We start from the raw sequence: 49,393 nt of genomic DNA on the forward strand, positions 1-49,393 counted from the left end.
GGTGGCGGGGTGGGTCCACTCCCGCTCGCCCCGGGCGAGTTCGACGAAGTTTTTGACCGTCCTGGGTGCGTGGTTCGGGAGCAGCCGGATCTCGATCTCGCCTTGGCTGGTCTTGAGGGTGGCGTAGAGCTGCTCGGCCACGGGGTGCCTTCCGTCGTCTGGTGGTGCGCACCGATACTCCCATGGGCGAGGGCGCGTTCGGCGCTGATACAGCCGGGTGCGAGCGCGGAGGGCCGATCCGTGGCATTGTCGGGTACGGGCTCGTGTTGCCCGGTATTCACCCGTTATTGAGCTTGATCTGCTCTTGTCCGCAACTTCATCACCATGTGCCCCGGGGAGCCCGGGGGCATCGTCGGTGACCCGGATGGCCGCCCTCGCATGCCTGGCTTTGCGTCCACAGGCATGATCCGTAAAAGGGTGGAAAGTCGAATTACCGTACGCCACCGAGGAGGAGGAACCCGTGACCCGCATCGACAGCGTGCGCGCCGCGACCGGTTCGGCGAAGGACAGCGTGCTGCACGCCGCGGAAGTGGTGGCGCCCTACGCCGACACGGCCAAGGACAGGGCCGCTCACTACGCACAGGAGGCGCGCGTACGGCTGGCGCCCAAGGTGTCGCAGGCCGCAGACCAGGCTCGTCACCAGTACGGGGCGCATGTCGCGCCGCGGCTGGAGCAGGCCCTTACGCATGTGCCGCCGAAGGTGGACGCCGCCGCGCAGGAGGCGGCTGTCCGCACCCGTCTGGCCGCTCGGCAGGCGGCCGACTTTTCACGGCCGAGGATCGAGCAGGCGGTGGCCGCGGCCGGTCCCGTGCGGGACGAGGCGACGGCGCGGGGTGCCGCCGCGTTGGCCGCGCTCCGGGGTCAGGTCACGGCGAAGGAGATCGAGAAGCTGACCCGCAAGCACCAGCGGCGTGCGAGGGCCGGCCGGATCGCCAGGGTTCTGGCGGTGGCGGGTCTCGTCGCGGGTGGCGCTTTCGCGGCCTGGAAGTGGTGGGACAAGCAGGCCAACCCGGACTGGCTGGTGGAGCCGCCGGAGGCGACGGAGGTGCCCGAGTCCGGGCGGCTGACGTCGGTGGACGGCACGGGTGAGGCGATTCTCGACCCCGAGGTGCAGGCCAAGCAGGCGCAGGAGGAGGCGGCGGAGGGCGACGAGCCCCGCTGATTTTTCTCCGGACCGGTATCGCTGTGGGGCGGAAGACCTTCGGGTCTTCCGCCCCACGGCGATGTTTCACGTGAAACGGCGGCTCAGCGGCCGTAGCGGCGTTCGCGCAGTGAGTAGGAGCGCAGGGCGCGGAGGAAGTCGATCTCGCGGAAGTCCGGCCAGTAGGTCTCGCAGAAGTGGACCTCGGCGTAGGCGGACTGCCAGAGCAGGAATCCGGAGAGGCGCTGCTCCCCGGAGGTGCGGATGATGAGGTCGGACTCGGACCGCGTCTTGGAGTACAGGTGCTTGGAGATGTGCTCCATGGTGAAGGTCTCGATGAACTCGTCGATGTCCCCGCCCTGGGAGCTGTGCTCGGTCAGGGCGGAGCGGACGGCGTCGACGATCTCGCGACGGCCTCCGTAGCCCACGGCGACGTCGACCTTGGTGCCGCCCTTGCGGTCCTGGGTGGCGGCGGTGGCGGTCTTGAGGCGGCCGGCGGATTCGGCGGGCAGCAGGTCCAGGGCGCCGACCGCTTCCACGCGCCAGGGGTTGCCGGGGGCGGCGAGCCGCTCGACGACTTCGGCGATGATGTCGATCAGTGGGTTCAGCTGGTCCTCGGGCCGGTGGAGGTTGTCGTCGGAGAGCATGAAGAGGGTGACGTGCTCGATCTGTGCGGAGTCGCACCAGCGCAGGAAGTCCAGCACCTTGGCTCCGCCGGCTCGGTAGCCCTCTCGGGGGTCGTCTATGCCCGACATCTTGGCCCAGCGGCGGTTGCCGTCGAGCATGATGCCGATGTGCTGGGGGCGTGGGCGTCCCTCCAACTCCTTGACCAGGCGCTTCATATACAGCGCGTCAAGAGCGGCCCGTACCTTCGCCCGCATGCTCTGCCCCTTCCACCTGCCCTGTGGGGTGACGATATCAAGAGCAGACAGCGCCGCCCGGGTGCCGAGCGGCGTCCGTCCGTGGGCTCGTGTCCTGGGGGCCGGGTCGGCGGTTGGGTTGTTCCAGGCGGTCAACTGGGCTTTTTCTCATGGCTGTTGATGATCTTCCGGATTCTGCGCCCGCTGTCGGCCGGGGTGCGGGGGTGCGGCCGGTGAGGAACGTCTCCGCGCGGCCGTGCGCATTTCGGGTGAAAAGCCGCGTTCACCAGCTGATCCCCGCGGCCACTGGCAGGTGGTCGCTGCCCGTGGCCGGCAGTGTCCACGAGCGGTCCGTCCGTACGCCCCGGACCAGGATCTGGTCGATCCGTACCACGGGGAAGCCGGCCGGACAGCTGAAGCCGAAACCGTGCCCGGCCTGCTCCTGGGCCGAGGCCGTCCGCGAGGTGATGCCGTCGAGGGCGCCGTCGTCCACGGTGCCGTTCAGGTCGCCGAGCAGCATCATCCGCTCGTTCTCCTCGGCGGCGACGGCCTCGGCGAGCGCCTGCGCGATGCGGTCGCGGCCGCCCGTCCAGAAGCCGGTGCGTGACCAGCGCGTGCAGCGGCATGAGCAGGCCGAGCAGCACCGCCAGGGCGGCGAGGACCCGGCCACGTCGCCAGGGCCCCGGCCCTCGCTCGTCGTGCGGGTCGCTCGTCTTCACATCGAATGCGCTGGTCACCGCTGCGTCCGCGGGTCCTGTGCGGGGTTGTCGTACATGGCCGGGCAGCCGTGCGCGGCGGCCTCGGGGCGCAGCTCGTAGTGCCAGGGCTCGTTGGCGTAGGTCTGGCAGAGTCCGTACGCGCTGCCGTTGCGGGAGAGCCAGGCCGTCGCGTCGGGGCCCCCGATGTCGACGGCGTCTCCCGACACGTGGGCGGAGGTCTCCGCGGTGGCCACCCACTTCGCGGCCTCCTCCTGGGAGCCGTACTCGTTGACCGCCTCGTCGAGGAGCTGTGTCTGGTAGTCCGCGGCGCGCCATCCGCTGTTGACGCGGAATGCTTGGACGCCGTCGTCCTCGGCGTCCGCCGCGGCCCGCCGCAGTGCCGCGAGGAGCGCGGGTTCGAGACGGGTGACGGCCGGGACGTCCGTGTCGAGGACGGTCGTGCCGTCGGGGACGACACCGTCCTCCTCGTCGATCCCGCCGGGGGGCTCCATGGGCCGTGCCTCACCGGGTGAGGCGGTCGGGGACATGAGCGTCGACCAGGACGCCAACGCCTGGCAGCCGAGGGCGACGGTGATCAGGGCGGCCACCGACAGGCCGGTCCTCAGGACGTCGGTACGCCGGTGGGACTTCTTGCGTGCGGATGTGTCACGAGTCATGCCTATAGACAAGGGAACGCGGTGTTGCCGCCGCGTACGCGGTTTTCGATACGCCGACGACATGCGCCGGCTCCTGGCATCGGGGCATGCGAGTGCTGATCGTCGAGGACGAGCCGTACATGGCGGAGGCCAGCGCTCTGGAGTTGCTCGGTGTGAACGCGTACGGCGTCGCCGTCCTCGGCCGCGACATTCCTGGCCCTTCCGGCGACGAGGTCGCCCGGCGCATCGTCGACTCCGGCAGCGGCATGCCGATCCTCATGCTCACCGCCGGCTCGACGACCAGGCCTCCGGGTTCGAGCTGAGTGCCGACGACTGTGCTCGTCCCACGCACGTTCCAACAGCGCCTCGGCGCCGATCACCCCGCCCTCGGCGGCGACGAGTACGTCGAGCACGGCGAACTGCTTCCTGGTGAGCGCGACGAAACGGCCGTCCCGGTACACCTCCCTGCGGAACGGGTCGAGCCGCAGCCCCGCGATCTCCCGCACCGGAGTCCGGCTCTGCGCGCGCCTGCGGTCGAGGGCCCGGAGCCGGAGCACCAGCTCCCGCAGCTCGAAGGGCTTGGTGAGGCCATCGCCACCGTGCCCGGCGTCGGCTACCGCATCGACGTACGGCCGGACGCGGCGGACGCGGCGGGCGAGGCGGACGCTGCAACGCGAAAAGCCCCTCCGCACCGCGTTTCCGCAGTTCGGAGGGGGCTTTCGTTTTTGTGGAGCCTAGGGGAGTCGAACCCCTGACATCTGCCATGCAAAGACAGCGCTCTACCAACTGAGCTAAGGCCCCTCGGGAGGCGGCGCCGGTCGCTTCGGGCGGGCCGACGGTCACCGCGGACAAGAGTACCGGGTCGCGCCCCGGATCTCACAAATGATTGGGGCTCCCGGTCAACGACCACGCTCCGTAAGATGCTCGGCGTGGTTCGCTGGAGCGAACTGCGGTTCTTGGGGAAGCGATGGGGAGACGCAATGGACGCCGCACAGCAGGAAGCCACCGCGAGAGCGCGGGAACTGCAGCGGAACTGGTACGGGGAGCCGTTGGGGGCGCTCTTCCGCAGGCTGATCGACGATCTTGGTCTCAACCAGGCCCGTCTCGCGGGGGTCCTGGGACTGTCCGCGCCGATGCTCTCGCAGCTGATGAGCGGTCAGCGGGCGAAGATCGGCAATCCCGCGGTGGTGCAGCGGGTACAGCTGCTGCAGGACCTGGCGGGGCAGGTCGCGGACGGCAGTGTGAGCGCGGCCGAGGCGACGGAGCGCATGGACGAGATCAAGAAGTCGCAGGGGGGTTCGGTGCTCAACAACACCACGCAGACGACGAGCAGTTCGGGTGCGCCCACGGTCAAGCGGGTGGTCCGCGAGATCCAGTCGCTGCTGCGCTCGGTGGCGGCCGCCGGGGACATCATCGACGCGGCGGACGCCCTGTCCTCCTCGCACCCGGAGCTGGCGGAGTTTCTGCGGGTGTACGGAGCGGGCCGCACCTCGGACGCGGTCGCGCACTACCAGTCCCACCAGAACTGATCCCGGGGTCCGGCCGCCACAGGGGGGTCGCGGCCGGACCCGGGAGTGGCGCGAGGGGAGGAGCGACACACAGCCATGGGTGAGGTCTTCGCCGGACGGTACGAGCTGGTCGACCCGATCGGCCGCGGCGGGGTCGGTGCCGTCTGGCGTGCCTGGGACCACCGCCGCCGACGGTATGTGGCCGCAAAGGTGCTCCAGCAGCGGGACGCGCACTCGCTGCTGCGGTTCGTCCGGGAGCAGGCGCTGCGCATCGATCATCCCCATGTGCTCGCGCCCGCGAGCTGGGCCGCCGACGACGACCAGGTCCTGTTCACGATGGACCTGGTCACCGGTGGCTCCCTGGTCCATCTGATCGGGGACTACGGCCCGCTGCCGCCCGCCTTCGTGTGCACGCTGATCGACCAGCTCCTCGCGGGCCTCGCGGCGGTGCACGCCGAGGACGTGGTCCACCGGGACATCAAGCCCGCCAATCTGCTCCTCGAGGCCACCGGTACGGGCCGGCCGCGGCTGAGGCTGTCCGACTTCGGCATCGCGATGCGGCTGGGCGAGCCGCGGCTGACCGAGACCAACCTCGTGGTGGGGACGCCCGGTTATCTCGCGCCGGAGCAGATGCTGGGCGCGGAGCCGGACTTCGCGGCGGACCTGTTCGCGGTCGGCCTGGTCGCCCTGTACCTGCTGGAGGGGGCCAAGCCGGACGCCAAGGCGCTGGTCCAGCACTTCGCCGAGCACGGGACACCGGCCGCGCCGCAGGGGATACCGGAGCCGCTGTGGCAGGTCGTCGCGACGCTGGTGCAGCCGGATCCGCCGGCCCGGTTCCGTACGGCGACGGGGGCGCGCAAGGCGCTGGCCGCGGCGGCGGAGCTGCTGCCGGAGCCGGGACCCGACGACGAGCTGATCGAGATCTTCGACCAAGTCGGCCCGCTGCCCGCCGGGTTCGCCGCCGACGGTCCGCTGAAGCGGGCGTCCGCACTGGACGACACCCCACCGGGAGACCCGTCGACGGACCCGCCAGAAGGCCTGTCGGCGGACCCACCGGGAGGCCTGTCGGCGGACCCACCGACCGACCCGCGCCGTCCGTCCGTCTCGGTCACACCCTCGCCTCCGGCGTCGCCGGCACCCTCTGGACCCGCGTCGCCGCCGGCCTCCGCCACGCCGTCGGCACCCCCCGTGCCGTCGTCCGCCATGTCGGAGACCGGCAGCTTCCACCTGCCGCCCCCGCAGCCGACCCTCACCTCCGCCGCGAGGGACGGAGCGCCGACACCCGTCCCGCACCCCGGCCAGTACCCGCCCGAGAACCCGCCGCCCCACGCCCCGCCGCCGCCCGCCCCGGCCCTCGCGCCGTCCTTCACGCCGCCCCCGTGGCAGGCGCCCGAAGACGCCCCCACCGCCTCGTACACCGCCCGCAGCCCACAGGCCCCCGCGCAGCACCGGGCGACGCGACGGCGGCGCCGTCCGGGTCCCCCGGCGGCGGTGGCGGTGCCCGTGCTGCTCCTCGCGCTGGCCTGCTACGCGGTGGGTTTCTGGGCGCTGACCCGGATCTGAACCGGGCCGCTCCTCACCTCGCCCTGCGCCGGGCCGCCGCGGTCCACACCGTCAGGCCCGCCAGCAGCAGGCTGCCGGTGCCGATACCGCCCACGGCGACCGCCTTCATGGCGAGGCCGTCGTCGTCCGGGGAGCCGCTCTCCGGCGCCGCCGCCCGGTCCTGGGCCGAGACGGCGAAGAGCCCCTCGGGCCGCGACTCACCCGCGTAGTCGGGCCCGCCGCGCGCGGATCCCTCCAGTCCGACACGGAGCGTCAGTCCGAAGGGCCCTTCGCCGAAGTCCTCGGCCACCTGCGCCGCCAGGTGCACGACGACGTAGTAGTCGCCGGCGAAGCGCACCGCGCCGACCTGCCCACTCGTGGCGTACCGGTTGGGATAGGCCACCGGCGGCAGGGCGGCGAGCCCGACGGTGGCGGGGCGGCCGGTGTAGCCCTTGGCGGCGGCGTCGACCTCGCCGCGCACCGGGTTGTGCAGCGCCAGGCGCAGGGCACCGGTGGCGTAGCCGGAGGCCTCCCGGGCGCCGTCGAGTTCGGCGGTCGCGTGGATCTGGCGGCCCCAGTCCACGGGCACCTTGTAGTAGAGGGTCTGTCCGGGCCGGATGCCGTCGCGCCAGGCGCCCGGTCCGAGGGGCGTGGCGTGGGCGAAGCCGTTGCCGCCCGTGCGGGGTTCCGGATCACCGGGTACGGCCTCGGGCGAGGCGGAGTCCCAGGCTTCCGGTGCCTCGGTCGCACCCGCCTGGGCGGGGCGGGGTTCGGTGGCGACGGTGAGTTCCAGGTCCCAGTCCTCGGGCGGGGAGTCCTGAGGCCTGGCCCGCTCGACGGTGACGTAGTAGGTGCCGGGCTCCTGGCACCGGTTGCCGCCGGGCGCGATCTCCCGCATCCCCCACGCGGTGACCGGGCGGGGGCTGTGCGCCGCGCCGAAGGTCGCGCTGTCGGAGGAGCAGGAGCCGCCCTCGGCGTCCTGCACGGAGACGCGGATGCCGTCGACGGCGGTGACCTCGCCGGCGGAGCCGGGTACGGCGGTCACGGAGACGTAGGCGTCGGAGGCGGCGTCGAGGTCGAGGCGGTAGTGGAGGGTGCCGTCGCGCGGCAGCGAGCTGCGGTACGTGGCTCCGGCCGTCAGCGCCGCGGCGTCCCGGGCGGCGTTCGTCCCCTCGACCCGCGGGGCGCCGTCGGCGAAGGCGTACCCCGGCGCGTCACCGGCCGCGAAAGCGGCACCAGCGGGCAGGGCGACGGCCGTGGCGGTGGCGCCGGCGGTGGCCAGTACGGCGGTCACGACGGCCAGCCGCCGCACGGACGCCGTACGGCTCGCCACGGCTGTGCGGCTCTCCGCCGCTGTACGGCTCGCCGCGGCGGTACGACTCTCGGGCCCGGTACGCGACGCAGGCTCCGTACTCCGACGGGGCGCACTCCGCCGTCCGGGCGCCGGCGCGGCCGACTGCGGGCCCGCGCCCCCGGACCCGGCATGCCGCCAAGCCGTACACCACCGTCCCATGACCCGCCACCCCTCGCGCTCGCCGGCCCTCGCCGCCCGACCCGAACGACCGTGCCCCATCCTGCCGCGCGCCGTGGCGCTCCCGCGCCCCCGCGTGGACATCCGGGCATCCGGGCAACCGGGCAACCGGGCAACCGGGCAACAGAAAACCCCGACCGTTCGACGGCCGGGGTCTGCTCGGGACCGGATGTCGGTCGTACTCAGGAACCCGTGGGCACGGAGTCAGTCGCCTCCGTCCACAGATCCTGCTCGGCGCGATCCGCCTGGATCTGGCGGTACACGAGGAGCCCGCCGATGGCGGCCAGTGCGACCAGGAGAAGCTTCTTCACCGCGCGACCTCGTCTTTCCTTGACGTAGGGGACCTCTGGCGCCCGACTATACACACCGGCCGATACCGATCGGTGACCTGCGTCGGCGGTCAACTGCCGTGCGCCGAAGCCCTCCAGAAGCGGACGAACCCGTTCTGATCGGAGGGTGATCACACCCCTACGCGAGGTGACTTTTCGCCCCGCTCTCTCCCGTATTGGCATCTTTTCGGCCCTCTTGCGGCCATTCGGGTTGTGTTCATCTGAACATCGACGCGCCACGGGCGCAGGTCCACCACTTCGCGATCCGCATACACATCATGAGGAAAGTACGCAAATCGCCCAACCCGAAAGTGAGGGGTTATGGCCCGGAACAAGGTCATGACGCTGTGGACCACCATCGTCACCGCCTTCCTCGCGCTGTGCACGGCGCTCGGACTCATCACGACGACCGCCGCCGCGGCCGCGCCGCAGACCGGAACGCACAGCAAGAGCGAGAGCGCCTCCCCCGAGGCGGCACCCGCGACGGCGCTCCCCTGGTCCTGGTCCCGGGCCGGCTCCCTGCCCCCCACGATGAAGCAGCGCATCCGCGCCGAGGCGCACGGCTCGGCCCCCAGTTGCCGGCACCGTCCGCTCAGCGACGCGACCGCCACGGCCACCGAGACCGCCACCGGCCTCCCCTGCGACGACACCGCGGGGTCACCGGCCCAGCACAGCGCGCCGCTCCAACGCTGAGCGGGCCGAGGCGGCGCCCGGTTCGCACCGCGCCCGCCCCGCCCGACCGACACAACGGCGATCTGCGTACCGCACCACACGCCAGAAACGGCCCGGCCGCTCGACAGAGCAGCCGGGCCGCCGCCATGTGTGGCTCCCCTCGCGTCTGGGCTCCCTCGCATGTGTGGCTCCCCTCGCGTCTGGGCTCCCTCGCATGTGGTGGCTCCCCTCGCGTCTGGGCTCCCTCGCATGTGGTGGCTCCCCTCGCGTCTGGGCTCCCCTCGCGTGTGGGGCTCCCTTCGTGTGTCGGCTCTTCGTCCCGCCCGGCCCCCCGCCCGCCGGCGCCTGTTCACGCGTCATAGCCTGTACGGCACTCCTGCGGAAAGGTGGTGAGTGCCGCCCGTGAGCCGGCACATCGTCATCGTCACGGCCGTCCACGGCCCCTCGGCGCACTACCTGCCGGAGGCCCACGCGTCGTTGGCCGCCCAGGAGTTGCCCGACGGCTGGGACTGGCGCTGGGTGATCCAGGAGGACGGCGGGACCCACGACGTCCGCCCGCACGTGCCCGACGACCCGCGCGTCGTCTTCCGCCAGGGCCGCGGGGACCGGCAGGCGGGCCCCGGTGTCGCCCGCACCATGGCCCTGGCCCACGCGGACGGGGAGTACGTGAAGGTCCTGGACGCCGACGACCGGCTCGCGCCGGGCACCCTGGCCCGCGACCTGACCGCGCTGGAGGCCGACCCGGGGCTCGGCTGGGCGACCTCACGGGCCCTGGACCTCCTGCCCGACGGCTCGACGGCCGGTTTCCCGGGCGACCCCGCGCACGGACCGATCGAACGCGGCGCGGTGCTCGACTTCTGGCGGGCCAACGGATTCCGCGCCCAGGTCCATCCGGCGACGCTCCTCGTCAGGCGCGACCTGCTGCTCGCCCTCGGCGGCTGGATGGCCCTCCCGGCGTCCGAGGACACCGGCCTGCTGCTGGCCCTGAACTGCGTGAGCCGGGGGTGGTTCACCGAGGAGGTGGGCCTGCTCTACCGCAAGTGGGAGGGCCAGGTCACCGGCCAGGCGTCGCACGTCGACCCGGCCGAACGGGAGGCCCGGATGGCGGTGGTGGAGGCCAGGGCGCGGGCCCTGTCGTCCTTCGGCTGGCACCCGCCGCACCGGACCGAGGGCGCGGACCTGCGGCGGTGACGGCGGTGACGGCGGTGACGGCCGCCCGACCCGCCGCCGTGACGGCAGCTCAGGGCAGCGTCTCGGCGTCCACCCGGGAGAAGACCAGGTCGCTCTCCTCGACGACCGGCCCTCGCCAGCGGACCGGTACACCCGGCTCGCCGCGCAGCGCCGCGGGGTAGCTGCCGGGCGCGTAGTCGTTGGCCAGGCGGTAGACGTGGAACCCGGCGTCCCGCATCACCCCCAGCAGTTCGTCGGCCGAGTCCCCCAGCAGCGCCATGCGTTCCGGCGTGACCTCGACACAGATCTCCGCGTCGGGCCGCAGGTCGCCCAGCACCGGCGCCAGAGAGCGCACGACGCCGCCCTCCGCTCCCTCCACGTCGATCTTGATCACCCGGGCGCCGGCCAGCTCCGCCGGGTCGAGGAGTTCCGGCAGCGGCCGGGCCTCGGCCTCGAAGCCGGACTCCGCCGGGCCGTCGTACGGGACGATGCTGTTCGCGCCCGTGTTCCGTGAGCTGGCGAGCACGAAGCGCAGGGTCCTGCGGCGGTCGGACACGGCGGCGTTGAGGGCGCGGACGTTGTGCAGGCCGTTGAGCCGCGCGTGCCCCACCAGACGGCGGTGCAGGACGGGGGAGGCCTCGACGGCGACCACGTGGCCCTCCGCACCGACGAGTTGGGCCGCGAGCACGCTGAAGACCCCGATGTTCGCCCCGACGTCCACGAAGCCGTCCCCCGGGCGCAGTCGGCGGCGCAGCCACGCCGTCAGGTGCGGCTCCCAGACGCCGAACAGGTACAGGTACCGCTGGATGAGGTCACGCGTGTCCACGGCGAACAGGCCGCCGGAGCGCACCCGGACGACCCTGCGGCGGGGCCGCTCCCGCAGCCGCGCGTTCAGCCAGTGCGTGGTGAGCGCCGACTTCCCGAGAGTGCCGGGCGCGTGGCGCACGTAGCGGGCGGCGAGGGTGACCAGGGCCTGGGACGGCGTCCCGGCGACGGACGCGCCTCGTTCTCCCCGCCCACTCACTCGCCCGAGACGGTGATCGCCGCGGCGGGGCACCCCTCGATCGCCTCCCGCACCCGGTCCACGCCGATGTCGTGCTCCCGCCCGGGTATCACGGCACCCAGACCGTCCACCTGGGTGAAGACGGACGGGGCCCGGTGGACGCAGTCACCGGAGCCGTAGCACTGCTCGGGGTCGACGGAGATCCTCATACGCGCTCCAGCGGCGGTCGGCTTCGGAACCTTCACGACGTGCCTGCCCGCGGATCGCGGCGCCGAACCCGCCGGGCGCGCCCGCGTGTCGACCGGGCGCCCGCGGGAATTGGACAGCAGACGCGCCGTCATGGTCGGGCACCGGTCCCTCCCCTCGTGGGGACCGGTGCCGAACCATGCCGGCGGTGTACTGCGGGTGGTACCGGAGCGGTTCGGGAAGGGCCGGGCCGCCGAAAGCTGACCGAGAACGTGCGGCCTGGTGGGGTGGCTCCGCGAACACCGAGCCGCTGACCTGTCAGGGTGGATCGCGGCCGACCGGCCACTGCGACGGGATCCTGCCACCTGAGGTCGCCGCCGAGGAGGATCCGGACCCGCGGAACCGAGGTAGCCGCAGGTCAGGCATATAGAGTGAGTTTTCCGGTCCGGACGTCCAAGTGCGGGGGAAGTAAGGAGTGGAGACCTTGAGTTTCGACTCAGGGGCACGCACGGCCTTCGCGGAACGCCTCGCACTGCTCTACAAGGAGGCGGGCAACCCTCCTCTGAAACGCGTGTCCGAGGCCGTCGTCCGGCTCCAGCGGGTCGACGAACGGGGCCGTCCCGTACGGGTCTCCGCCCAGCGGATCAGCGACTGGCGGCGGGCCAAGAACGTCCCCGCCCAGTTCCCCGCCCTCGCGGCCGTCCTGCACGTCCTGGTCCCGCTCGCCCGCCGGGCACGTCCCGTACCGGTCTCCGCCGGGCTGTACGACCTGGTCCAGTGGCAGCGCCTGTGGGAGCGGGCGATGGCCGACCCGACGGGCGAACGCGCCGCGCCGTCCGCCGCGGACGAGGAAGACCCCGCGGCCGAGCCCCAGGCCGCCGGCGGTGTCTGCCCGTACCGGGGGCTGGCCGCCTACCGCCGGCAGGACGCCGACTGGTTCTTCGGGCGGGACCGGAGCACGCGGGCCCTGGTCGCCCAGCTCCGCGCGGCCGAGGACACGGGCGGCCTGGTGATGCTCGTGGGCGCCTCGGGAGCGGGGAAGTCCTCCCTGCTGAACGCCGGGCTCGTGCCCGCCCTGCGCGAGGGGACGCCGGGCGGCGGGGCCGGTCCGCCGGGTGGGCCCAGGGAGCCGAGGCGCGTGCTCCAGCTCGTGCCGGGCGTCGATCCGCTCGGGGAGCTGAGCCGCCGGATACCCCAACTGGAGCCCGTCGTACGCGCCGTGCGCAGGACGGGGAAGCCGGGCGACCCCGGGACCGAGGACGCGGTCAGGGCGGCCTTCGCGGCGTGGGCGGCGCCCGGCGAGGATGCGGGGTCGGGGGCGAAGTCGGGGTCGGGGGCGAAGTCGGGGTCTGGGTCTGGGTCTGGGTCTGGGTCTGGGTCTGGGTCTGGGTCTGGGTCTGGGTCTGGGTCTGGGCACGAGCCTGATCCGGAGTCGCCGTCCGCGCGTCCCGTCGTCATCGTGGACCAGTTCGAGGAGACCTTCACCCTCTGCCCCGACGAGTCCGAGCGGCGCGCGTTCATCGCGATGCTGCAGGCCGCCTGCGTGCCAGGGGGTCCGGGGGAGGCGGCGCCGGTCCTCGTGGCGCTCGGCATCCGCGCCGACTTCTACGAGCAGTGCCTGCGCCATCCCGAGCTGGCCGACGCGCTCCAGCACCGGCACATGGTGCTGGGGCCGCTGACCACCGCGGAACTGCGCGAGGCGGTGACCGCACCGGCCAAGGCCGTCGGCATGGAACTCGAACCCGGTCTCGCCGAGCTGATCATCCGTGAGGTGAGCACCGACGGCCGGCACGGAACCCACGACGCGGGCGTGCTGCCGCTCCTCTCGCACGCCCTGCTCGCCACCTGGCAGCGGCGCAAGGCGGGCCGGCTGACACTCGCCGGATACCGCGCGGCGGGCGGCATCCAGGGCGCGGTGGCCGGAACCGCCGAACGGGCCTGGTCCGACCTGGACCCGGCGGCCCGCACGGCGGCGAGGCTGCTGCTGCTCAGGCTGGTCCGGCTGGGCGAGGACACCCAGGCGACCCGCAGACGCAGCACGCGGCGGCGGCTGGCGCAGGAGTCGAGGGACCCCGGCAAGACCGAGGAGTCCCTGGAGGCACTGGTGCGGGCCCGGCTGGTGACCCTCGACGCGGAGGCCGTGGAGATCACCCACGAGGCGCTGCTGCACGCCTGGCCGCGGCTGCGCGACTGGATCGACGAGGACCGCGCCGGCAACCTGCTGCGCCAGCGGCTGGAGGAGGACGGCCGGGCCTGGGAGGAATCGGACCGCGACACCTCGCTGCTCTACCGGGGATCCCGGCTGGAACAGGCCCGCGGCTGGGCGGACTCGGCCGGCGGCACCTTCCTGACCCGCAGCGCGGTCGACTTCCTGGCCGCCGCGAGCAGACTGCGCAGGCGCACCGTCCTGATCAGGCGCGCCGCGGTGTCGACGCTGGTCGTGCTCGCCCTGGTGGCCGTCGGCTCGGCGGTGATCGCCTGGCAGCAGCGCAACGACGCGGTGTACGAGCAGGTGGTCGCCGAGGCGGACCGCGTCGAGGACACGGACCCGTCCCTGTCCGCCCAGCTCGACCTGGCGGCGCACCGCCTGCGACCGGACGACGAGGACGTCCGCAACCGGCTGATATCCATCGTGAACGCGCCGCTGGCCACCCCGCTCCTCGGGCACACCGGCGCCGTCTACCTGACCTCCTTCAGCCCCGACGGGCGGCTGCTGGCGACGGCCAGCTACGACCGGACCGTGCGGCTGTGGGACGTGTCGGACCCGGCCCGGCCGGAACAGCTGGGCAAGCCCCTCACCGGCCACCGGAGCTGGGTGAGCACCGCCGTGTTCAGCCCGGACGGCCGCACCCTCGCCAGCGCCTCCGACGACGGCACGATCCGGCTGTGGGACGTACGGAACCCGAGCCGTCCGCGTCCGCTCGGCGCACCCCTGACCGGCCAGGGCGGCACCGTCTACCTGCTCGCCTTCAGCCCCGACGGACGCACCCTGGCCTCCGCCCACGACGACCACGCCGCGCGCCTGTGGAACGTGGCCGACCCGCGCCGGCCGCGCGCCCTGGCCACCCTGACCGGTGCGAAGGCGGCGGTGCGCTCGGTGGCGTTCAGCCCCGACGGGCGGACGCTGGCCGCCGGTGGCGACGACAACGCGGTCCGGCTCTGGGACGTCGCCGACCCGGACCGCCCGGAGCCGGCCGGCCGACCGCTGACCGGTCACGGCGCGCTGATCCACTCCGTGGCCTTCAGCCCCGACGGAACCACCCTCGCCAGCGGGAGCGCGGACGACACCGTACGGCTCTGGGACGTGGCCGACCCGGACCGCGCGAGATCCGCGGGCGCTCCGCTCACCGGCCACACCGGCCCCATCTGGTCGGTGGCCTTCAGCCCCGACGGCGCCATGCTCGCCGCGAGCAGCGCGGACAGCACGGCGAGCCTGTGGAACGTCAGCGACCCGTCCTACCCGTCGCAGGTGGGCATGCCACTGGCCGGGAGCAGCGGCGAGATGTACGCCCTCGGCTTCAGCCCCGACGGGCGGACCCTCGCCACCGGCAGCGGCGACAGCAAGGTGCGCCTGTGGTCGCTGCCGACGTCGGACATGATCGGCCGGATCGGCGCCTTCCGCCGGGACGGGCACGTGCTGGCCACGGCGGCCCGCGACGGCCGGGTCCGCCTGTGGGACGTGACGGAACCCGCCCGGCCGGTGTCACTGGGCGAGCCCTTGAGGCCGGGCGAGGGCGACATTCGGTCACTGGTGTTCTCCCCGGACGGCGACACCCTGGCGGTGCTCTCCGCGGACGCGGTCCGTCTCTGGAACGTCGGCGACCCGGCCCACCCCGCCGCCCACGGGCCGCCGGTGCCGCTGCGCACCCGTTACGCGGGCCCCGACACCCTGGCGTTCAGCCCCGACGGCCGCACGCTGGCCACCGCCTACGACGACCGCACCGTCCAGCTGTGGAACACCGAGGACCCGTCCCACCCACGCCGTCTGGGCCGGCCGCTGAGCGGCCACCGGGGATACGTCAACACCCTGGCCTTCAGCCCGGACGGGCGTACGCTCGCCAGCGGCGGCGCGGACGACACCGTACGGCTCTGGGACGTGGACGACCCCGCGCACGCCACCCCCCGCGGTACGCCCCTCACCGGGCACCTCGGGCCCGTCAACGCCCTCGCCTACAGCACGGACGGCGACACCTTGGCCAGCGGCAGCGACGACGGCACGGTCCGCCTCTGGGCCGTCCCCAGCGGCGGCGAACCCGGCCGGGCCGAGTCGACCCTCGCCGGTCACACCGACTCGGTGGTGTCACTGACCTTCCGCGAGGACGGCGAGACCCTGGCCAGCGGCGCCAACGACAACACCGTCCGCCTCTGGAACGTCACGACGCCCGCCGAGGCCGCGCCCATCGGCCAGTCGATGAGCCCCAACGCCAAGACGGGGAACTTCCTCTCCTTCAGCCCCGTGCGTCACATGCTGGGGGTCTCGAGCGGAACGGACACCGTCCGGCTCTGGAACCTCGGGGTGGACGACGCCATCGACCGCATCTGCTCGGCCACCCGGAACGTACTCACCGAGGAGAAGTGGCACGAGTACCTGCCGCGCCTGGACTACGAGCCGCCGTGCGACCACTGACAACGTGATCCCGGTCACTCCCCGGAGGCCCGACCGACCAGTCGGCACCCATGACGCACCGGCCCTTGTTAGCCTTGGCCACAGCCCGACCGCTGGCGCATCCCCCGTCGCCAGCGGTCGGGCCTTCTCCTACCTGTTGCCGCCGTTGACCGCAGGCTGGATGTCCGTCGGGCTTCGGCGGTAACCGGGCTGGTCCGTGTCAACTAGTCGACCTCGTACTGGCCGACCTCCAGAAAGTCGCGCAGCGCTTCCGGGGTGTTGTCGTCAAGGGCAGCACCGGCCGCTGCGCGCAGGGCGTCGCTGATGTCGGGGTCGGCGAGGAGCCGGAAAATGGCGACCCGGTCGTCCTCGGCCTGGGCCAGGCGGTAGCCCGTCTCCAGCCAGGCACGCGTCTGCTGGGGATCGTCGTTGTCGAGAAGCTGGTTGACCTCCGCAATGACGCGCCTGCCGCTGTCCGGGTCGGCAAGAATCCTGAAGAGCGCGACCCGGTCGTCCTCGGCCTGCGCCAGCGGATAGCCCGTCTCCAGCCAGGCACGCGTCTGCTGGGGATCGTCGTTGTCGAGAAGCTGGTTGACCTCCGCAATAACGCGCCTGCCGCTGTCCGGGTCGGCAAGAATCCTGAAGAGCGCGACCCGGTCGTCCTCGGCCTGCGCCAGCGGATAGCCCGTCTCCAGCCAAGCGCGCATCTCCTCCACGGTGCCGCTGTCCAGGAGCGCGTTCGCCTCCCGGATCACGCGCTTGCCGCTGTCGGGGTCGGCGAGGATGCGGGATATCGCCACCCGCAGGTCGTCCGCGCTCATCTCGTCGTAGGGCGAGCCGGCCGTCGCGACGGCGCCTGCGGGGGCGATGGAGGCGGCCATGGACGGCGTAGCCAGCAACAGCGCCGGGGCAAGAGCGCCTGCGGCCACAGCAAGGATCACGCGAGTCGATCTCATGAGGTCAACCACCTTTGTCATCTGCAAGGATGCGGTGCTGCGATCTTCGCAGAAGGAGATGGGCCGGCCATTGCCTTGATCAGGCAGTCCTCGCTGATTCTGCTTGCCTGCGGCTCGCAACGCGGCCTGCGTCCTCGTCCTCGCCCTGGTCCTGGTCCTCGCGCTCCGCCGTAGCGAGGTGCTGGAGCTGCGCTCGCTGCACCTGCCTGACCGGGGTGATGCGGCCGGCCTCGAGTCGATGTCCTGAACCCCTGGAAGATCCGCTCATCGGCTGACGTTCCCGCCGGATGGGCGGCGGCGGAACCTGCCGCGCACCCAGAACACGCTGAGAGCCACTGCGGCGACCACGGACAGAAGGATCGCCCCGAGGACCACGGTCACCCCGGCTGAGATCACGAAGATCGCCCACCACGGCGGATCGCCTTCCACAGTCCTCCTCAACGAAGCGTGCGTACCCTGCACGACGCCGGGAAGCGGGGGCTGGTTCCGTGACCACCGTGGATGTCAGTCATGGACAGTCATGGATGTCAAAAACCCCCAGCCGTTCCCGACTGGGGGTCTTCTCGCTGGTGGGGCTAACAGGATTTGAACCTGTGGCCTCATCCTTATCAGGGATGCGCTCTAACCAACTGAGCTATAGCCCCGCCGCGCTCTGCGGTGTATGTCCCGCGCGCTGACTCCTGAAGATTAGCGCACGAGGAGGGCAGTCCCAAAATCGGTTGTCGCAGGGTCCCGGAGGGACGCTCACTCGTCCTCGGCGAGCGTCAGCTCCACGCCTCCGACGAAGCCGGCGGACAGGTTGTAGATGAACGCGCCGAGCGTGGCCAGCGCCGTCGCGAGGACAACGTCTATGACGGCGATGACCGTCGCGAACAGCAGCACGTTGGGCAGCGACAGGAACGACTGCAGGTCGAAGCCGTTGGACTCGTTGGATCCGGTCGCCTCGGAGATCGTGCCGCCGACGGTGGAGAAGACCCCCATGGCGTCCATGACCATCCACAGCACGGCGGACGCGACGATCGTGCAGATGCCCAGCGCGATGGAGAGCAGGAAGCTGACCTTCATCACCGACCACGGGTCGGCCTTCGACACGCGCAGGCGCGCCTTGCGGACCCGGGGCGTGGTGCGCGCGCCGGTGCGCGGGCGGCGCACGGCGGACGCGGTGCCGCCCTGGGTCTGGTAGGCCTGCGGCGGGTGGTACGGCCCGCCGGGCTGCTGGCGCTGCCGTTCCCCCGGCAGCGGCGAGGCCGCCTGCTGACTCTGCTGGCCTCGGGTGTCCGTCACAGTTCCCCCCTGGGATCCATGCTTCTGCGACGCCTGCGAGTCGGTCGCGCCGTCGTCGATCTTGCGCAGCTGAGTCGTGTGCGGATCGGTCGCACGCGCGGCGGAGCCACGGCCGCCGCCGCCCGTTTCCGTACCCCTGGAGGTACCGGCCGACCCGGCGCCCGTGGCTCCGCTCACGATGACTCTCTCCTCGTGCTACTCGGCCGAGGGCGCCTCACCCTCGTCCGTGCCGGTGGTCTCGGGACCCTCGGCGGCCTCGTCGACGACGACATCGCCGTCGACCTCCTCCGCCTCGCGTCCCGCCTCGGCGTTGCGTGCGATGCCGACGACGGCATCGCGCTTGCCCAGATTGATCAGTTGAACGCCCATGGTGTCACGGCCGGTCTCCCTGACCCCGCTGACTCGCGTACGAATCACACCGCCCGAGAGTGTGATGGCGAGGATCTCGTCGTGCTCCTCGACCACCAGCGCACCCACGAGCGACCCGCGGTCCTCGACGATCTTGGCGGCCTTGATGCCGAGGCCGCCGCGACCCTGGACGCGGTACTCGTCGACGGAGGTCCGCTTCGCGTAACCGCCGTCGGTGGCAGTGAACACGAACGTACCGGCTCGAACAACATTCATCGAGAGCAGCTCGTCCCCTTCACGGAAACTCATGCCCTTGACGCCCGAGGTCGCACGGCCCATCGGACGCAGCGTGTCGTCCGACGCGGTGAACCTGATCGACTGCGCCTTCTTGCTGATCAGCAGCAGATCGTCCTCGGCCGAGACCAGCTCGGCACCGATCAGCTCGTCGTCGGAACCGTCCGCCTGCTCGCGCAGATTGATGGCGATCACACCACCGGAACGCGGCGAGTCGTAATCCTTCAGCGACGTCTTCTTCACCAGGCCGGCCTTGGTGGCCAGGACCAGGTAGGGCACCGCCTCGTAGTCGCGGATCGCGCGGATCTGGGCGATCGTCTCGTCCGGCTGGAAGGCCAGCAGGTTCGCGACGTGCTGCCCGCGCGCGTCCCGGCCGGCGTCGGGCAGCTCGTACGCCTTCACCCGGTAGACACGGCCCTTGTTGGTGAAGAACAGCAGCCAGTGGTGGGTGGTGGACACGAAGAAGTGGTTGACGATGTCGTCTTCCTTGAGCTTCGTGCCGCGCACGCCCTTGCCGCCGCGCTTCTGGGCGCGGTAGTCGTCGGTCTTGGTGCGCTTGATGTAGCCGCCCCGGGTGACCGTGACGACGATGTCCTCCTCGGCGATCAGGTCCTCGATGGACATGTCGCCCTCGTACGGGATCAGCTTCGTCTTGCGGTCGTCGCCGTACTTCTCGACGAGCGCCGCCAGCTCCTCGCTGACGATGCCGCGCTGCCGGACCGGGGAGGAGAGGATCTCGTTGTACTCGCGGATCTTCGCCTGGAGTTCGTCGTGCTCCTGGACGATCTTCTGCCGCTCCAGGGCCGCCAGGCGGCGCAGCTGCATCTCCAGGATCGCGTTGGCCTGGATCTCGTCGATCTCCAGGAGGCCCATCAGGCCGTGGCGCGCGATCTCGACGGTGTCGCTGCGCCGGATCAGCGCGATGACCTCGTCGATGGCGTCCAGGGCCTTGAGCAGGCCGCGCAGGATGTGCGCCCGCTCCTCCGCCTTGCGCAGCCTGAAGCGCGTACGGCGGACGATGACCTCGACCTGGTGGTTCACCCAGTGGCGGATGAACGCGTCCAGGGAGAGGGTCCGCGGCACGCCGTCGACCAGCGCCAGCATGTTGGCGCCGAAGTTCGACTGCAGGTCGGTGTGCTTGTAGAGGTTGTTCAGGACGACCTTGGCGACCGCGTCCCGCTTGAGGACGATGACCAGGCGCTGGCCGGTGCGGGACGACGTCTCGTCGCGGACGTCGGCGATGCCGCCGATCTTGCCGTCCTTCACCAGGTCGGCGATCTTCTGCGCGAGGTTGTCGGGGTTGGTCTGGTAGGGCAGCTCCGTGACCACCAGGCACTGGCGGTTCTGGATCTCCTCGACCTCGACGACCGCGCGCATGGTGATCGAACCACGCCCGGTGCGGTACGCCTCCTCGATGCCCCTGCGGCCCACCACCAGGGCGCCGGTCGGGAAGTCCGGGCCCTTGATGCGCTCGATCAGCGCGTCCAGCAGCTCCTCGTGCGAGGCCTCGTAGTTCTCCAGGTACCACTGGGCGCCGGCCGCGACCTCGCGCAGGTTGTGCGGCGGAATGTTGGTCGCCATGCCGACCGCGATGCCCGCCGAACCGTTGATCAGCAGGTTCGGGAAGCGGGCGGGCAGGACGGTCGGCTCCTGGGAGCGGCCGTCGTAGTTGTCCGTGAAGTCGACGGTCTCCTCGTCGATGTCGCGGACCATCTCCATCGACAGCGGCGCCATCTTGCACTCGGTGTAGCGCATGGCCGCCGCCGGGTCGTTGCCCGGCGAGCCGAAGTTTCCGTTGGAGTCGACCAGCGGCATCCGCATCGACCACGGCTGGGCGAGGCGCACCAGCGCGTCGTAGATGGAGCTGTCGCCATGCGGGTGGTAGTTGCCCATGACGTCGCCGACGACACGGGCGCACTTGTAGAAGCCGCGCTCGGGGCGGTAGCCGCCGTCGTACATCGCGTACAGCACGCGGCGGTGCACGGGCTTGAGGCCGTCACGGACGTCGGGCAGCGCGCGCGAGACGATGACGGACATCGCGTAGTCGAGGTACGAGCGCTGCATCTCCGTCTCGAGCCCGACGGGCTCGACACGCATCGCCAGGGCGTCGCCCTCGGGCGTCGTCACAGGGGTGTTCTCGTCGGTCATTGCTGGTGAAGGTCCTTCCTGGTGCGGTCAGCTGAGACCGACTCAGATGTCGAGGAAGCGGACGTCCTTGGCGTTGCGCTGGATGAACGCGCGCCGGGCCTCGACGTCCTCGCCCATCAGCACCGAGAACAGGTCGTCGGCCTGTGCGGCGTCGTCGAGCGTGACCTGGCCGAGGACGCGGTGCTCCTGGTCCATGGTCGTGATGCGCAGCTCCTCGGCGTTCATCTCACCGAGACCCTTGAAGCGCTGCACGGAGTCCTCGCGGATGCGCTTGCCGGCCTGGCGGCCCATCTCGATCAGCGCGTCGCGCTCGCGGTCGGAGTACGCGTACTCGAAGTCGTCCCGGCCCCACTTGATCTTGTACAGCGGCGGGCGGGACAGGTACACGTGCCCGGACTCGACCAGCGGCCGCATGAAGCGGAACAGGAAGGTCAGCAGCAGGGTGTTGATGTGCTGGCCGTCGACGTCGGCGTCCGCCATCAGGATGATCTTGTGATAGCGGAGCTTCTCGATGTCGAAGTCCTCGTGCACACCGGTGCCGAACGCGGAGATCATCGCCTGGATCTCCTGGTTCTGCAGGATCCGGTCGATGCGCGCCTTCTCGACGTTGAGGATCTTGCCGCGGATCGGGAGGATCGCCTGGTACTGCGGGTTCCGGCCGGACTTGGCGGAACCGCCGGCGGAGTCGCCCTCGACGATGAAGATCTCGCACTTGGTCGGGTCGTTGGACTGGCAGTCGGACAGCTTGCCCGGCAGCGACGCCGTCTCCAGCAGACCCTTGCGGCGGGTCAGGTCACGGGCCTTGCGGGCCGCCACACGCGCGGTGGCCGCCTGGATGCCCTTGCGGATGATGTCCGCCGCCTCGTTCGGATTGCGGTCGAGCCAGTCGGCGAGGTGCTCGTAGACCACGCGCTGCACGAAGGTCTTGACCTCCGTGTTGCCCAGCTTGGTCTTGGTCTGCCCCTCGAACTGCGGCTCCGACAGCTTCACCGAGATGATCGCCGTCAGACCCTCGCGGATGTCGTCACCCGTGAGGTTGTCGTCCTTCTCGCGCAGCAGCCGCTTGTCGCGCGCGTACTTGTTGATGAGCGAGGTCAGCGCCGCACGGAAGCCCTCCTCGTGCGTACCGCCCTCGTGGGTGTGGATGATGTTGGCGAAGGAGTAGACACCCTCGGTGTAGCCGCCGTTCCACTGCATCGCGACCTCGAGGGACAGGTTGCGGTCCTTGTCCTCCGCCTCCAGGTCGATCACGGTGGGGTGCACCACTTCTCCCTTGCGGGAGTTGAGGTACTTCACGAAGTCGACGATGCCGCCCTCGTAGTAGTACGAGACGGTCTTGACCTCGTGCTTCTCGTCCTCGCCCGCCTCGTCCGCACCGGCGGTGGCCTTCGCCGACTCGCGCTCGTCGGTGAGATTGATGCGCAGGCCCTTGTTGAGGAACGCCATCTCCTGGAAGCGCCGCGACAGCGTCTCGAAGGAGTACTCGGTGGTCTCGAAGATGTCCGGGTCGGCCCAGAAGGTGACCGTGGTACCGGAGTCCTCGACCGCCTCGTGCCTGGCGAGCGGAGCGGTGGGGACGCCCAGCTTGTAGTCCTGCGTCCAGCGGTAGCCGTCGCACTTGATGTCGACGGCCAGCCTCGACGACAGGGCGTTCACAACCGACACGCCGACGCCGTGCAGACCACCGGAGACCGCGTAGCCGCCGCCGCCGAACTTGCCGCCCGCGTGCAGCACCGTCAGGACGACCTCGACGGCCGGCTTCTTCTCGACGGGGTGGATACCCACCGGGATGCCACGGCCGTTGTCGACGACCCGGACACCGCCGTCGGCGAGGATCGTGACGTCGATGGTGTCCGCGTGGCCGGCCAGCGCCTCGTCGACGGAGTTGTCCACGACCTCCTGCACCAGGTGGTGCAGGCCGCGTTCACCGGTCGAGCCGATGTACATACCGGGTCGCTTGCGGACCGCGTCCAGACCCTCGAGCACGGTGATGGCACTGGCGTCGTACGAGGCGGAGGCCGCGCCGTTCGAAGTGCTCACCACGTCGTTCACGCCGGTGTCGGTGGACGGGTTGTTCTCGTTGGGGTTGCCGGAATCGGCCACGAAGCGCCCTTTCTGGCACAGCACGAGCCGGGCTCGTCGGCGGGTTGCCGGAGCGGCTGCGGCATGTTGCGTTGGTAAGCCTTGATCAGCGTTGCTCAGCTAGTCCCGAACGGTCCCCACGTTCGGGGCGGGATTCTCTCCCAGTCTACCGGTACCACTGACACTGATGGGGGTTTGCCGGTACCTGAGTCCGCATGTGCCGCCCTGAACCAGCCTCGCCCGACTCCCGATATGCAGAAGGGGGCCTCAAGAGGCTCACAACGGCACTCAGCGCTTCGAGGCGTCAACCCTTGGCTACTTGGGAGTCAGATCGTGGTTCACGACCGCACGCAGGGGTACGCCTCAGCGGTCGCCGGCGGTTCACACCCGTCATCGACGCCCAAATATGTGAGGTACATCACCCATCTGTGCCAGGGCGCCAAAGAGCCCGACCGTCACCCGTGAAACGCCCGTCGCTCACCCGTAGGTGTCACCCGGACCCTGGCTGCCGGGCGCGCGCAACGGGCCGTAACGACGCCCGGCACCCCCGGAACCACCGGGCCCCAGCACCTTGATCATCCGCACCGAACCGTGCCCCAGGTCCTCGTTGAGCCGGGCCACCAAGGTCGGCGCCAGCAACCGCAGATTCGTCGCCCAGGCCGTCGAGTCGCAGCGCACCACCAGCACCCGCTCATCCTCGTCGTACCGCTCCGGCACACAGTGCTTGGCCACGTCCTCGCCGACGATCTGCGGCCAGCGGCCCATCACGCCGCCCACCGCGGCCGGCGTCTCCCAGCCACGCTCGGTGATCAGCCGGTTGATCGCAGACCCCAGCGCCATCGGGTCCCGCCCGTCGGCCCGCGCCCCGGAGCGCAGGCCGCCGCGCCGCGCCTGCTTCTTCTGCTGCGCCGCGTCCCCACGCGCGCGTGCCGCCTCCCGCGCCGCCCTGAGCGCCACCCGCGCGAGGTCGACGCCGGACGGCTCGGGATTCCTCCCCCGGGGCCCGGGCTGCTCCTCCGGAACCGGTTCGTCGGTGCTCATACGCGCTCCACCATGCCCTCCGCGACCGTGAACCGCGTCCCCGCCAGCACCCGCGGCACGTCGTCGTCGACCGCGGCCGTCACCAGCACCTGCTCACCGGGCGCCACCAGCTCGGCCAGCCGCTCCCGGCGCCGCGCGTCCAGCTCGGCGAAGACGTCGTCGAGGACCAGGACCGGCTCGTTGCCCTCGGCCCGCAGCAGGTCGAACGAGGCCAGCCGCAGCGCCAGCGCGTACGACCAGGACTCACCGTGGGAGGCGTACCCCTTGGCGGGCAGTGAACCGAGTTTGAGCAGCAGATCGTCCCGATGAGGCCCCACCAGGGTGACGCCCCGCTCGATCTCCTGCTTGCGCGCCTCGGCGAGCGCGGCCATCAGCTGCTCGTACAGGTCCTCACGCGTGTGCGCCTCCCCCGGCGCCGACGGCTTGTACTCCAGCGCGACGGGGCCGCCGCCCGGGGCCAGCTGCTCGTACGCCTTGTCGGCCAGCGGCTGCACCGCGGCGATCAGGTCCAGGCGCTGCGCGAGCAGCTCGGCGCCCGCGCGCGCGAGGTGCTGGTCCCAGACGTCGAGCGTGGACAGGTCCATCGTGCGGCCGCCGTGCCGACGGGCGAGCGCGGCCGACTTCAGCAGGGTGTTGCGCTGCTTGAGGACACGGTCGTAGTCGGAACGCACCCCCGCCATGCGCGGGGAGCGGGCGGTGATCAGCTCGTCCAGGAAGCGGCGCCGCTCCCCGGGGTCCCCCTTCACCAGCGCCAGGTCCTCGGGCGCGAACAGCACGGTGCGCACGATGCCGAGCACGTCACGCGGCCTGACCTGCGAGGACCTGTTGATGCGGGCCCGGTTGGCCTTGCCCGGGTTCAGCTCCAGCTCGATCAGCTGCTGCCGGTCGCCCTGTCTGACCTGGGCGCGGATCACGGCGCGCTCGGCCCCCATGCGCACCAGGGGCGCATCGGAGGAGACCCGGTGACTGCCGAGGGTGGCGAGGTAGCCGACCGCCTCGACCAGGTTCGTCTTGCCCTGCCCGTTCGGGCCCACGAAGGCGGTGACGCCCGGGTCCAGCGGCACCTCGACCCGGGCGTACGAACGGAAGTCGGCCAGCGACAGATGCGTGACGTGCATGGTCGTTCGCCGACCTCCCCAACTGGTGGTGCCTACTTCTTCTCGACCGCGTGGCCGCCGAACTGGTTGCGCAGCGCGGCGATCATCTTCATCTGCGGGGAGTCGTCCTGGCGGGACGCGAACCGCGCGAACAGCGACGCGGTGATCGCCGGCAGCGGCACCGCGTTGTCGATCGCGGCCTCCACGGTCCAGCGTCCCTCACCGGAGTCCTGTGCGTAACCCCGCAGGTCACCGAGGTGCTCGTCCTCGTCGAGCGCGTTGACGGCCAGGTCGAGGAGCCAGGACCGGATCACCGTGCCCTCCTGCCAGGACCGGAAGACCTCGCGGACGTTCTCCACGGAGTCGACCTTCTCCAGCAGCTCCCAGCCCTCGGCGTAGGCCTGCATCATCGCGTACTCGATGCCGTTGTGGACCATCTTCGCGAAGTGGCCCGCGCCGACCTTGCCGGCGTGCACGGCGCCGAAGTCACCCTCCGGCTTGAGGGCGTCGAAGACCGGCTGCGCCTTGGCGACGTTCTCCGCGTCCCCGCCGTACATCAGCGCGTAGCCGTTCTCCAGGCCCCACACGCCGCCGGAGACGCCGCAGTCGACGAAGCCTATGCCCTTGGCCGCCAGCTCCTCCGCGTGCTTCTCGTCGTCCGTCCAGCGGGAGTTGCCGCCGTCCACGACGACGTCGCCGGGTTCCAGCAGCTCGCCGAGCCGGTCGACGGTCGCCTGAGTGGCCTCGCCGGCCGGGACCATGACCCAGACCACGCGCGGGGCGCTGAGCTTGCCCACAAGCTCTTCCAGACTGTGGACGTCGGCGAGGTCCGCATTGCGGTCGTATCCGACGACGGTGTGGCCCGCGCGGCGGATCCGCTCGCGCATGTTGCCGCCCATCTTGCCGAGGCCGACGAGACCGAGCTCCATCAGTTGCTTTCCTTAGGTGTGCGAGGTGGCAAGGCGGCACCTCCGTACCCGCCGGATGCGTGCCGCGGCACTTTCGTACCCGCGCCGAGCCTAAACCCGCACGCCCGTGCACAGCTGTGGGCATACGCGCTCAGACGTACGCCCCCACCTGCGGGTTTTCCTCACCCTGTGGACAACCACCGACGGTGCGGACGGCTCAGCCGCTCAGCCGCACCGGCATGATCAGGTACTTGTAGGCCTCGTCCGCCTCGGCGTCCAGCGCGGGCTTGCCGCTGAGCAGCGCCGGCTTCGTGGACGTCGTGAAGGACAGCTGGGCGACCGGCGAGTCGATGGCGCTCAGGCCGTCCAGCAGGAAGGTCGGGTTGAAGGCGATCGAGATGTCGTCGCCGTCCAGCTGGGCGTCGACCCTTTCCACAGCCTGTGCGTCGTCGCTGGAACCGGCCTCCAGGATGAGCACGCCCTGCTCGAAGCTGAGCCGCACCGGGGTGTTGCGCTCGGCGACCAGGGCCACGCGCTTGACGGCCTCCACGAAGGGGGCGGTCTCGATCACGGCGACGCTGTTGAACTCCGTCGGGAACAGCGTCTTGTACTTCGGGAGGTCACCCTCAAGGAGACGCGTCGTCGTCCGGCGGCCGGCCCCCTCGAAACCGATCAGGCCCTCGCCCGCGCCCGAGCCGGACAGCGCCAGGATCACCTGGTCACCGCTGGTCAGCGCCTTGGCGGTGTCCTGGAGCGTCTTCGCGGGCACCAGGGCGACCGCGGAGACCTCCGGGTTCTCCGGCTTCCACAGGAACTCGCGGACCGCGAAGCGGTAGCGGTCGGTCGAGGCGAGCGTCACCGAGTCGCCCTCGATCTCGATGCGCACACCGGTGAGCACGGGCAGCGTGTCGTCGCGGCCCGCGGCGATCGCGACCTGCTGCACGGCCGCGGCGAAGACCTCGCCGGGGACCGTGCCCGTCGCCTCCGGCATCTGCGGCAGCGCCGGGTACTCCTCCACCGGCAGGGTGTGGAGGGTGAAGCGCGAGGAACCGCAGACGACCGTCGCCCGTACACCGTCTGTGGAAATCTCCACCGGCCGGTTGGGGAGGGCGCGGGAGATGTCGGCGAGCAGGCGGCCGGAGACGAGCACCGTGCCCTCCTCCTCGATCTCGGCCTCGACCGACACCCGCGCGGAGACCTCGTAGTCGAAGCTGGACAGGCTCAGCTGCCCCTCCTCGGCCTTCAGCAGCAGGCCGGCGAGGACCGGCGCCGGCGGACGGGCCGGGAGGCTGCGCGCCGCCCAGGCCACGGCCTCCGCGAGTACGTCGCGTTCCACCCGGATCTTCACTGTTGCCGCCTCCTGCTGTTGCCGGCGCTGCTCGCTCTGCCTGGCCTTCGTCGTCTGGGTCGGTGTCGTCGTCCCCACGGGACCGGAACACCGGGGACCAGTCTGACGCACCCCACTGACAGTAGGTGCCCTTCGGGGTCAAGTCGTGACGAGGGACGGTCGGGCTCCGGAGAGCGAGTTGTGCACAGGACCCGCTTCGAAACGAATTCCGCTCTCTCTAAGGTCAGGAGTAGTAGTAGGGCCTGTGGATACCGTGGATAACCGCGTTTGCCCAGGTCAGAGCAGGAATTTTGTCCACTGGTCCTGTGGGCGGAGCCCGTGGACAACCGGGCGTATCTGTGGAGAACAGAAAGTTCTGCACACTCCGTGCACAGGGAGAGGCGACTTCTCCCCAACGCCGTCCCCAGGTTTACCCACCTTTCCCACAGCCCAACCCGGCACCCTGATGTGACGCCTTTCACTCGACGCGGTGACAGGGCGCGTCATGTTGCCGAACAGTGGACAGACATGTGGAGAAGCCCATGATCGTTGGGGACAACCGGCCCCAGCCTGTGGGTTGCCCGTGGACAACTCGATGCACAGCTTGTGGACCGTCTCGTCGTCCACAGCCTGTGGAGATCGTTCGTCCACGAATCCACAGGGAGCTGACCTGCCCTGATGATCCCTCAACAGCCTGGCCTGTGGACAGGATCGGGACAACTTCCCAGTCCCCAAGGTGTGGACGGAAAAAAGTGGCCCAATCTGTGGAGGACGGCCGTAACCCCGCAGGTAATCGAACAGCGGCTGGGACGGGCGTACGACCTCCGGGCACGACGCACGCGACCCACGGGCACGCGAAAGGCGCCCCCGGAGTGTCCGGAGGCGCATGTGGGGGCGGTGCAGGCGGCCGTCAGCCGTTCTTGATGCGGTTGGTCAGCTCGGTCACCTGGTTGTAGATGGAGCGCCGCTCCGCCATCAGATTGCGGATCTTGCGGTCGGCGTGCATCACCGTGGTGTGGTCCCGGCCGCCGAACAGGGCGCCGATCTTCGGCAGCGAGAGGTCCGTCAGCTCGCGGCACAGGTACATGGCGATCTGCCGGGCCGTGACCAGCGCGCGCCCGCGCGAGGTGCCGCACAGGTCCTCGACGGTGAGGCCGAAGTAGTCGGCGGTCGCGCCCATGATGGCCGTGGAGGTGATCTCGGGCGCGGAGTCCTCGCCGCCCGGGATCAGGTCCTTGAGGACGATCTCGGTCAGCCCGAGGTCGACCGGCTGCCGGTTGAGCGAGGCGAACGCGGTCACCCGGATCAGCGCGCCTTCCAGCTCGCGGATGTTCCGGGAGATCCGCGAGGCGATGAACTCCAGTACCTCGGGCGGGGCGTTGAGCTGTTCCTGCACGGCCTTCTTGCGCAGGATCGCGATGCGCGTCTCCAGCTCGGGCGGCTGGACGTCGGTGGTCAGGCCCCACTCGAAGCGGTTGCGCAGCCGGTCCTCCAGGGTCACCAGCTGCCGGGGCGGCCGGTCGGAGGAGAGCACGATCTGTTTGTTGGCGTTGTGCAGCGTGTTGAAGGTGTGGAAGAACTCCTCCTGCGTCGACTCCTTGTCCGCCAGGAACTGGATGTCGTCGACGAGCAGGATGTCCATCTCGCGGTAGCGCTTGCGGAAGCTGTCGCCCTTGCCGTCGCGGATGGAGTTGATGAACTCGTTGGTGAACTCCTCGGAGCTCACGTAGCGCACGCGGGTGCCCGGGTAGAGGCTGCGGGCGTAGTGCCCGATGGCGTGCAGCAGGTGGGTCTTGCCCAGCCCCGACTCCCCGTAGATGAAGAGCGGGTTGTACGCCTTCGCGGGCGCCTCGGCGACGGCGACGGCCGCCGCGTGGGCGAAGCGGTTGGAGGCGCCGATGACGAAGGTGTCGAAGAGGTACTTCGGGTTCAGGCGCGCGGTTGGCTCGCCCGGTCCGGTCGCCGGTGCCGGCTGCGCGGCGAGCGGACCGGGGGCGCCGGTGGCGGGACCGGGGCCGACGGGGCCGCCGCGGTGTACGCGTCCGGAGCCGGACGGGGGCTCGGGCAGGTCCCGGCGGGGGCCGCGCTGGTCGTATTCACCGCGCGGGGAGTCGTATTCGCCGCGAGAGGCCTCGTATTCGCCCCGGGACTGCTCGTAGTCGCCACGGGGGGATTCGTAGTCGCCGCGGGGCTTGTCGTAGTCCCCGCGCTGCTGGTCGTAGTCGCCGCGCGGGGAGTCGTACGGCGGGCGCTCCGGTGACTGCGGCCGGTAGTCCTGCTGGTACGCGTCGTGGGGGTACGGCGCCGGGTCCTGGCCGTAGGGCTCCTGCGGCGGTGAGGCGTAGGGGTCCCGCTCCGGGAAGCCGAGGCGCTGCTGCTGCCAGCCGTAGTCGTCCTGCTGCGTCTGGCGCGGCCAGGAGCCGGGCTCGGGGCGCTGGTATTCCTGCGGGTAGGCGGGCCGGGCGGTGGGCAGCTGGTCGGCACGGTGGCGGCCGTATCCCTCGTACTCGTCGCGGCCCTGGCCGGGAGCGGGGAGCTCGGGCTCCTCGTAGCGGGGCTGGGGACGGTTCGGCGGCGGCTGCGGGGCGGGGCCGGCGGGCTCGCCCGCGGTGTCGTCGACGGTGATCGCGATGCGGATCGGGCGGCCGCACTCGCGGCTGAGGGTCTCGCTCACGACGGGGGCGAGACGGCCCTCCAGTACGCCCTTCGCAAATTCGTTCGGCACGGCGAGCAGGGCGGTGTCGGCGACCAGCGCCAGCGGCTGACAGCGCCGGATCCAGTGCTCGTCCTTCGACTCGACGCCCTGCCCGCGGCCTTCCCCGAGAAGTTGTTCCAGTACGCGTGGCCACACTGCGGCAAGATCGGCAGGTACGTCAGCCACAGGGCACGCTCTCTCACGAGTCCCTCGAAGGTGTGATTCGGGGACGGGTCGGGATGAAACTCGGATGGGGCAGGGATAAGGGAACGAATCGGAGTTCAGCCACGGTAGTCAGCGCGGCCGGTAGGGTTCAAGTTGTTGTCCCCAGCCTGTGGACAAGTGTCTCCCGGTCCCCGCTGGTTTGACCGAATGGCGCAGTCGCACGTACCGTAACCAGGTCGAGTTGTCGATGGCTGCTGCCGCCTGCCTCCGATGGGCACAGGTCACGTTCAAGGTGATCGAAAAGCGGTGCACTCGGGCGTAACGCGAGCTACTCGTGGGCGCACGGTGACAGCCAGGACGGCACCCCGCCAACACCCGATTCTTTCTGGAGCCCCCGAGTGAGCAAGCGCACCTTCCAGCCGAACAACCGCCGTCGTGCCAAGACCCACGGCTTCCGGCTGCGGATGCGTACCCGTGCCGGCCGCGCGATTCTCGCGACTCGCCGCAGCAAGGGTCGCGCCCGCCTGTCCGCCTGATCCCGGTCAGGTCATGACATCGTGCTGCCCACCGAGAACCGGCTGAGGCGGCGCGAGGACTTCGCGACCGCGGTACGACGAGGCCGCCGGGCCGGCCGCCCGGCCCTCGTCGTCCACCTTCGAAGCGGTGCCACGGACCCGCACGCGCCTGGGGAGAGCGCTCCCCCGACACGTGCGGGTTTCGTCGTGAGCAAAGCTGTAGGAGGCGCGGTGGTGCGCACCAAGGTGAAGCGCAGGCTCCGCCATCTGGTGCGCGACCGGATCCACCTGTTTCCCCCCGGTAGCCTGGTAGTCGTACGAGCGCTGCCCGGTGCGGGTGACGCCGACCATGCACAGCTGGCCCGAGACCTGGACGCCGCCCTGGAGCGGCTACTGGGAGGGGGCGCGCGATGAAGTACCCGCTACTGGCTCTGATCAAGCTCTACCAGTGGACGATCAGTCCGCTGCTGGGGCCGGTGTGCAAGTACTACCCGTCGTGCTCCCACTACGGCTACACGGCCATCGACCGGCACGGAGCCGTCAAGGGCACGGCGCTCACGGCATGGCGCATCCTGCGATGCAATCCGTGGTCGCTGGGCGGCGTGGACCATGTTCCGCCGCGCAAGCGTCCGCGGTGGCACGAAATGCTGCGTGACGCCTGGCGCGCACGTAAGGGCGGGCCCTCCGCCGCCGAACCGGCCACCGAAGGACGGACGGCTCCCACGAGCCCCTCCGGCCCCTCGGGCCCGGCCGCAGAGACCTCGCCCCATGCCCAAGGAGCATGATTAGTGGACACGATTGCCAGCCTGTTCAGCTTTATCACCTGGCCCGTCTCCTGGGTCATCGTCCAGTTCCACACGGTGTACGGGGCGATCTTCGGACCTGACACCGGATGGGCCTGGGGCCTGTCCATCGTGTCCCTGGTGGTCCTCATCCGCATCTGCCTGATCCCGCTCTTCGTGAAGCAGATCAAGGCGACCCGCGGTATGCAGACGCTCCAGCCGGAGATGAAGAAGATCCAGGAGCGCTACAAGAACGACAAGCAGCGTCAGTCCGAAGAGATGATGAAGCTGTACAAGGAGACGGGCACCAACCCGCTCTCCTCGTGCCTTCCCATCCTGGCGCAGTCCCCGTTCTTCTTCGCCCTGTACCACGTGCTCAACGGCATCGCGTCCGGTGACACCGTCGGTGCGGTCAACCAGAAGCTCCTGGAGAGCGCGCAGCAGGCCCACATCTTCGGTGCCCCGCTGGCCTCCAAGTTCTTCAGCAGCGAGAGCGACGTCGCCGCCCTCAACGCCTCGCTGACCGACGTGCGGGTCGTCACCGCGATCATGATCGTGCTGATGTCCGCGTCGCAGTTCTTCACCCAGCGCCAGCTGATGACGAAGAACGTCGACACCACGGTGAAGACCCCGTTCATGCAGCAGCAGAAGATGCTGATGTACGTCTTCCCGGTCATGTTCGCCGTTTTCGGTGTGAACTTCCCGGTTGGTGTCCTCGTCTACTGGCTGACCACCAACGTGTGGACCATGGGTCAGCAGATGTACGTCATCCGCAACAACCCGACGCCGGGTTCCAAGGCCCAGGCCTCCTACCTGGAGCGACTGCACAAGAGCGTCACCGAGCACGGCAAGACGCGCGGCCGGGGCGAGAGGGCCGTCGTGAAGGCCATCGTCGCCAAGGGCCGGGACCGCAACGAGTTCGAGCGCAAGTTCATCAACGGCCTGAACAAGGCGGGTCTCGCCGCCCAGCCCGACGGCAATGTGCTGAAGAGCGATGCCTCCGCGGCCGCTCAGAGCGAGGACGGCGCGGCCGTCGCCACCGCCACGCCCAAGCGTCAGCAGCCCAAGCGCCAGAGCAAGTCGCAGCGCCACCAGTCCGCGAAGCCGGCCGGTGAGGCCGAGGCGAAGACCTCGCTCACCAAGTCCGACGAGCCGGAGGACGGCAAGCAGGCTTCGAAGCCCGCCGATGCCGCCAAGAAGTCCGGACAGCAGAAGCCCGCCCAGCAGAAGGGCGGCGGCACCCGCAGCAAGGCCCAGTCCGGGCAGCGCAAGGGCCCGCAGCGGCCCAAGTCCCCGTCGAAGAAGTAAGAAGGAGTCCATCCCGTGACGGAAGGCACCACCTCCGCCGCTGCCGAGGGCGCAGACACCCTCTCCCGCCTCGAGCAGGAGGGCGAGATCGCCGCGGACTACCTGGAGGGTCTGCTCGACATCGCCGACCTCGACGGCGACATCGACATGGACGTCGAGGCAGACCGTGCCTCTGTCTCGATCATCAGCGACTCGAACAGCCGCGACATCCAGAAGCTGGTCGGCCGGGACGGTGAGGTGCTGGAGGCTCTGCAGGAGCTGACGCGCCTGGCCGTGCACCGGGACACCGGTGACCGCAGCCGACTGATGCTCGACATCGCCGGCTACCGGGCCCAGAAGCGCGCCGAGCTGTCCGAGCTGGGCGCCAAGGCCGCGGCCGAGGTCAAGAGCAGCGGCGAGTCCGTGCGGATGAAGCCGATGACCCCGTTCGAGCGCAAGGTCGTGCACGACGCGGTCAAGGCCGCGGGGCTGCGCAGCGAGTCCGAGGGCGAGGAGCCCGAGCGCTTCGTCGTCGTGCTTCCCGCCTGATCGGTTCTCTCGTTCTCCGGCCCCGTCTGTTGCGCAGGCGGGGCCGAGTTTTGTCAGCCTGATAGTTCTGGTGGTTCTGGCACCGGCGCCTGGTGCGCCGGGCGCCGTACGGAAGGACGGTCCCCGTGACGGAGGCAGCGGAGCTTCCCCCTGTGCCCGAGCAGGCACGTGTCGTGTTCGGCGATCGCTACGCGGACGCGGTCCGCTACGCGGAGCTGCTTGCCGAGGCTGGGGTGAAGCGCGGCCTGATCGGCCCGCGTGAGGTTCCCCGCCTGTGGGAGCGGCATCTGCTGAACTGCGCGGTGCTCTCGGAGGTCGTGCCCGAGGGAGTGACGGTGTGCGACGTCGGGTCGGGCGCCGGGCTGCCCGGGATCCCGCTGGCGCTGGTGCGGGACGACCTGAAGATCACTCTGCTGGAGCCGTTGTTGCGGCGCACGAACTTCCTGACCGAGGTCGTGGAGCTGCTGGGCTTGGACCATGTGACCGTCGTGCGCGGCCGGGCCGAGGAGGTCATGGGCAAGATGCCGCCGGTGCACGTGGTGACGGCTCGTGCCGTCGCACCGCTCGACCGGCTGGCCACGTGGGGGATTCCCCTGCTGCGTCCCTACGGCGAGATGCTCGCGCTCAAGGGCGACACGGCGGAGGAGGAGCTGAAGGCGGCTGCCACCGCGCTGAGCAAGCTGGGTGCCGAGAAGACTTCCGTTCTTCAGGTGGGCGAGGGCGTCGTGGATCCTCTGTCCACCGTGGTGCGGGTCGAGGTCGGTGAGAGCCCTGGCGGTGTGCGCTTCGCCGCCAAACGGGCCAAGGCGGCTCGGACGGGGCGGACGCGTCGGCGTCGCGGCTGACCCGTCCTGGCGTCCGGCCGTACTCCACACAAGCTGCCAAACCTCCGCATGCCGGAGTGTCGCGGGAGTTCGGCATCGCGCGCTGTGCATCGTGTTTCACGTGAAACGTCGCTCACTGCTGCACGGCATCATCAGTCGCGGCCGCGCTGCGGCCGACCCCCGCGACCGAAAGCCTCTCGGGTCGCTCGGAGAGGGGGTGGAGTTGTCCACAGAGGTGGATTTCTCCACAGAACACCAGGCCTCACTGGTTCATGACCCCGAAGGCATGGGAGGCTCTGTTCATTGCGAGCCTGAAGTCGAGGAGAGTGAATCCTTGCGGTCCGACGCCAATATCGCGGGACCGATGACCGATCCGGTCCCCGGTCCCCGTACCGAGTCGATGGGAGCGGATGTTTCACGTGAAACACCGCCTCCGATGGACGACACTCCGATCGGTCGCGCTGCCCAACTGGCGGTGGAGGCTCTGGGGCGCGCCGGCGAAGGGCTGCCGCGACCCGAGCAGACCCGGGTCATGGTGGTCGCCAACCAGAAGGGCGGTGTGGGTAAGACGACGACGACCGTCAATCTTGCCGCCTCACTCGCCCTCCACGGTGCCAGAGTCCTGGTCGTCGACCTGGACCCGCAGGGCAACGCGTCCACCGCCCTGGGTATCGATCACCACGCCGACGTCCCTTCGATCTACGACGTACTCGTCGAAAGCCGGCCACTCTCGGAAGTGGTCCAGCCGGTCCCGGATGTCGAGGGTCTGTTCTGCGCGCCCGCCACGATCGATCTTGCCGGCGCCGAGATCGAACTGGTCTCACTGGTCGCCCGGGAGAGCCGGCTCCAGAGGGCGATCGCCTCGTACGAGCAGCCGCTGGACTACATTCTCATCGACTGCCCGCCCTCCCTCGGTCTGCTGACGGTCAATGCGCTTGTCGCGGGCCAGGAGGTGCTGATCCCGATCCAGTGCGAGTACTACGCGCTGGAAGGTCTGGGGCAGCTGCTCCGCAACGTCGACCTGGTCCGAGGGCACCTCAACCCGGCGCTCCATGTGTCGACCATCCTGCTCACCATGTACGACGGCCGGACGCGGCTCGCGTCCCAGGTCGCCGACGAGGTACGCAGCCACTTCGGTGAGGAAGTGCTGCGGACGAGCATTCCCCGCTCGGTCCGTATCTCCGAGGCCCCGAGCTACGGGCAGACGGTACTGACCTACGATCCAGGATCGAGTGGAGCCCTCTCCTATCTGGAGGCGGCACGTGAGATGGCGCTGAAGGGCGTGGGCGTCCAGTACGAGGCGACGCATGCTCACCTCGGCGCACAGAATGACCCGAACACGGTGGAGGGGATCCAGTGAGTGAGCGACGGAGGGGGCTGGGCCGTGGTCTGGGCGCACTGATCCCCAACGCCCCGACGGAGAAGTCGGTGGCTTCGGCAGCGCTGGGGAACGCGGCCTCCGCTTCTCCGGGGACGATGCCGCTGCTGCCGAACGAGCGCGGTGTGGCCGCGGCGAAGGTGGCCACGCTGCCCGCTGTTTCACGTGAAACAGAGGAGCCGGCGGCGGCATCCGGTGGCGCGGAGGGTCTCCGGGCGCCCATGGGGGCGCACTTCGCCGAGGTCCCTCTCGATGCCATCACGCCGAACCCGAAGCAGCCGCGTAAGGACTTCGACGACGACGCGCTGGCCGAGCTGGTCACCTCCATCAGGGAGGTCGGGCTCCTCCAGCCGGTCGTCGTCCGGCCGATCGGCCAGGGTCGCTATGAGCTGATCATGGGCGAGCGTCGTTTCCGGGCCTGCCGCGAGCTGGAGCTGGAGGCCATCCCGGCCATCGTCCGGGCGACAGACGACGAGAAGCTTCTCCTGGACGCCCTCCTGGAGAACCTGCACCGTGCCCAGCTGAACCCGCTGGAAGAGGCCTTCGCCTACGACCAGCTCCTGAAGGACTTCAACTGCACGCACGACCAGCTGGCCGACCGGATCGGGCGCTCCCGGCCTCAGGTCTCCAACACGCTGCGTCTGCTGAAGCTCTCACCGAAGGTGCAGAACCGGGTCGCCGCGGGTGTGCTCTCCGCAGGGCATGCCCGGGCGCTGCTCTCCGTCGACGACCCGGAGGAGCAGGATCGCCTCGCGCACCGCATCGTGGCCGAAGGGCTCTCCGTGCGGTCGGTCGAGGAGATCGTGACCCTGATGGGTTCCCGGCCCCAGAAGCCGCAGCGTGCCAAGGGCCCGCGTGCCGGTTCTCTGGTCTCCCCGGCGCTGTCCGACCTGGCGACGCGGTTGTCCGACCGCTTCGAGACCCGGGTGAAGGTCGACCTGGGACAGAAGAAAGGCAAGATCACCGTGGAGTTCGCCTCCATGGACGACCTTGAGCGAATCCTCGGAAGCCTTGCCCCCGGTGAAGGGCCCGTGCTGCAGAAGGGGCTCCTGGACGACGAGGACGAAGACCTCGACTCCTGAAGCACAGGCCGCCAGGGCGGGCCGTGTCCGGTGCATACCGGAACACGGCCCGCCCTTTGCTGTGCGTCGGTGTCGGGGCCAGCGCATCGTGGATACGATGCGATCGGGATGCGTCATCACCTGGCAGTACCTCTGAGAGGAAGGCAGGGGCCATGCGCACGATGGGCCGCACCGGACTGGTGAGCGCGGGCTTGGGGCTGGGCGCGGTCGGTGGCTTCATCGGCAGCCTGCTCAGGGAACGGAGCGCTCTGACCGCCGCTCGTGACGCGGCAGGCGAAGGAAGCGAGGAACAGCCTTCATGGGGCGCCGGCTCGTACCGCTCACGCTGGACAACCTTCAGGACCTTCCCCAGGGCTGTCGCTCGTGCGTCTTCTGGGAACTGGATCCCGTCAGCGGCGAAGCCGCGGTAAAGGCCGGGACGCCCGGCCTGGAGAAGGAGTCCTGGATCTCCGCTGTGCTGCTGGACTGGGGATCGTGCGGCCGGGTGGTCTATGTCGATGATGTGCCGGTGGGCTTTGTTCTCTATGCCCCGCCGGCCTACGTGCCCCGCTCGACAGCGTTCCCCACCAGCCCCGTCTCGTCCGACGCGGTACAGCTGATCACGGCGTTCGTGATGCCGGGCTACCAGGGCCAAGGGCTCGGGCGCGTGATGGTCCAGACGGTTGCCAAGGATCTGCTGCGCCGGGGCTTCAAGGCGATCGAGGCCTTCGGGGACGCACGCTGGAAGGAACCGGCCTGCGTCCTGCCCGCGGAGCATCTGCTGGCGGTGGGCTTCAAGACGGTCCGGCCCCACCCCCGCCATCCGCGGCTGCGGCTGGATCTGCGGTCCACGCTCTCCTGGAAGGAAGACGTGGAGTTGGCGCTGGACCGTCTGCTCGGAGCCGTTCAGAAGGAACCCGCGCTGCGTCCGCTCTAGCGGCGAGCCGGGACGAGGAAGCTGCCGTAAACGAAGGGGCCGACCCGTCCGGGTCGGCCCCTTCGTGTTTCACGTGAAACGTCAGTCGGCGATGAAGTCCTCGAGGTCGCGAACGATCGCGGCCTTCGGCTTGGCGCCGACGATGGTCTTGGCCACCTCGCCACGCTGGTAGACGTTCAGGGTCGGGATGGACATGACGCCGTACTTGGCGGCCGTACCCGGGTTCTCATCGATGTTCAGCTTGACGATCTCGATCTTGTCGCCGTACTCGGCGGCAATCGCCTCGAGGGACGGCGCGATCTGGCGGCACGGACCGCACCAGGCGGCCCAGAAGTCCACCAGGACGGGCTTGTCGCTCTTGAGGACGTCCTGATCGAAGGAGTCGTCGGTCACATGCTTCAGGGTGCCGGCCACGGCGGGCTCCTTAACTGGTTGGTGCGAGGGATGGGGGTCAGACGGTGGTCTTCTCGGGCTCCGCCTTGTCCTCGTCGCTGAGCGCGGCGAGGAAGCGCTCGGCATCGAGAGCGGCAGAGCAGCCGGTGCCGGCCGCGGTGATCGCCTGGCGGTAGGTGTGGTCGACCACGTCACCGGCGCCGAAGACACCGGTCAGGTTGGTGCGGGTCGACGGAGCCTCCACCTTCAGGTAGCCCTCCGGGTCCAGGTCGAGCTGGCCCTTGAAGAGCTCGGTGCGCGGGTCGTGGCCGATCGCGATGAACAGGCCCGTCACCGGCAGGTCCGAGAGTTCGCCGTTCTTCACATTGCGCAGCTTCAGGCCGGAGAGCTTCTGGTCGCCCTGGACCTCCGCGACCTCGCTGTCCCAGACGAACGTGATCTTCGGGTCGGCGAAGGCGCGCTCCTGCATCGCCTTGGAGGCGCGCAGGGTGTCCCGGCGGTGGACGATCGTCACGGACTTGGCGAAGCGGGAGAGGAACGTCGCCTCCTCCATCGCGGTGTCACCACCGCCGATCACCGCGATGTCCTGGTCCCTGAAGAAGAACCCGTCACAGGTCGCGCACCAGGAGACGCCGCGTCCGGAGAGGGCGTCCTCGTTCGGCAGGCCGAGCTTGCGGTGCTGGGAGCCGGTGGTGATGATCACGGCCTTGGCCTGGTGGACCGTGCCCGCGGTGTCGGTGACGGTCTTGATCTCGCCGGACAGGTCGACGGCGACGACATCGTCCGGGATCAGCTCGGCGCCGAAGCGCTCGGCCTGGGCGCGCATGTTGTCCATGAGCTCAGGGCCCATGATGCCGTCCTGGAAGCCGGGGAAGTTTTCCACCTCGGTGGTGTTCATCAGTGCTCCGCCCGCGGTGACGGCTCCTTCGAACACCAGCGGCTTCAGCGAAGCGCGCGCGGTGTACAGGGCCGCCGTGTAGCCGGCGGGCCCGGAGCCGATGATGATCACGTTTCGGACGTCGCTCACGGCTGCATTCCTCGTCTCTGGACTAGCTTCTTCGGGGCCGGGTGAAGCTGCACTCGGAACTCTCACCCCACCTAACGGATCCTACGGGGCGCGCATTCCCGCCGTGCCCGGGCACACGGGAACGGCGCCGGGGCGCGGGACGGGAGGGAAGAGTCTGATCGCTACGAACGTGCGTAGGAGTGCTTCAAGAGGACCTCGGCCTTGCTGACGGCGGGCTCGCGCACACACGACGAGTCGACGAGGTAGGCGGTGACCCGCGAGTCGTTGGAGGCGTCGGGCAGGACCACGAGCAGGACGTCCTTGCCCTGGTAGACGCCCTTCTCCGTGGCGATCGCCGCGTCGTCGCGGCCGATGCCCCTCGCCATGCACTCCGGGATCGTCGGCTGCTTGAAGACATGGTTCTCGGCACCGGTCTCGTGGCCGTTCTCGGACTCCGTGCCGAAGGTGCGGGGGGTACGCGGTCCGCTCTCGTTGCCCTGCCCGTCCGCGAGGAGGTCGGTGACCTTGTCCTGGAGCTTGCCCTCGGAGAAGGTGTCCGCCGGCGCCGACTGCTGTCCGTGGGCGGTGTCGTCCGACGGGCTCCCTCCGGTCAGGGAGGACACGACGACCGAACCGAGGCCGATGGCGGCTGCGGCGGCCACGGCGCCGAGTACGGCGATCCTGCGCCTGCCACCACGCCGGCGGTCCTTGCGGCCCGGTCCGGTGGAGGAGGGACGGGCGTGCCCGGCGGGACGGTCGGCTGCCGCCGATGCCGAGGCTGGTGCCGATGTTTCACGTGAAACACGCGCGCTGTCGTCGCTGGACGCGGCTTCCCCTGTGGTGGGGCCCGACAGCGCCTCGGCCGCCAAGGCGGCGTCGATGCGCTGGGCCACGTCGTCCGGCATCCGTTCCGGCTCCGGCAGGGTGCCGAGCAGTCCCTGGATCTCCTCCAGTGAGGCGTAGACGTCCGCGCAGAGGTCGCACCCCTCCAGATGCCGCCGTATGTCGGTCGTCCGGGCGGTCGGGAGGAGGCCTTCGGCGAGTTCGGAGATCTCCGCGACGTCCGGGTGCCCGGCCCTGTCTGTCGTCGACGACGTCACGCTCGTCCACCTCCGCCCTTCACTGCGGCTGAATCGCCCGGCCCGTTCTCCGGCGGTCCCGCACGGTGCGGTCCCGCTGCCGGTGGGACGGATGTCCCCGGCGTCCGGTTCCGCTCGGCGCCGGACTTCCTGTCCTCGCCGCCCCCGCCGCTGCCGTCCGGGCGTAGATGGGAGAGCTGCGGCAGGAGTCTGGCTCTGCCCCGGGCGCACCTGCTCTTGATCGTGCCGGTCGGTACGTCGAGGATCCTGGCGGCCTCGGCGACGGGATAGCCCTGCATGTCCACCAGGACGAGGGCTGCCCGCTGGTCGGCCGGCAGGGTGCCCAGGGCCTTCAGCAGCTGGCGGTGCAGGTCGTTGCGCTCGGCGGGGGCGGAGGCCGACTCGTGCGGCTCCAGGAGTTGCTCAAGGCGCTCGGTGTCGTCGACCGGAGCGGTCTTCCGGGAAGCGGCCTTGCGTGCCCGGTCCAGACAGGCGTTCACGGTGATCCGGTGCAGCCACGTCGTGACGGCCGCCTGTCCGCGGAAGGTGTGGGCGGCCCGGTAGGCGGAGACGAGAGCGTCCTGAACGGCGTCGGCCGCCTCCTCCCGGTCCCCCAGCGTCCGCAGGGCCACGGCCCAGAGCCGGTCGCGGTGACGGCGTACGAGCTCACCGAAGGCGTCGGGGTCGCCATCGACATGGCCGGTGAGCAGATCCTGATCGCTCACTCCGTCGTACCCGGCGCCTTCCGCCATCGGATTTCCCCCTTCAGGCAGACGTCGTCAGCTGGTCACCTTGATGTCGGCGACGCGGCCCCGGAACTGCCCGTCCGTCAGCGGCAGCTCGGTCAGCCAGACCAGAAGGTAGCGGGTCCGGAGGGCCTCGTCCGGCTTGAGGTCCACCGTTGTGCCGGAGCCACTGGCAACCTTCGTGTAACCCTTGAAGGACTGTGGTTCCGAGTCGGTGTCGCCGCCGGCCCGGAGCTCCACCGAGGTGTCCCCGCCGAAGGACACGGCCACCTTGCCGACCTGCTGGACCTTGCCCAGGTCGACGACGATGCCCACACCCGGCTTGAGCCGCCCGAAGTCGGCGCTCGCGTAGTGGCTTGTCTGCCAGTACGTGCTCGGGCTGCCGTCGTAGGCCTTGCTGACGTTCTCCGGGTACTCGGACCCGTCGTCGCCGAACGGGTCGAAGTCATGCGCGCCCGCGATGGCGATCGGCTCGCTGACCGGCTTCGTCGGGCTTTTGTCGTTGTCGCCGTCCGTCGTCTGCGTCTGGTTCTGGTCGTCGGACTTGCCGCCGCGCTCCATGAGCGCGTCCGCCAGCTGCCAGCTGCCCAGGCCGAGGGCGGCGATCAGCAGAGCCGAGACGCTCCACTTCAGTGCCTTACCGGTGCGGCTCTGCAGCGGGGGCGGCGGTGCCTGCACCGCCTGGGTGACGCCGGGACGCGGTGCCGGACGGCCGTACGCGCCCTGCTGGTAGGCGGTGCGCTGGTAGTCGGGCGGTGCGGTGTACGACGGCTCCGGCGGGCGGATGCGGGGCATCTCGCCGATCGCCTTCACCAGCTCCTCCGGCGTGGTGCACGGGGCCTCGTGCCGGGAAGCGGTCGCGCCGTCGTTGGCGAGTGCCCGCATGGCCAGTTCGGACAGACCGCGGTGGACGCCCGCGCGGACCTGGTCCGGGGGGATCAGCCCGAGGTCCTTGGGCAGACCGGCCAGACCGTGGGCGTCGCTCTCGTACGGCCAGCGCTGGGTGAGCGTGGCGTACAGCAGGGCGCCGATGGCCTCCGTGTCGGTGCGCTGGGGGGACGCGGAACTGATACCGCGCAGTGCGGCGTTGACGGCGAGACCGCGGATCCGCCACTGGCCCGTCGACGTACGCAGCACCGCGTTGGGGCTCAGCCGCAGATGGGCGAGCCCCTCACGGTGGGCGGCCGCCATGGCGGAGGACACTTGACTGACCATCTGGTAGGCGTCGTACACCTCCAGCGGGCCGGAGGCGAGGAGCGCGGTCAGTTCTGTGGCGTCGGGGAGCCACTCGTGGACGACGTAGACGAGGTCGTTGTCCTCGACGGCGTCCAGCACCTGGACGAAGCGGGGGTCGCCGAGCAGCGCGGAGGAGCGTGCCGCGGCCAGCACGGAGCGGGCCCGCGTGTGGTCGGTCGGCAGGATGTGGACTCCGACGGCGCGGCGGAGCTTCTCGTCGACGGCGCGCCAACTGCTGAAGCCGTCCAGACGGGTGACGCACTCCTCGAGGCGGTAGCGTCTGGCGAGCTTGTGCCCGCTGTGCAGTTCGGGAGGCGAGGCCTTGCCGGTTTCCTCGCTCGTGGGGGTCCCCTGTGCCTCGTCGCTGTCCGTGTCCCGCTCCCGGTTGTTGGCCACCCCGTCGGCCGTGGACTGGTCCGCCTGTGCGGTCAGCGGCTCATCACCGCTGTTGTCTGCCACGTCGACGGCAGCTGTGCTCCGTTCCGCCACCGTCGTTCCTGCCTCCCCATTCGATGCGCGTCGGCCGACTCCCGATGTGCGCGTCCGACGCCGAACCCAATTGTGCCCACAGTCCGGCGCTATGCACGACACACGGCGGCGAACGATGGTTGTGCGCCTACCCCGGGTCTCAGCGTCCCAGGCGTCCGCGCACCATGCCGACCAAGGAGTTGACCTCCTCGATGCGCATCCGGCGGGCGGCGACGAAGAAGACACCGAACAGCAGCAGCCCGCCGGCCAGCAGCGCGGCGAACGATCCCACGACACCCTGACCGAGCGACTTGGTGATGGCGTAGCAGGCCGCGCCACCGAGCAGGACGGCCGGGACGGACGCGATGCACAGCCGGGCGTACGTCCGCAGCACCCGGGCGCCGTCGAGATCGCCGCCGAGCCGCCTGCGCAGCCTGCGCCAGGCGACGCCCACGCCGATCACGTAGGCCAGACCGTAGGAGGCGGCCATGCCGACCACGGCCCAGCGCGCCGGCAGCAGGAGGAAACAGAGTCCCGAGGCGGCGGCGTTGACCACGGCCACGATGACCGTGTTGTAGAAGGGCGTCCGGGTGTCCTCGTAGGCGTAGAAGGCGCGCAGGACGACGTACTGGACGGAGTACGGGATGAGGCCGAGGCCGAAGGCCATCAGCATGTAGCCCATGTTGGTCGCCTCACTGGTGCCCGAGGAGCCGAACATGATCGTGCACATCGGGATGCCGAGCGCGACGAATGCGAAGGACACAGGGACGATGGCGACGGCTGTGGTGCGCAGACCCTGGGAGATGTCGTCCCGCACCGCTCCGCCGTCCTCCTCGGACGCCGAGCGGGAGATGCGGGGCAACAGGGCTGCCATCAGGGAGACGGTGATGATGGCCTGGGGCAGGCCCCAGATCAACTGTGCGTTCGCGTAGGCGGCGAAGCCGGTGCCGTCGACGGGCGAGGCCTTGCCGGCCGCGGTGGAGAGCTGAATGACGATCATGGCGCCGGCCTGGTTGGCGAGCACGAACAGGACCGTCCACTTGGCGAGGGTGACGGCCTTGCCAAGTCCGTGGCCCTTCCAGTCGAAGCGCGGCCGGAGCCGGAACCCCGTCTCTCGCAGGTAGGGAATCATGGCCAGGGACTGGACGACGAGGCCCAGCAGCACCCCGATGCCGAGCAGCTTCTCGCCCTCCGGCGGGATGCTGGTGACCTTCATCCCCGAGTTCTCCGCGGTGCCGTAGACCCAGATGAACATCCCCAGGGTCACGATGATGACGATGTTGTTGAGGACCGGCGTCCACATCATCGCGCCGAACCTGCCGCGGGCGTTGAGGATCTGCCCCATCACCACGTGGAGGCCCATGAAGAAGATCGAGGGCAGGAAGTAGCGGACGAAGGTGATGCCGACCTCGTTCGCGGCCGGGTCACTGGCGACGGGGTTGGAGAGCAGCCGGATCAGCAGGGGTGCGGCGAAGACCGTGATCACGGTCAGGGAGCCCAGCGCCACCATGACGAGGGTCAGCAGACGGTTGGCGAAGGCCTCGCCACCGTCCTCGTCGTCCTTCATCGCCCTGACGAGCTGCGGTACGAAGACGGAGTTGAGGCCGCCACCGACGGTGAGGATGTAGATCATCGTCGGCAGCTGGTAGGCGACCTGGAAGGTGTCTCCGAGCAGCCCGACGCCCAGAGCCGAGACGATCAGCGCCGACCGGATGAACCCCGTCAGCCGCGACACCATCGTGCCCGCGGCCATCACCGCGCTCGACTTCAGCAGGCCACCCGCGCGCCCGCCCTTCTTGGCCGCGCCGGCTGGAGCGGCCGCGGGAGCCTGCTCGGGCTCCACGAGGGGGGCCTCGGCCGCTTCCGGGGTCGGGGCGACCGCGTACTGGCCGGGAGCAGGTGCCGCGTGCTGTTCATGCCCCGGTGCCGGGCCGCCGTACTGACCGGGTGCCGGAGGGTTTCCGTAGGGGGCGGGCCCTTGCGGGGCTCCGTACTGTGCCGGTCCCTGCGGGCTGCCGTACTGTGCGGGGCCCTGGGGGCCGCCGTACTGTGCCGGTCCCTGCGGGCCGCCGTACTGAGCGGGGCCCTCGGGGGCGCCGTACTGGGCCGGGCCCTGGGGAGCGCCGTATGGCCCCGGTGCCTGGGCGGGCGCGGGCACACCGCCGTGGTCGTCGTAGGAGGGGTGGCCGCCGCCCTGCTGCTGGTCGCGGAAGAGGTGCGCGAAGGCGTCCGGCTCGTGGCGCTGGTCACCGGCCTGGGTGACCAGGTCGTCCACGCCGACGAACTGGGTGGTCCGCGGGTCGTCGCCGTACGGCAGGTACTGCGTCGGGCCCTCCGGTTCGGGGGCCGGGGTCTGCCCCCAGACGCGCGGGTCGGGGGCGTGCGGTGACTGGGCGGGCTGGGAGTACAGCGGCTGCTGCGGCGGGTACGCGCCCGGCGGCGGCGGGGGGTGCGCGGCGCGGTCGTAGAGCGCCTCGGAGACCGGGTCCTGGGCGGAGAGGTCCTGTGCCCGGTAGGGGTCCTGGTCGTAGGCGTCCTGGAGGTACATGTCCGCGGGCGGCTCCGGCGGCGTCTGACGGGGGTCCTGCGGCGGGCCCTCGGGGTGGCCCGAGCCGTCCGCGGACTGACCGCGGTCACCGTCGTACGGCGCGTTCATCGCTACCCCACCTCATCGTCCCGGGCCGACCGGCCACGACATCCTCAACGGTCCACTCTCTCACCCGTGCCGGACGGGTCGGTGCTTTCCGTTGCGGTGTTTGGTGTCGGGTCACTCGGCTGCTCGGGGTCGCCTGCCCGGGCCGGTGCCTCGGACTCCTTGTTGAGACGCCCCTCGGCGCCGTCCGGGTTCTCCGGTGCGTCCTCATGGTCCTGGGACGCCTCCGACCCGTCGGACCCGTTCTTCTCGGCGTCCCGGGCCGCGGCGCGCTTGCGCTGCGTGTACATCCGGAAACCGGCCAGGACGAGCAGCAGGACACCGCCGCCGATGACGAGCATCACGGTGGCCGTGATCTCGGTGACCTTCACGTCGAAGGTGACGGGCTCGCCGTACTTGCGTCCGTCCATCGTGTACAGCTGGGCGATCACCGTCGCCCGGCCGTTGGCATTGGCGGACGTGGTGAACTTCACCGACTGGCTGTGGCCGCCGGAGACCTGGATCGGCTGCTCCTCGTACCGGTCGCCGTCGATCTCCAGGCGCGTCGGGTTGGTCGAGGTGAGCCGCAGGACCAGGGGCCCGACGTCCTGCACCAGGTTGTTCTGCACCGTCACCGGGATGGTGGCGCTGCGCCCGGAGAGCTTGGTCTCGGACTTGTCGATCAGTCTGACCCGGCCGGTGAGCCCGTCGAGGTAGCCCTTCACGCCGTCGCGGAACGACTCCGCCTCGGTGGCCCGGCCCCGCCAGGACACGGACATCTCCCGGTTGAGGGCACGTCCGAAGGGGGTCACCACACGGGACGGGTTCGACAGGACGACCTGGAAGTTGTCGAGCGTGCCCTGGGTCCGGGCGATCTCCTCGAACGCCGACCGCGGCAGCTCGTTCTTGCGAAGTTCCGAGGGGTACGACGAGGTCCCCGGGACCTTCGTGGTGGCGTCCGGGTCCGGCTTGGCCGCCGCGGCGGCGCCCAGCTTCTGGGAGTCGGACCAGGTGCTCCCCTGCAGGGCGCGCAGCGCCTCGGCCATCGCGCGTGCCTGGCTCCCGGACGGCATGCGCTGCGGTGCGATGACCACGCTGCGCTGCTTCCCGGTCTGGAGGCCCAGGCCCAGGCTCTGGGCGAGGAACCGCTGCACCGCCAGCGTGGACGAGGACGCCTTCGTCAGGTCGCCCTCGAACGCCGTGGACAGCCGGGCGTCCGCGACGACGGCGGTGGTGCCGCCGCCGACGGGGCGGGCGGCGGAGGGCGAGTACGACAGACCGTTGCCCTCCTGGAGGCTGTCACTGCGGGCGATCACCTTGTCGGCGCCGGCGGAGGTCGCGACCTTGACGATCGACCGGTCGACGGCACCGTCCACGGGCCAGGCGAACTCGGTGCTCGGCTTCACGTGGAGGATCGTCCCGACCGTGCCTTCGCTGACGTCCGTGGCGCTCTTCAGCTGGCTCAGCGAGCCGGTGACGTCCGTGCCGTTGTGGGCCAGGGACGCCAGGTCGGGGTCGGCGAAGGGGAGGGCGACGACCTCCTTGTCGGCCACCGCGTCCTGCAAGTCGGCGAGCCACTGCTTGGCGACGTCCTGATGAGTTCCGGCGACGGTGTTGTCGCCGTCCCGGACGCGGTAGCTGCCGGTCATCGCGTCGACGGAGGCCAGCAGGTCCGGGTCGACCACCCAGGTGACGTCGAGATCCTTGCCCAGCGTCACCATCTGGTTCAGCCGGCCGCCGGGGGAGATCTCCTTGGCCAGGTCGTCATTGAGGAGGACCGGGGTCTGCTCCTCGTTCGGCCCCGTCTCGGCGGCCATGTGCGTGGTGGAGATCAGCGGCCACAGGGCCGTCGTCTTCGTCTTGGTGTCGGCCCCGTCGGGCTGCCACGGCAGGAAGGTCCGCTGGATGCCGAGGATCTGCTCCCAGGGCTGCGCGGAGGTCTGCCCGGAGAGCGAGACGGCGAATTCGTAGACGCCGTCCTCGCCGAGGTTCAGGTCGTCGGCGGGCACGGAGATGTTGAAGTGCTCGGCCACGCCCGGGACCAGCTTGGAGAACTTCTCGGTGTATTTGTTCTCGATCTCCGGGGCGATGGACCCCTGGAGGTCGTCGCTGTGCCTGGCGAGCGAGTCGACGGACGAGCGGGTGTCCACCTCGGGGCCGACGCGCAGGCCCACGTGGGCGTCGGTGACGGCCTGCTTGCCGTTGTTGGTGACGGTGCCGGACACGGTCACCGTGTCCCCGTCCGTGGGCGCTGAGGGGGTGAGCGAGTCGACGGCGACGGCCACCGGGCCCGAGTCGGCGTCGGCCCGGGCGGCCGGCTGTCCGTCGGCGTGTGCCGCGCCGGCGGCGGGCAGCTGGACCAGGCCGGCCAGCAGCGGCGCCCCGGCGAGCAGTGCCGCGGTGCGCCGGAGCCACCGGCGGGCAGGTGAGGGACTGGTCCCCTGGAAGTCTGCCGCCTCGGCCACGCGCTCGCCCGTCCCTCGTCGTGATCAGTGGTCGTCGGAATGTGCGTCCACGCATGGTAACGATGTGCGTCGAGCGGAAGTGCCGCGGCGTACGCCACAAGATCGCCCGTGGGGGCGGGCCGCCCCGTATGTGCGCCTATAAAGGGAGCAGGGCCGAACTGGGAGATTCGGGCCGCGATCAATGGGGGCGCCTGGCTCCGCCCGGGCCACGTACCCTGTTCTGTTGTGCCGAACGTCAACGAAGTCAGCCCCAGCGCCCTGAGCCCGGAGCCGTCCCCCGCGGTGCGCGAACCGCTGCGGGTCGCCCCCGTCGCCGACGATCTTGCCCGCCGTTTCCAGGAGGCCGGGTTCTCTCTTGCCCTGGTCGGCGGCTCGGTCCGGGACGCGTTGCTCGGCCGGCTCGGCAACGATCTGGACTTCACGACCGACGCCCGTCCCCAGGATGTCCTGGCGATCGTGCGTCCGTGGGCGGACGCCGTCTGGGAGGTCGGGATCGCCTTCGGGACGGTCGGGGCGCAGAAGGACGGCTACCAGATCGAGGTGACCACCTACCGCTCCGAGGCGTACGACCGCACCTCGCGCAAGCCGGAGGTGTCCTACGGCGACTCCATCGAGGACGACCTCGTCCGGCGCGACTTCACGGTGAACGCGATGGCGGTCGCGCTTCCGGAGAAGGAGTTCATCGATCCGCACGGCGGGCTCGACGACCTCGCGGCGCGTGTGCTGCGCACTCCGGGCACTCCGGAGGACTCCTTCTCGGACGACCCGCTGCGGATGATGCGTGCCGCGCGCTTCGCGGCGCAGCTCGACTTCGAGGTTGCGCCCGAGGTGGTGGCCGCCATGAAGGACATGGCCGGCCGTATCGACATCGTCTCGGCCGAGCGGGTGCGGGAGGAGCTGAACAAGCTCGTCGTCTCCTCGCACCCCCGCAAGGGACTGACCCTGCTGGTGGAGAGCGGCCTCGCCGACCGGGTCCTGCCCGAGCTGCCGGCGCTGCGCCTGGAGCGTGACGAGCACCACCGGCACAAGGACGTCTACGACCACACACTCATCGTCCTGGAGCAGGCGATGGCCCTGGAGAGCGAGGGGCCCGATCTGACCCTCCGCCTGGCCGCCCTGCTGCACGACATCGGCAAGCCCCGCACGCGCCGATTCGAGAGCGACGGCCGGGTCTCCTTCCACCACCACGAGGTGGTCGGAGCCAAGATGACCAAGAAGCGCATGACCGCGCTCAAGTACTCCAACGACCTGGTGAAGGACGTCTCCCGCCTGGTCGAGCTACACCTGCGCTTCCACGGCTACGGCACGGGCGAGTGGACGGATTCCGCGGTCCGCCGGTATGTCCGTGACGCCGGTCCGTTGCTCGACCGGCTTCACAAGCTGACCCGGTCCGACTGCACGACCCGTAACAAGCGCAAGGCATCGGCTCTCGCACGCGCGTATGACGGCCTGGAGGACCGGATCGCCCAGCTCCAGGAGCAGGAGGAGCTGGACGCGATCCGCCCCGACCTGGACGGCAACCAGATCATGGAGATCCTCGGAGTTCCCCCCGGCCCGGCCGTCGGCCAGGCCTACAAGTACCTGCTGGAACTCCGCCTGGAGAACGGCCCGATGGAACACGACGCGGCGGTGGCCGCGCTCAAGGAGTGGTGGGCGCAGCGCGCGGAGTCCGCATGACGAGAGGGCGCGAAGTTTCACCTGTACACTAGCGCCCACACAGAGGCCCAGGCGCGGTGTCGCCGGCGTAATGCTTCGGGGGGGAGTTTTAAATGTAAAAATAAACCCCCA

General features: G+C 70.4%; 40 protein-coding genes, 2 tRNA genes and 3 pseudogenes (1 of these 45 cut by a window edge). 18 read left to right on the plus strand and 27 right to left on the minus strand.

Annotation, left to right across the window (positions count from 1 at the left end; all coding sequences use genetic code 11):
• Positions 1-141: the start of a peptidylprolyl isomerase gene (locus ACFW01_RS23945; protein WP_384506433.1), read on the minus strand. The gene continues 393 nt to the left of window position 1, outside the view; 141 of the gene's 534 nt are visible here — the first part of the coding sequence; its start codon is at positions 139-141; the stop codon falls past the left edge of the window.
• A 319-nt stretch (positions 142-460) separates the two neighbouring features.
• Between ACFW01_RS23945 and ACFW01_RS23950 the strand changes: the two genes are divergently transcribed.
• Positions 461-1,162, plus strand: a complete 702-nt coding sequence (locus ACFW01_RS23950; protein WP_234956486.1) for a DUF5324 family protein — start codon at positions 461-463, stop codon at positions 1,160-1,162.
• An 83-nt stretch (positions 1,163-1,245) separates the two neighbouring features.
• On the opposite strand, the gene ACFW01_RS23955 is transcribed toward ACFW01_RS23950, so the two are convergent.
• The 3 genes and pseudogenes from ACFW01_RS23955 to ACFW01_RS23965 form a co-directional block, all read right to left on the minus strand.
• Positions 1,246-2,022 (minus strand): isoprenyl transferase, encoded by a 777-nt coding sequence (locus tag ACFW01_RS23955; RefSeq protein ID WP_234956485.1) that lies wholly within the window; start codon positions 2,020-2,022, stop codon positions 1,246-1,248.
• Between the two features lie 262 nt (positions 2,023-2,284).
• Positions 2,285-2,605: pseudogene (locus ACFW01_RS23960) on the minus strand (endonuclease/exonuclease/phosphatase family protein); the annotation flags it as partial.
• 129 nt (positions 2,606-2,734) lie between these two features.
• The gene (locus ACFW01_RS23965; protein WP_384506437.1) at positions 2,735-3,376 is read right to left on the minus strand and encodes a D-alanyl-D-alanine carboxypeptidase family protein; all 642 of its coding nucleotides are present in this window, start codon (positions 3,374-3,376) and stop codon (positions 2,735-2,737) included.
• A gap of 86 nt (positions 3,377-3,462) precedes the next feature.
• Here ACFW01_RS23965 and ACFW01_RS23970 point away from each other — a divergent pair.
• Positions 3,463-3,689 (plus strand): annotated as a pseudogene (locus tag ACFW01_RS23970) (response regulator transcription factor); the annotation flags it as partial.
• On the opposite strand, the pseudogene ACFW01_RS23975 reads toward ACFW01_RS23970, so the two are convergent.
• Positions 3,688-3,948, minus strand: a pseudogene (locus ACFW01_RS23975) (transcriptional regulator); the annotation flags it as partial. The pseudogenes ACFW01_RS23970 and ACFW01_RS23975 overlap by 2 nt on opposite strands.
• 135 nt (positions 3,949-4,083) lie before the next feature.
• Positions 4,084-4,156 (minus strand) — tRNA-Ala (locus ACFW01_RS23980).
• 179 nt (positions 4,157-4,335) lie between these two features.
• On the opposite strand from ACFW01_RS23980, the gene ACFW01_RS23985 reads away from it, so the two are divergent.
• Both ACFW01_RS23985 and ACFW01_RS23990 read left to right on the plus strand, forming a co-directional pair.
• Entirely contained in the window at positions 4,336-4,884 is a 549-nt protein-coding gene (locus ACFW01_RS23985) for a DNA-binding protein (protein WP_114528355.1), read from the plus strand.
• Positions 4,885-4,959: 75 nt separating this feature from the next.
• On the plus strand, positions 4,960-6,426 hold the full coding sequence (locus ACFW01_RS23990) for a serine/threonine-protein kinase (RefSeq protein WP_384506440.1): 1,467 nt from the start codon (positions 4,960-4,962) through the stop codon (positions 6,424-6,426).
• A 13-nt stretch (positions 6,427-6,439) separates the two neighbouring features.
• Here the strand turns inward: ACFW01_RS23990 and ACFW01_RS23995 are convergent, their stop codons facing one another.
• Complete coding sequence (locus ACFW01_RS23995) at positions 6,440-7,978, minus strand: hypothetical protein (protein WP_384506443.1); 1,539 nt, start codon at positions 7,976-7,978, stop codon at positions 6,440-6,442.
• A gap of 140 nt (positions 7,979-8,118) precedes the next feature.
• Positions 8,119-8,247, minus strand: coding sequence for a DLW-39 family protein (locus ACFW01_RS24000; RefSeq protein ID WP_003999697.1), 129 nt, complete (start codon positions 8,245-8,247; stop codon positions 8,119-8,121).
• 339 nt (positions 8,248-8,586) lie between these two features.
• Between ACFW01_RS24000 and ACFW01_RS24005 the strand changes: the two genes are divergently transcribed.
• Complete coding sequence (locus ACFW01_RS24005) at positions 8,587-8,958, plus strand: DUF6344 domain-containing protein (RefSeq protein WP_234956480.1); 372 nt, start codon at positions 8,587-8,589, stop codon at positions 8,956-8,958.
• Between the two features lie 381 nt (positions 8,959-9,339).
• Complete coding sequence (locus ACFW01_RS24010) at positions 9,340-10,128, plus strand: glycosyltransferase family 2 protein (RefSeq protein WP_234956479.1); 789 nt, start codon at positions 9,340-9,342, stop codon at positions 10,126-10,128.
• A 49-nt stretch (positions 10,129-10,177) separates the two neighbouring features.
• Here ACFW01_RS24010 and ACFW01_RS24015 read toward each other — a convergent pair whose 3' ends face one another.
• On the minus strand, positions 10,178-11,053 hold the full coding sequence (locus tag ACFW01_RS24015) for an FkbM family methyltransferase (RefSeq protein WP_234956662.1): 876 nt from the start codon (positions 11,051-11,053) through the stop codon (positions 10,178-10,180).
• 74 nt (positions 11,054-11,127) lie between these two features.
• Entirely contained in the window at positions 11,128-11,319 is a 192-nt protein-coding gene (locus ACFW01_RS24020; RefSeq protein ID WP_234956478.1) for a ferredoxin, read from the minus strand.
• Between the two features lie 461 nt (positions 11,320-11,780).
• Between ACFW01_RS24020 and ACFW01_RS24025 the strand changes: the two genes are divergently transcribed.
• Positions 11,781-15,923 (plus strand): NACHT and WD repeat domain-containing protein, encoded by a 4,143-nt coding sequence (locus ACFW01_RS24025; protein ID WP_384506446.1) that lies wholly within the window; start codon positions 11,781-11,783, stop codon positions 15,921-15,923.
• 203 nt (positions 15,924-16,126) lie between these two features.
• Here the strand turns inward: ACFW01_RS24025 and ACFW01_RS24030 are convergent, their stop codons facing one another.
• Positions 16,127-16,858, minus strand: coding sequence for an ALF repeat-containing protein (locus ACFW01_RS24030; protein ID WP_384506449.1), 732 nt, complete (start codon positions 16,856-16,858; stop codon positions 16,127-16,129).
• 103 nt (positions 16,859-16,961) lie between these two features.
• Between ACFW01_RS24030 and ACFW01_RS24035 the strand changes: the two genes are divergently transcribed.
• The gene (locus ACFW01_RS24035) at positions 16,962-17,105 is read left to right on the plus strand and encodes a hypothetical protein (protein WP_234956476.1); all 144 of its coding nucleotides are present in this window, start codon (positions 16,962-16,964) and stop codon (positions 17,103-17,105) included.
• Between the two features lie 320 nt (positions 17,106-17,425).
• On the opposite strand, the gene ACFW01_RS24040 is transcribed toward ACFW01_RS24035, so the two are convergent.
• From ACFW01_RS24040 to dnaA, 9 genes are all read right to left on the minus strand, one after another.
• Positions 17,426-17,502, minus strand: a tRNA-Ile gene (locus ACFW01_RS24040).
• Between the two features lie 100 nt (positions 17,503-17,602).
• Complete coding sequence (locus ACFW01_RS24045) at positions 17,603-18,319, minus strand: DUF3566 domain-containing protein (protein ID WP_234956475.1); 717 nt, start codon at positions 18,317-18,319, stop codon at positions 17,603-17,605.
• 18 nt (positions 18,320-18,337) lie between these two features.
• A complete protein-coding gene (gene gyrA, locus ACFW01_RS24050; protein ID WP_234956474.1) occupies positions 18,338-20,932 on the minus strand; it encodes a DNA gyrase subunit A in 2,595 nt (864 codons plus the stop codon).
• Positions 20,933-20,974: 42 nt separating this feature from the next.
• Positions 20,975-23,035 (minus strand): DNA topoisomerase (ATP-hydrolyzing) subunit B, encoded by a 2,061-nt coding sequence (gene gyrB / locus ACFW01_RS24055; RefSeq protein WP_234956473.1) that lies wholly within the window; start codon positions 23,033-23,035, stop codon positions 20,975-20,977.
• Between the two features lie 456 nt (positions 23,036-23,491).
• The gene (locus ACFW01_RS24060) at positions 23,492-24,055 is read right to left on the minus strand and encodes a DUF721 domain-containing protein (RefSeq protein ID WP_234956472.1); all 564 of its coding nucleotides are present in this window, start codon (positions 24,053-24,055) and stop codon (positions 23,492-23,494) included.
• On the minus strand, positions 24,052-25,173 hold the full coding sequence (recF, locus tag ACFW01_RS24065) for a DNA replication/repair protein RecF (RefSeq protein ID WP_234956471.1): 1,122 nt from the start codon (positions 25,171-25,173) through the stop codon (positions 24,052-24,054). The genes ACFW01_RS24060 and recF overlap by 4 nt, the downstream gene beginning before the upstream one ends.
• 32 nt (positions 25,174-25,205) lie before the next feature.
• Positions 25,206-26,081, minus strand: a complete 876-nt coding sequence (gene gnd, locus ACFW01_RS24070) for a phosphogluconate dehydrogenase (NAD(+)-dependent, decarboxylating) (protein WP_384506454.1) — start codon at positions 26,079-26,081, stop codon at positions 25,206-25,208.
• Positions 26,082-26,277: 196 nt separating this feature from the next.
• Positions 26,278-27,408 carry a DNA polymerase III subunit beta gene (dnaN, locus tag ACFW01_RS24075; protein WP_161330546.1) on the minus strand — a complete coding sequence of 377 codons (1,131 nt, stop codon included), beginning with the start codon at positions 27,406-27,408 and terminating at the stop codon, positions 26,278-26,280.
• A gap of 889 nt (positions 27,409-28,297) precedes the next feature.
• A complete protein-coding gene (dnaA, locus tag ACFW01_RS24080; RefSeq protein ID WP_384506457.1) occupies positions 28,298-30,268 on the minus strand; it encodes a chromosomal replication initiator protein DnaA in 1,971 nt (656 codons plus the stop codon).
• 377 nt (positions 30,269-30,645) lie between these two features.
• On the opposite strand from dnaA, the gene rpmH reads away from it, so the two are divergent.
• The 9 genes from rpmH (at position 30,646) to ACFW01_RS24125 (ending at position 37,580) form a co-directional block, all read left to right on the plus strand.
• A complete protein-coding gene (gene rpmH / locus ACFW01_RS24085; protein ID WP_003975051.1) occupies positions 30,646-30,783 on the plus strand; it encodes a 50S ribosomal protein L34 in 138 nt (45 codons plus the stop codon).
• A gap of 21 nt (positions 30,784-30,804) precedes the next feature.
• The gene (rnpA, locus tag ACFW01_RS24090) at positions 30,805-31,176 is read left to right on the plus strand and encodes a ribonuclease P protein component (protein ID WP_122616561.1); all 372 of its coding nucleotides are present in this window, start codon (positions 30,805-30,807) and stop codon (positions 31,174-31,176) included.
• A complete protein-coding gene (yidD, locus tag ACFW01_RS24095) occupies positions 31,173-31,547 on the plus strand; it encodes a membrane protein insertion efficiency factor YidD (protein WP_125491288.1) in 375 nt (124 codons plus the stop codon). The genes rnpA and yidD overlap by 4 nt, the downstream gene beginning before the upstream one ends.
• Before the next feature lie 3 nt (positions 31,548-31,550).
• Positions 31,551-32,852, plus strand: a complete 1,302-nt coding sequence (gene yidC / locus ACFW01_RS24100) for a membrane protein insertase YidC (RefSeq protein ID WP_234956469.1) — start codon at positions 31,551-31,553, stop codon at positions 32,850-32,852.
• A gap of 15 nt (positions 32,853-32,867) precedes the next feature.
• Positions 32,868-33,380, plus strand: a complete 513-nt coding sequence (locus tag ACFW01_RS24105) for a R3H domain-containing nucleic acid-binding protein (protein WP_122616558.1) — start codon at positions 32,868-32,870, stop codon at positions 33,378-33,380.
• 125 nt (positions 33,381-33,505) lie between these two features.
• Positions 33,506-34,225, plus strand: coding sequence for a 16S rRNA (guanine(527)-N(7))-methyltransferase RsmG (gene rsmG, locus ACFW01_RS24110; protein WP_234956468.1), 720 nt, complete (start codon positions 33,506-33,508; stop codon positions 34,223-34,225).
• A 265-nt stretch (positions 34,226-34,490) separates the two neighbouring features.
• Entirely contained in the window at positions 34,491-35,564 is a 1,074-nt protein-coding gene (locus ACFW01_RS24115; protein ID WP_384506484.1) for a ParA family protein, read from the plus strand.
• Positions 35,561-36,664 (plus strand): ParB/RepB/Spo0J family partition protein, encoded by a 1,104-nt coding sequence (locus tag ACFW01_RS24120; RefSeq protein WP_234956467.1) that lies wholly within the window; start codon positions 35,561-35,563, stop codon positions 36,662-36,664. The genes ACFW01_RS24115 and ACFW01_RS24120 overlap by 4 nt, the downstream gene beginning before the upstream one ends.
• Before the next feature lie 298 nt (positions 36,665-36,962).
• Positions 36,963-37,580 (plus strand): GNAT family N-acetyltransferase, encoded by a 618-nt coding sequence (locus ACFW01_RS24125; RefSeq protein WP_234956466.1) that lies wholly within the window; start codon positions 36,963-36,965, stop codon positions 37,578-37,580.
• A gap of 81 nt (positions 37,581-37,661) precedes the next feature.
• Here ACFW01_RS24125 and trxA read toward each other — a convergent pair whose 3' ends face one another.
• From trxA to ACFW01_RS24160, 7 genes are all read right to left on the minus strand, one after another.
• Entirely contained in the window at positions 37,662-37,994 is a 333-nt protein-coding gene (gene trxA, locus ACFW01_RS24130) for a thioredoxin (RefSeq protein WP_234956465.1), read from the minus strand.
• Between the two features lie 37 nt (positions 37,995-38,031).
• Positions 38,032-39,000 carry a thioredoxin-disulfide reductase gene (gene trxB, locus ACFW01_RS24135; protein ID WP_234956464.1) on the minus strand — a complete coding sequence of 323 codons (969 nt, stop codon included), beginning with the start codon at positions 38,998-39,000 and terminating at the stop codon, positions 38,032-38,034.
• A gap of 161 nt (positions 39,001-39,161) precedes the next feature.
• The gene (locus ACFW01_RS24140) at positions 39,162-40,079 is read right to left on the minus strand and encodes an anti-sigma factor (RefSeq protein WP_234956463.1); all 918 of its coding nucleotides are present in this window, start codon (positions 40,077-40,079) and stop codon (positions 39,162-39,164) included.
• A complete protein-coding gene (sigM, locus tag ACFW01_RS24145) occupies positions 40,076-40,810 on the minus strand; it encodes an RNA polymerase sigma factor SigM (RefSeq protein WP_234956462.1) in 735 nt (244 codons plus the stop codon). The genes ACFW01_RS24140 and sigM overlap by 4 nt, the downstream gene beginning before the upstream one ends.
• 27 nt (positions 40,811-40,837) lie before the next feature.
• A complete protein-coding gene (locus tag ACFW01_RS24150; RefSeq protein ID WP_384506467.1) occupies positions 40,838-42,529 on the minus strand; it encodes a protein kinase family protein in 1,692 nt (563 codons plus the stop codon).
• A gap of 139 nt (positions 42,530-42,668) precedes the next feature.
• Positions 42,669-45,164, minus strand: coding sequence for a murein biosynthesis integral membrane protein MurJ (gene murJ / locus ACFW01_RS24155; protein ID WP_384506470.1), 2,496 nt, complete (start codon positions 45,162-45,164; stop codon positions 42,669-42,671).
• Positions 45,165-45,208: 44 nt separating this feature from the next.
• Complete coding sequence (locus ACFW01_RS24160; RefSeq protein WP_234956459.1) at positions 45,209-47,605, minus strand: DUF6049 family protein; 2,397 nt, start codon at positions 47,603-47,605, stop codon at positions 45,209-45,211.
• A 225-nt stretch (positions 47,606-47,830) separates the two neighbouring features.
• Here ACFW01_RS24160 and ACFW01_RS24165 point away from each other — a divergent pair, with 225 nt between their 5' ends.
• A complete protein-coding gene (locus ACFW01_RS24165) occupies positions 47,831-49,282 on the plus strand; it encodes a CCA tRNA nucleotidyltransferase (protein ID WP_234956458.1) in 1,452 nt (483 codons plus the stop codon).
• Positions 49,283-49,393 lie beyond the last annotated feature (111 nt).

The organism is Streptomyces sp. NPDC058985 (assembly GCF_042740985.1).
Taxonomy (GTDB): Bacteria; Actinomycetota; Actinomycetes; order Streptomycetales; family Streptomycetaceae; genus Streptomyces.

Coding starts and splice junctions, on each gene's coding strand:
- ACFW01_RS23955 (WP_234956485.1), bottom strand. CDS start 2,022: ATGCGGGCGAAGGTACGGGCCGCTCTTGACGCGCTGTATATGAAGCGC.
- ACFW01_RS23965 (WP_384506437.1), bottom strand. CDS start 3,376: ATGACTCGTGACACATCCGCACGCAAGAAGTCCCACCGGCGTACCGAC.
- ACFW01_RS23985 (WP_114528355.1), top strand. CDS start 4,336: ATGGACGCCGCACAGCAGGAAGCCACCGCGAGAGCGCGGGAACTGCAG.
- ACFW01_RS23990 (WP_384506440.1), top strand. CDS start 4,960: ATGGGTGAGGTCTTCGCCGGACGGTACGAGCTGGTCGACCCGATCGGC.
- ACFW01_RS23995 (WP_384506443.1), bottom strand. CDS start 7,978: ATGGGGCACGGTCGTTCGGGTCGGGCGGCGAGGGCCGGCGAGCGCGAG.
- ACFW01_RS24005 (WP_234956480.1), top strand. CDS start 8,587: ATGGCCCGGAACAAGGTCATGACGCTGTGGACCACCATCGTCACCGCC.
- ACFW01_RS24020 (WP_234956478.1), bottom strand. CDS start 11,319: ATGAGGATCTCCGTCGACCCCGAGCAGTGCTACGGCTCCGGTGACTGC.
- ACFW01_RS24030 (WP_384506449.1), bottom strand. CDS start 16,858: ATGAGATCGACTCGCGTGATCCTTGCTGTGGCCGCAGGCGCTCTTGCC.
- gyrA (WP_234956474.1), bottom strand. CDS start 20,932: ATGACCGACGAGAACACCCCTGTGACGACGCCCGAGGGCGACGCCCTG.
- ACFW01_RS24060 (WP_234956472.1), bottom strand. CDS start 24,055: ATGAGCACCGACGAACCGGTTCCGGAGGAGCAGCCCGGGCCCCGGGGG.
- recF (WP_234956471.1), bottom strand. CDS start 25,173: ATGCACGTCACGCATCTGTCGCTGGCCGACTTCCGTTCGTACGCCCGG.
- gnd (WP_384506454.1), bottom strand. CDS start 26,081: ATGGAGCTCGGTCTCGTCGGCCTCGGCAAGATGGGCGGCAACATGCGC.
- yidD (WP_125491288.1), top strand. CDS start 31,173: ATGAAGTACCCGCTACTGGCTCTGATCAAGCTCTACCAGTGGACGATC.
- ACFW01_RS24115 (WP_384506484.1), top strand. CDS start 34,491: ATGGGAGGCTCTGTTCATTGCGAGCCTGAAGTCGAGGAGAGTGAATCC.
- ACFW01_RS24125 (WP_234956466.1), top strand. CDS start 36,963: ATGGGGCGCCGGCTCGTACCGCTCACGCTGGACAACCTTCAGGACCTT.
- sigM (WP_234956462.1), bottom strand. CDS start 40,810: ATGGCGGAAGGCGCCGGGTACGACGGAGTGAGCGATCAGGATCTGCTC.
- murJ (WP_384506470.1), bottom strand. CDS start 45,164: ATGAACGCGCCGTACGACGGTGACCGCGGTCAGTCCGCGGACGGCTCG.